Source organism: Paenibacillus albiflavus, from assembly GCF_004344915.1.
GTDB classification, from domain to species: domain Bacteria; phylum Bacillota; class Bacilli; order Paenibacillales; family NBRC-103111; genus Paenibacillus_AM; species Paenibacillus_AM albiflavus.
On the sequence record NZ_SKFG01000012.1, the window covers coordinates 1 to 57,671 of the forward strand.

Here is a 57,671-nt window from a genome sequence, read left to right on the forward strand (position 1 = left end):
GATATTGATTTCAAGTTCTTTTTCTCCAAGTAGCTTCACAGCTTCATTGTATTTAACTTGAAGGTCTTGAAGTTTACCTGCATCTTGCTTTAGCTTCTCTGCTTCATCTCGTTTTTTGGCCATAAGATCGTCCACCTCATCTTGATATTGACGAACCCAGTTTCTTAGTGTTCTTGGTGACAATCCATATTGTCTTGCTACCACTTCTGTCCGGTAACCAGATAACACCTCTGCCACTAACTCTTTCTTCGTTTCCTCTGGGCTCCTAAAACGTCTTTTCATGGATTAACTCCCCCACTATCTTAGTGTATATGATACGGTTTGGAGTGTCCAAGTTGATTAGGGGGCTAAATAGTTTGTTTCCCTTTTTCGGTAATTTTTTTCGTTCGCACTCTGCCAGCGCTCTCCATACGTGCTGCCTAGCGCTATTCGGCAACTTTGGGTGCTTTTTCGGTAATTAGTTTCCCTTTTTCGGTATTATTTTACCGTTCGCACTCTGCCGACGCTCTGCCAGCGCCCTTCTATCCCAATAACTTCTGAATATCTGCTTCAATACTTGATGGATCAGTTGTTGGTGCGTAGCGATCGACCACTTTACCTGTACGGTCCACGAGGAATTTCGTAAAGTTCCATTTGATCCCATCCGTCATAAATCCAGAAGCTTCCTTCGTAAGATATTTAAATAAAGGATGAATGTTATCGCCTTTCACATCAATTTTGGCAAAAAGCGGGAACGTCACACCATAATTCAACTCGCAGAAGCTCTGAATCTCATCATTCGTGCCTGGTTCTTGACTACCGAATTGGTTGCATGGAAACGCGAGAATTTCGAAGCCTTGATCCTTATGCTTGTCATATAGCTCCTGTAATCCTTTGTACTGCGGCGTAAATCCGCATTTGCTCGCCGTATTCACAATTAATAGCACTTTGCCTTCATACTCTTGAAGGGATTTGTCCTCGCCTTGGTTGGTTTTTGCATGAAATTGATAAATATTCATTGTGTTCATCTCCCTCATTCGTTAATCTATAAGAATGATTGTATACCAATAGTCATTATTAATAAAATTAGGAACAGAGGTTCATCATGTTACAAAATTGGCGCAATGTATTAATTCTAGCATTACCTTCGTTTATGTCTTTTTTTGCTCAGACTGCTATTGGCACGGTTAATCTGATCCTAGTAGGTCATCTCGGTGCACTTAACATAGCCATCGTCGGCGTTGTTAACATTATTATGTATAACGGATTCGCGATATTCTCTGGTGTAAGCCATACCGTTAACTATCTCGTAGCTCAAGACTATGGAGCTAAAGATATCAAAACCGCTATCAAAAGAACTTATCTAGCCCTCTATCTAAGTCTATTTATTGCTGTGTTCTTATTTGCCGTCGGTTACTTCTTCTCAGGCACCATTCTGGGTTGGACGGGTGGATCTACAGCACTTGTTCATGAAGGGGAATATTATTTACAAATTCGTTTCTATGCACTTGCACTGGGCATGGTCAGCTTCATGTTTCATGGTTTCTTACGTGGTGTAGGTGATACACGAACTTCCATGATTCTATCGATCATTAGTAATGTCATGATTCTGTTCTTTGCCTATGCATTGACTTACGGACAATTTGGATTTCCTGAGTTAGGGTTGAACGGCAGCGCTTATGCCATCCTAATTGGTGAATTTACAGGGTTCATCTTAGCGTTATACGTATTCTTTATTCATTTTAACAAAAAATTCCATACATTAGTTAAAGTTGCGATCAAGCTACGTGAATTGAAGCTAATTGTCATTGAGAGCTTCAAACTTGGAATGCAAGAATTCTCCATGAGCTTTGCCATGTTCATATTTACTGTCTTTGTCGCGAGACTTGGAACGGAAGCACTAGCCGCTAATGAAGTCGCTTTGAATGTCATGTCATTTGGATTCATGCCTGCTTTTGCATTTGGAACGACTGCAACGATCTTAGTTGGTCAAGAAATCGGTAGACAGCAGCCACTCAAAGCACGCAGAGCAGGTACTGATGTCATGGTCTTAGGCTCTATTTTTCTACTGGTGCTTGGAACGTTCGAGCTTATTTTTGCCAAAGACATCGCAATGCTGTATAACAGCACAGATCCGTATGTGTATGAGACGGCAGCATTATTAATTCAGATATCAGCGTACTTGCAGCTATTTGATGGCTTCCTCAATTTTTATGCAGGTGCACTTCGAGGTATGGGAGAAACCTCTTTCCTACTCCGTATGTCTCTCATTACAAATTGGTGTGTATTCGTTCCGTTAGCTTACGTGCTCATTTTTGTGTGTGGTCTAGGCAGTATTGGTGCATGGATCTCACTGTACACCTATCTGGCTGTCATCGGTCTAGCCTTCATGTATCGCTTCTACAAATCCGACTGGTCCTCCATCCGAGCTAAGGATATGGAATCACACAATTAATAGGCAAAATGATACCCCGTTGCTCTTCTACATACTTTTGTGGAAGTACGATGGGGTTATTTTGTATTACAGAATTTATAACATTTGTGGCATAAGTTCTGAGTAATACCTTAAGAAACGTCCCCGTTCTCAAAGACGGTGAAAACGTTTCTTCTTGTTGTATTCTGTTTAACCTCTTAAACTCTACATAATCGATATTAGACGTTTCATGCATGATATCCGTATACTGGAAGTAGTAGATTGGTACAGCTTTGCTAGACCGCTTGCAGATTTAACCCAAATTGATGTAGGGGAGCGCGAAGTGGATGATCAAACAATTTCAGCCAGGTCTTGAAAATGTAATTGCGAGTGAGACGAATATTTCGTATTTGGATGTTGAGAATGAGGAGATTGTATTACGGGGCTACGATCTTATTAAGCTAGCGAAGTCAGTTACTTATTTGGATATTATCGGATTAATGCTAGATGGTTACTTGCCAACAGAAGAACAACGAGAAGATCTGGAACAAGAATTGAAAGCCAACTATGGCGTACCTCATGAAGTCATTACGATTCTGCAGTTGCTTTCTAAACAGACTCATCTTATGGACGCGCTGCGAACTGGCATCTCTGCACTTGCTGGCTATGATGAGGATTTAGAGAATCGAACAAGGGCCGCTAATCGTCGCAAAGCGATTAGACTGCTCGCCAAGGTTCCGCAAATTGTCGCGAACAGCTATCGTGCCACAATGAATCTAGAACCGATTGAACCGCGCCAAGATTTATCTTATAGCGCTAATTTTCTATACATGATTACAGGTCAGGTGCCAACTGCCATCGAAGAGCATGTATTTGATCAATCCCTTATCGTCTACAGTGAGCACGAAATGCCCAACTCTACATTCACTGCACGTGTCATCGCTTCCACTCAAGCAGATCTTTATGGAGCTTTAACAGGTGCTGTAGCCTCACTCAAAGGCACACTTCATGGCGGAGCGAATGAAGCAGTGATGCGCATGCTGTTGGAAGTTCAATCAGAAGACGAAATCGAACCGCTTATTGTAGGCAAGCTGGCACGCAAAGAACGAATCATGGGCTTTGGTCATCGTGTCTACATGAACAAGCCCGATCCACGCGCCATGCTGATGAAGGAAGCCCTGCTCCCACTCGCTGAAGCCAAGAATGAGCTGAGCCTTTACAGAATGTGTGTCATTGGTGAAGAAGTGATGAAACGTGAGAAAGGCTTGTATCCGAATCTCGATTACTACGCGGCGCCTGTCTACTATCTCCTAGGAATCCCTATTGATTTGTTTACACCTGTATTCCTTGCTGCACGTACTGTTGGCGTTAGTGCACATGTCATCGAGCAGCATGAGAACAATCGATTATTCCGACCTCGTGTGCTCTATAACGGACCTCGCGGCTTGCAAGTATAACCTCTTTTTCAAATTAATTTATAATTCAGATAATAGGAGCGATATATGTAATGAGTACTTCTACCGTAGATAATCAAGAAATTCGAATTTCTGCAACAGATCCTTTATTAGTTCAAATAGCTGAATATGCACTGCAGCAGGAGATCGTTAGTGAAGAAGCTTATCGAATCGCTCAATATATCGTCATGGACTCTCTGGGTACAGGTATCTTAGCGTTACGCTTCCCTGATTGTACCAAGCATCTTGGACCGATCATACCCGGTATCTCGGTTCAGAATGGTTGCCGCGTTCCTGGAACGCAATTCGAGCTTGATCCTGTACATGGCGCTTTCAATATCGGATGCATGATCCGCTGGTTGGATTATAACGATACTTGGCTTGCTGCTGAATGGGGGCATCCATCTGACAATCTAGGTGCGATCTTTGCAGTTGCTGATTATATCAGCCGTTGCAACGTCGCGAGCGGCAAAGCCCCTCTGACCATGAAGGATGTTTTAACCGCTGCCATTAAAGCACATGAAATTCAAGGTGTGCTCGCGCTAACTAATAGCTTCAATCGTGTTGGGCTTGATCATGTACTGCTCGTACGGATCGCTTCAACTGCGGTCGTTACCGCAATGCTAGGTGGCAATCTAGAGGAAGTCATCAATGCGATATCCAATGCTTGGCTTGATGGTGGCGCGTTAAGAACGTATCGACATGCGCCCAATACAGGTTCACGCAAATCATGGGCAGCAGGGGATGCCACCAGTCGTGCCGTGCGCCTCGCACTCATGGCAGTTAACGGTGAAATGGGTTATGCGACCGCACTCACAGCGAAGAACTGGGGCTTCCAAGACGTCCTGTTCAAAGGCAAAGAAATTGAACTTGCCCGTCCACTCGGTTCCTATGTGATGGAGAATGTACTAATCAAAATCTCCTTCCCTGCCGAATTCCATGCGCAGACTGCTGTCGAATGTGCATTCGAGCTGCATCCGATCCTCAAGGAACGGTTAGATGAGATCAGTCGCATTACCATTTATACACATGAATCAGCAATACGAATTATTGATAAAAAAGGACCTCTGCACAATCCTGCTGACAGAGATCACTGTCTGCAGTATATGGTAGCGATTGGCTTGCTATTCGGCGAGCTTAGAGCTGAGCACTATGAGCAGCAAATCGCGAATGATCCGCGGATTGATGCGCTCAGAGAAAAGATGGTCGTAATTGAGGACGAACGTTATTCGGTAGATTACCTCGATCCTGATAAGCGCTCGATTGCGAACGCGATCCAGATTCATTTTGCAGATGGAACTGAATCTCCTAAAGTCGAATGTGAGTACCCAATCGGACACCGTCGCCGTCGTGCAGAAGGATTGCCGAAAGTAATCGAGAAATTCGAGTCTAACATGCTGACTAGATTCCCTAGAAAAAGAACAGCTCAAATAGTGGAATCATCTACCAATTTCGAGAAATTCGCTGATACACCTGTTCATGAATACATCAACATGTTTGTGATTTAATTAGACATCTTCGAAGGAGGAACATCCATGTCCTGGCTATTGGAACAAGTACCAGATCAAAAACAATTAGCACTTCAGTTCAAGCAGTTAATTACAAGCGGCACCATCCTCTCAATGCCTGGTGCACATGACGGACTTGCTGCAAGAATCGCAAAGCAATTCCAATTTGAAGCGATTTATTTATCGGGTGCAGCTTATACGGCAAGTCGTGGGCTGCCTGACATCGGTCTTATTTATTCCAATGAGGTTGCAGATCGTGCGCGCGAGCTGATTCGTGCGGCAGGTCTCCCACTGCTTGTTGACATTGATACGGGCTTCGGCGGTGTACTTAACGTAATTCGTACTGCCAAAGAAATGGTTGAAGCAGGCGTCGCTGCGGTACAGATTGAAGATCAAGATTTGCCTAAGAAATGTGGGCATCTAAATGGCAAGAAGCTTATTACAACGGAAGAAATGATGCTCAAAATCCGCGCTATTAAGGAAACGAGCCCAACGCTGATCGTCGTGGCACGCACGGATGCCAAAGGCGTCGACGGAATGGACGCAGCAATCGAGAGGGCGAAGCAGTATGTCGCTGCTGGAGCGGATGCTATTTTCCCAGAGGCACTCGAGAGTGTAGAGGAATTCAAGCAATTCCGAAGCGCTATTGATGTTCCGCTATTAGCTAACATGACGGAATTCGGTAAAACGCCTTATTACACAGCAGATCAGTTCCAGGCTTGGGGCTATAACATGGTCATCTATCCCGTTACGACCATTCGTGTCGCTGCTAAGGCGTATGAACAAGTATTCGCTGAAATCAGCCGTACAGGAACACAGGTTCAGTCAGTACCTCATATGCAAACACGCAAGCAGCTCTATGAAACGATCCGCTATGATGATTATGAGAAGCTGGATTCGACGATTGCAAAGACTGTTGTGCCTGATTAAAGATAAAAGCCCTCAATAAGAGGGCTTTTATTTATACGCTCAACCGCAAAAACTCCTTCAATACATTCGTCTGCTCATCGCTTCGCCAAACGAACACGGTCTTAAGACTTGTGGTTACATCTTCAAGCTCGCGATACACGATCGCGTTATTTTGTTGATGCTTGAATGAGGCGGGAATGAGTGCGACCCCCATACCTTCGGATACGAAAGCTACGATGGTATGGATTTCGGGAACTTCAAGGGCAATTTGTGGTGAGAAGCCTGCTTGATCGCACAAGCTAATAACTGCTTCGTGATAGGTTGTTCCGTTATAGCCAGAAGACAGAATAAACTTCTCCTCCGCAAGATCCTGCATATTAATTCGCTCTTTGGATGCTAACGGATGCTCCTTAGGGAATATGGCGACAAAAGATTCATCCATGTAGACCTCAGACGTCAGAACCGGCGTTTGAATCGGATTGCGGATAACACCAAGATGAATGCTGCGGTCGTGCAAAGCTTGCAATTGGCGATCTGTCTTCATCTGATGAAGCGTCAAATCAACCATTGGATATCGGAGACGATATTGCTGAAGAATCGGGACGATATTGTAGGTGGTTGAGCCTAGAAATCCTATGACTAGTCTCCCCTTCGCTCCTTGATGCGCTTTCTCTGCTGCCGCCCTAGCCTGCTCGATATGCGCCAGCATGAAGCGCGTCTCCTCCAAGTACACTTTGCCCGCTTCCGTCAATTCAACCCGATGGGTATCTCGATAAAATAAAGGGAATCCAAGCTCATCCTCAAGCTGCCTAATCTGCTGGCTAAGCGGTGGCTGCGACATATTCAGCCGTACCGCAGCTCTTCCAAAATGCAGCTCTTCCGCAACCGTCACAAAATACCTCAAATGTCGCAGTTCCATCGACTTGCTCCCCTCACGAATCGTCCTTACTCTTATGAAAATGATATCATCGGCAGAATTTTCGGTCAAATAACAACCAAAAAAGCGCCTACCCCCTACGGGCAGACGCTCCTGATTTAAATCATTTCAGAACCAGCGAGATGTGACCATTTTCTTGCGGGTAAAGAACAGAACGCCATCCATGCCATTCGTGCCGAGATCACCGTAGAAGGAATCTTTATTCCCTGCAAAAGTAAACAATGCCATCGGCGCAGGTACATTGACGTTAATGCCAATCATCCCAGCATCGATATTTTCTCGGAAATACCGCATATGCTCGCCTGATGAAGTATAGATAATCGCTCCATTAGCAAATTGGGATTGGTTCGTTAAGGCAATACCTTCATCCAGGTCCTTTATCCGGACAATGCTGAGGACTGGAGCAAAAATTTCTTCTTTCCATATCCGCATATCAGGCGTGACATGATCAAAGATGGTTGCGCCAAGGAAGTACCCATTCGGATGCTTCTGTATGGCAATTCGCCCGTCAAGCAGCAGCTTCGCTTGCTCAGCTTCCCCACTCTCAACAAGTCCAATTACCCGTTGACGATGGGATTCACGAATAAGCGGTGAGATGAAGGTATCAGGGTCAAGCCCATCCCCTACAACCAACTTCTCCGATTCACTTACTAATAATTCGATGAATTCATCTGCGATTTCATCGACAACCGCTACAACGGAGGTTGCCATGCAGCGTTCTCCTGAGCTGCCGAACGCTGCCAGAATAATGCCTTGCACGGTTTTCTCCAAATTGCAGTCAGGCATTACGATAGCGTGATTCTTCGCACCTGCAAGCGCTTGGACACGCTTCCCATGTGCACAGCCTGTCGTATACACATGCTGAGCCACTGGCTGTGAGCCGACGAATGAAACAGCCTTAATCGTCTTATGCTCCAGAATCCCATTCACAATTTCATGTGCGCCGTGAACCAGATTCAGAACACCGCTTGGTAGACCTGCTTCAACCATAAGCTCAACCAGTCGTTGTGCCAGTAAAGGCGTGCGCTCCGAAGGCTTGAGGATGAATGTATTGCCGCATGCAATCGCAACCGGGAATATCCAGAGCGGAACCATCATCGGAAAATTAAACGGTGTAATCCCAGCCACAACACCGAGTGGATAGCGATAAGTCGTCCCTTCGATTTCATTGGCAATCTCAGGTAGAGCCTGCCCCATCATCATCATTGGAGTCGCTGTTGCTGCTTCAACTGATTCAATGCCTCGCTGAACTTCTCCACGAGCGTCCTTCAAGTTCTTGCCATGTTCTCTAACAATGGTTTCTGCTAATTCTTCTGCATGCTGCGTCAATAAGTGGATATAACGAAATAGAATACGAGTACGGTTAGGAACTGGTGTCTTACTCCATGTCTGGAAAGCAATCTCTGCTACTTGAACAGCTTGATTCAAATCTTCCCTTGATGATAGTGGCACTTCTGCTATGACTTCACCTGTCGCTGGATTAAAGACGGGCTCATACTTGTCAGAGCTTGCAGGAATCCATTGCCCATTTACAAAATTGTTAAGCTTTTGGATCGTTCCAATTGCCATAACCCTACCTCTTTTCTTAAAATATCAGAATGTATAAGTCTTACACCATACATGGATATTTCTTGCAGAAAACCGTTTCTTCTTATTCTGTTATGCGTTTCCTTTACCTGAGAGCACAAGCTCAAGCGATGCTCCATTAAATTGATGCGCTTCAGCAACAGCTGGATGCGTAACGAATCCACCCATTGTGTTAATCCCTTTGGCAAGTACATGACTAATGCTGTCTAATTGATCATTGCCTTTGCTTGCAAGCTGAACGGCATAAGGAAGTGTAGCATTCGTCAATGCCCAAGTCGAAGTATAAGGCACAGCACCCGGCATATTCGCTACCGCATAGTGCAGTACGCCATGCTTTTCAAATACAGGATCATCATGCGTTGTGATGCGATCAATCGTTTCCACGATACCGCCTTGGTCAACAGCAACGTCAATCACAACACCGCCACGACCCATTGAACGGATCATTGCTTCATTAATCAGCTTAGGTGCTTTAGCACCTGGAATCAGCACAGCGCCGATGACAAGATCAGCTTCTGCAACGGCTTGCGATACATGATACGGATTGGATACAAGTGTCTGTACGCTTTTGCCAAATAGATCATCTAACGCTCTAAGCCTTGCTAAGTCCGTATCCAGAATCGTTACGTCTGCGCCAAGACCGCTCGCAATTTTGGCAGCACTCGTCCCTACAATACCACCGCCGATAATCGCTACTTTCCCTCTGCGAACACCAGGTACGCCACCAAGTAGAATACCTTTGCCACCTCTCACTTTCTCTAAGAACTGAGCGCCGATTTGAGGTGCCATGCGTCCAGCGATCTCACTCATAGGCGTTAGTAGTGGAAGTTGTCCGTTATCTAATTGAACCGTTTCGTATGCAATACCGATTACTTTTTTCTCTACAAGAGCTTTCGTAAGCTCCAAATCTGCTGCCAGATGCAAGTAAGTGAACAGAATTTGTCCTTCAAAGAAATAACCATACTCTTCAGGCAAAGGCTCTTTGACCTTCATCACCATGGCTCTATTCCAAGCATCTGCTGCCGTAGGAACAATCGTAGCTCCTGCATCCTGATAATCTTTATCTGTGAATCCAGAGCCAATTCCTGCTCCTGTCTCGATAAATACTTGATGATCTCTGCGAGTCATTTCATGTACACCTGCTGGTGTAATTGCTACCCTGTTTTCATTTGCTTTAATCTCTTTTGGAACCCCTATTTCCATGTTCAAAATCACCTGATCCTCTCTATTGTGCCAATAAGCTAAAATGTATGAAACCGAATACAACAAGAATACAGTAGCTCAAACGCGTATACATTAGACAAATTGCAAAAAATATCTAAATATGAATGAACATAGTGTATAATGGTTGTTACATCATGGTTTACCGACACAAATAAAATCAATGACCTACATCACATATTCACTCGGTAAAGGAATGATCTGTAATGGCTCGATCCCTGCTCCAATTAACGATCAAGGACATTTTAAAACGCCCATTATTTCGAGATGCTGAAGTATTAGCAAGCGAAACTGCCCTTAAACGTGTCGTACGCTGGGTTCATATTATTGAAGTTAGCCAAGTCGGCCATTTGCTCAATGGTAAAGAACTCATTCTTTCCACAGGCATCGGCTGGAATGATGATCCAGAACTTAGCGTCGCGTTCCTGCAGCAATTAATCGATTGCGGTGCTGCTGGTCTATGTATCGAATTGATCTATACCAAACAGCCGTTACAGGAAATGAAGGAGCTTGCAATTAGAGAGAATTTCCCGCTTATTCTATTTCATAAAGAAGTGCGCTACATTGATATTACACAGGATTTACACACTATTTTTATCAATCGCCATCATCAAATGGTCTCCGACTTAGAAAGTCTATCCGCCAGATTCAATCAGCTTCTGCTATCAGGTCAAGGTATTACTTCCCTGCTTGAACTATTGCAAGAGGCTACACACGCACAAGTCGCCTTATTTCCTCTCGAGAGAGAAGCTGAGTATGTCCCTCCCCTTCCCAAGAACAAAGCAGAAGCGTTGTATCATAATTGGCTTGCTAACAAGCATTCGACTACCTTAGAAGTCAAAAGACGAACAGCACATCGCCCGATTCTAGCGCTCGATCATTTATTCGCCGATCTCATTATTTATTCCGATAAAGAATTAAGTGAATTTGATATCCTGGCTTTGGACCGTTGTTCAACAGCTGTCGCTCAAGAAATTATGCGCACTAGCTATATGGAAGAGAAGCGCAGATTCAAGGAGGATCTATGGATCATTGACTGGCTAACAGGTCAGCATTCCTTCAAGGAAGTTCGCGATTACATTCATTCCATCAACAGTACAATCAAGCTGAATAAAGGCGTTGTCTGCTTATTCGAACCCGAACAAAAGCATTATGATGATCAGGCTTTCGAATCGACCTATATTCAGAAGACTATGATTGCTCGGTCAGTTATTGAGAAGCAAGGATTCTTCCTGCTCTCCACGCTTTTTAACAAACAGATCGTGTACATCCTGCTAGATCAATTTAACCGTACTACCAAGATGGACACCATCTTAGAACTGATTCACCGCCTGCAAAAAGGAGAGGAGAATCAGAAGCTTCGCTTATTCTCGCATCGAATAGGTGTCGGCAAGGAAATAGCAGATCTGGCCCAAATTCAAAAAAGCTATGAATCAGCGCAAGAAACGATTCTGATCCAGAAGGATATTGGTCCGCTCAAGAAACCATTCTATAGCGAGCTGCATGTGCATCGCATCATCTCCAGTCTGAAGAAAACAGGCGGTCTTACTTCTTTCATCGAAGAATACATTGGCCCTGTCATTCAATATGATTTGGGGAAGAATAGCCAGCTGCTCCGTACGCTTAAGGTATACCTGCTGATGTCCTGCTCCAAGCAAGATACAGCTAAAGAGCTCTTTATAGTGCGGCAAACCCTCTATCACCGATTGGATAAGATTGCTTCCTTATTAGGGGAAGATTTCGTCCAGCACGAGAAGCGACTCGCTATAGAGCTTGCATTGCATGCGTATGAATACTTGAACGGATCGTTAACTTAGGCTCCAAGTCCCTGATTCATCAGCAGATTGCCAAGATGAATTCTGGCATCTGCTGTTAGAATATGCAGGATAACTTGATCACCAGATGGATCTGGACTCGTCAGCTCTACCCACGCACCGCTTAAATCCTCGTTAACCATTGTAATCGAGAAGCCCTGCGCGATATAACGATTCAGCTTCTGCATTTCCACAAGTACTTCTTCGTAAAATGACATCGATTATCTCCTCCCTGTTCCTCGTATGGGAAAGATGATTCTAAGAATTAATCATCACTTTGGCAGCGTGATCGTTATCAGTGGTGCCATATTTATTCCGTTTGATATAGCGACCAGATCCAACTGTGCCAACGAATTGTTTATTGCGAATAATGAACTCGCCTCGAGACAGCACCGACACTGGTTCACCTGTTACTTTCATTCCTTCAAATGCACTATAATCGACCTTCATATGGTGCGTCTCTGCTGATAAGACCCGCTCCACATTCGGATCAAACAGTACAATATCCGCATCACTGCCAACAGCAATCGTTCCTTTGCGTGGGAAGAGACCGAACAGCTTACTGCTCCTTGTAGAGATGATATCGACGAATTGATTAATCGTAATCCGATTCTTGCGTACACCTTCAGAAAAAAGCAGGCTAAAGCGATCCTCAATTATCGGTCCACCGTTAGGGATTTTGCTAAAATCTCCTCTGCCCAGTTCTTTCTGACCCTTAAAGTTAAAGGAGCATTGATCGGAGCCAACCGTCTGAAGTTGACCATTCTTAAGTGCATTCCATAATACTTCCTGATTCCAAGCCTCACGAAGCGGAGGTGACCATACATACTTCGCACCTTCAAAATTAGGTCGCTCCAGATCCGTCTGATCCAGCACGAGATATTGCGGACAAGTTTCTCCCCAAATCTCCAGCCCCTGATTTCGTGCCTCAGCAATCTGTTCGACTGCTGCTGCGCATGTAACATGTACGACATATAGCTGTGAATCCGCTAATGCTGTTAGGCGCACTGCTCTGCCTGTCGCTTCTCCCTCTAGCTCAGGAGGACGCGTCAGCGCATGATAGATCGGATCTGTCTGGTTCTGCTCAAGCGCCTGTTTGACAAGATAATCGATGACGTCCCCATTCTCGGCATGCACCATAACCAGGGCTCCAAGTTCTTTGGCAGTCAATAAAGTCCGATACAAGGTTCCGTCATCAGCTTGAAGAACATTCTTGTATGCCATAAATACTTTGAAAGATGTAACCCCTTCGTTATCGATCACAGCAGGCAGTTCAGCTAACACTTCATCATTGATCTCTGATATCATCAAATGAAATCCATAATCAATCACTGCCTTGCCTTCTGCTTTCGCATGCCAAGTGTCGAGCGCGCTTTGAAGTGGCTCGCCTTTGGTCGTTAAGCAGAAATCGACGATGGTAGTCGTTCCACCATAAGCAGCTGCAATCGTTCCGCTCTCAAAATCATCTATCGTTACCGTACCTCCAAACGGCATATCCAAATGGGTATGAGGATCGACTCCGCCAGGGAAGACATAATGCCCAGAAGCATCTACAACTTCTGCTCCATCCTCTTCAAGCTGTAATCCAATTGCTTCAATTATCCCGTCACGAATCAGAATATCTGCCTGATAAGTATCCGTTGCTGTTACGATTGTACCCCCACGTATTAGCTTCACTGTCATGAAATCGCCTCCTTATTAATCGAGCTTGAACCCATTCCCACTGCTGCTAGCGCCTGTTGTCTCTGGTTCCATGACATAGGCGCTAAACCGGATGAAAGTTGGACCATATCAATAGCACCATCAACAGGGCAGACGATTGAGCAAAGATTGCAACCAACACAATCCTCTTCTCTCACCTTGAGATAAGCTTGGCCGTTTGCATCGATATGACGTTCGATACATTGATGCGAGGTATCTTCGCAAGCAATATGACACTTATTACAATTAATACAAGTTTCTGTATTGATTTGAGCCACTATTTTATAATTCAGATCCAGATCGCCCCAACTGCTGTAACGCTCAACCGATTTGCCGACCAGATCACTTACGCTTGCAATCCCTTTATCATCCAAATAATCATTGAGACCCGTCACAAGTTCATCTATGATACGGAAGCCGTGGTGCATAGCTGCTGTACAGATTTGTACACCTGAAGCACCCATCAGCATGAATTCAACCGTATCCTGCCAGTTCGAAATACCGCCAATTCCCGAAATCGGAATGCCTACGAGCGGATCTCTCGCACATTCAGCGAGCATGTTAAGAGCGATTGGTTTGACCGCAGGGCCACAGTACCCGCCGTGTGCACCCTTACCGCCGACATGTGGAATCGTATTCCAGGTATGAATGTCCACACCCGCCAAAGAATTAATCGTATTAATTAGAGAGATGGCATCGGCACCACCTCTAGCTGCTGCCCTTGCAGTAGCTGTAATATCTGTTATATTAGGCGTTAATTTCACAATGACAGGCGTCTGCGCAGCTTCCTTGGCCCACATCGTCTGCGCTTCCACCAAGTCAGGCTGCTGACCCGAGGCTGCACCCATTCCACGCTCAGCCATTCCATGCGGACAGCCAAAGTTAAGCTCTAGGCCGTCTACGCCAACCGCTTCAACCCGCTTCACAATTTCATGCCATTTCTCTCGCTTGGGCTCGACCATTAAAGAAACGACGAGTGCGTGATTTGGGAATCTTTTTTTCGTCTCATAAATTTCTTTGAGATTGACTTCCAGTGGTCTATCTGTAATCAACTCAATATTGTTAAAGCCTGCTACTCGCTGACCATTGAAATTGATCGCTGCAAAGCGTGAGGATGTGTTGATAATCGGATCGCCTAACGTCTTCCACACAGCTCCACCCCAGCCTGCTTCGAACGCACGTTGTACTTGATACCCTGTGTTGGTCGGGGGTGCAGAAGCAAGCCAGAATGGGTTAGGAGATGAAATACCAGCTAAATTAATACTTAAATCAGCCATACATGTTCCTCCTTGTTCATCATGATCATAACCTTTAAGCAGTTTCGCTTACTGATTGAATGAGCTGCTGATAGATCGCATAAGCTGTAAGCTTGCCTTGCTGAGCAGCTGATACGACCATGGCTTCACCTTGCCCGTCGCCAAAGATTACATCACCTGCCGCATAGATCCGTGGATTTGAAGTCTGGAATGTCTCCGTATTCACCTTTACAACGCCATGGCGATGCTCGATCTGCAAGGATTCAACGAGTGGCAAATGTCGGGTCTGGCCGATTGCCTTGACTACAGCATCTACCTCCATCACAAATTCAGATCCCTCAATAGCTACAGGTCTTGGACGACCTCCATCCTGCGCTTCCTCCAGCATCATTCGAACACATTCTAACCCTATCACTCTGCCATCCGAGTTACCGATAATCCGCTTAGGCGCTGTTAGCCAGCGGAATTCAACACCATCCTGCTTCGCAAATTCATATTCAAAATCATACGCCGTCATTTCATCGCGCGTACGTCTGTACAGCATTTTTACATTACTAGCGCCAAGTCTTATCGAGCATGTCGCCGCATCGATTGCCGTATTGCCTGCCCCGATTACAGCTACACGCGCTCCTGCCAGCTCAGCAGGCTCTCCAACCTTCGTAGATTCAACGAGCTCAATGGCATCATAGACATCTTGCAGCTCCTCGCCTTCAATGCCCAGCATTGGAACACGAGACATACCCGCAGCAAGCACAATGGCATCGTAATCGCGCTGCAATTCCTCTACGGTGATATCTTCTCCGACCTTCACGCCTGTTCGAATATCGACGCCTAGTCCCCGTACCTGTTCTACTTCCCATAAAGAAATCTCCTGTGGCAATCGGAACGACACGATCCCGAACGTATTAAGCCCTCCGGCGGATGGCTTCGCCTCATAGATCGTAACAGAGAAACCGAATCTCGCTAATTCGCGAGCAGCCGATAGCCCTGCTGGTCCACCGCCAATTACGGCTACTGACTTCCCATTGCTAGCTCCTGCTTTGAAGAGCTGCTGCTCATTATGAATCGCCCAATCTGTCGCATAACGCTGCAGATCACCAATCATTATCGGTTTGGACGAATGATTGAGCACACAAGCGCCTTCACACAGCTCCACCGTTGGACATACACGTGAGCAGCTAGCGCCAACCGGGTTCGATTCCATGATCGTTCGTGCTGCTCCTTTGATATTGTTAACGGCAATGCTTTTGATAAAAGAAGGAATGTTAATACCTGTCGGACATGCTGCAATACATGGTGCATCGTAGCAATATAAGCATCTGTTTGATTCCTCTTGTGCTTCCTTAGGCCGCATACCAAGCTTGATTTCTGCAAAATTACGTTTCATCTGGTCGATGGATATAAATGTGCTCTTCATCTCAAGCGTCACCTTCTTTGTGCATTATCGTAAATCAGATCTTCATGCTATAAGCTAACGATGTGCTCATAAGTTTCCGGTCTTCGATCTCGATAGAACTGCCATACGTTGCGAACCTCCCGAATGACCTCCTTGTCCATTACACCAATAACGACCTCATCCTGATCCCTGCTACCAATTGCTACGATTGATCCTCGTGGATCAACTAAGTAAGATTGACCATAGAATTCCCCCATATTCCAGGGCGCTTCAAACCCTACACGATTGACCGCAGCTACATAATATCCATTGGCAACCGCATGTGCGGGCTGCTCCAGCTTCCATAAATACTCCGAGGTTCCCGCCACAGTCGCTGATGGATTGAACACAATCTCCGCTCCATTCAGTCCAAGCAGTCTTGCCCCTTCTGGAAAATGCCGATCATAGCAAATATAAACACCAACTTTGGCAAATGCAGTATCAAACACGGGATATCCCACATTCCCTGGTTTAAAATAATACTTCTCCCAGAAGCCACAGCTCCCATCACCTGCTGCAACTTGCGGAATGTGGTGTTTACGATATTTGCCCAGATAGCGTCCGTCCGCATCAATCACGGCTGCTGTGTTGTAATACGAGGCAATCCCTTCTTTTTCATAAATAGGCAAAATGATAACAACACCGAGTTCCTTCGCAAGCTCTTGAAATAGCTTGGTCGTCGGTCCATTCGGTATCTCTTCAGCTGCTTCGTACCACTTCGTCTTCTGCTCGGAACAGAAGTATGGCCCATAGAAAATCTCTTGCAAACAAATGATTTGCGCACCTTTGCTCGCTGCTTCTCGTACAAGTCTGACATGCTTATCAATGGCAGCACGCTTGTGTACATCAACCGGCTCATCGCCATGCACTTCGTTGGAAGCTTGAATTAATCCAATAGTTACCTTGCTCATAGACTCACTCCTTTATCGTTTGGACAAAACTTTAAGAGTTAAACCTAAATCTGCTGCAAGATTTGCTGGACGGTTCGGTATAGAAGTTCAGTACCTAATGAAATATCTTCAGGGGAGGAATATTCTAGAGGATTATGACTAATGCCAGCCTTGCTTCTAACAAAGATCATGCCATAGTCACATGCATAGGACATTACAAGTGAATCGTGAAACGGACCGCTCATGAGCTCGGGGATCGTTATACCAAGCTGCAATGCTTGATCTCTCATGATGTCCTTAATCCAGTCGGCGCAATAGCGTGGCTCACTATTCGTGTCTTCACGCACGGTGTATGTTAGGCCATGCTCTGCTGCTACATCTACAAGGATCGTCATGAACCTCTCTTCCAGACGGTGACGACGGTCTATATCTATATCTCGTAAATCAACAGTAAACGAAACCTTCTCAGGAATAATATTGCGTGAATCAGGAAAAACCGACAAAGAGCCAACGGTTCCAACAGTAGGAGCACCCGGCTCACTACGAGCAAGCTCATTGAGTGCCACGATGATTTTGGCCGCCCCAAGCAGAGCATCTTGGCGCATGTTCATAGGCACTGAGCCTGTATGTCCAGCTACGCCTGTCATTTCGACGGTTAACCAGAGGGGGCCAGATATACCCGATACAATGCCAATTTGATGTCCTTGTGCTTCTAGTACAGGACCTTGCTCAATATGCAGTTCGAGAAATGCACCGATACTTCCTTCAGCATAGCGCGACTCTTCAAAGCGTTCCGGATCACAGCCACAATCAAGTAAAGCTTGCCTGCGCGTAATGCCATTCTTATCGACACGCTCTAGCTCCCCTTCCTCCAGCTTGCCCATGATCCCTCTGGAGCCGAACAGACCTTTGTTAAACCGACTGCCCTCCTCATCACAGAACGCGACGACTTCAATCGGCATCACAGGCGTGATCTTCTGCTCCATGATCGTCTGTACAACTTCCAGTGCACCCAGTACCCCGATTGCTCCATCATATCTGCCGCCATATGGCTGGGAATCGATGTGAGAGCCGAGCATCAGAATCGGCGCATCCGGATTCTGACCTTCCAATCTACCAATTAGGTTGCCAAAATGATCTACCCTCGGCTGTAGGCCGAGTTCTTCCATCCACGATTTCACGAGCTGAACGCCTTCATAATCTTCCTTGGAAAGCGCAAGCCTGCACACGCCAGTGTCACCGATACGGCCAATCTGTGCAAGCTCATACAAACGATCTTGTAAGCGTTTACTATTGATAAATTGCGCATGGGTTGTGGACATCAGATACAACTCCTTTGCTGAGTAGAATTGAGATTAATTATATATCTATAATCTACCAATTCCATTATACATAACGTTTTATTAGATAAGGAAGTATTTTTACAAAACGTAAAATTAAGGAAATTATAGAGCTGTGAGGACGGATCATTCTTACGATCCCGTCCTCTCCGCTTCTTTCGCTATTTAGGCGCATTCAGTTTACAGTTGTGCCATTGCATTCTGCACGATTTGACCGATCAAATCCAATTCCTCTTCCGTTGTTACAAACGGTGGTGCAATCGTCAATATATTTGCATAGCCTGGAACGGTATCGCCATTCTTTCCGATGATAAGCCCTTGCTGCTTGCAGCTTTGGATTACTTTGAGTACTTTATCTGGGGACGCTGGCGTCTTACTTGCCTTATCTTCAACAAGTTCAATTCCACACATGAAGCCAAAATAACGAATGTCTCCAACGTTCGGATGTTCAGCTACTACTGAAATCCGCTTACGCAGCTCTTCACCAAGATAAGCAGAGCGCGCAACGAGGTCTTCCCGCTCCATAATATTCATATTCTCTAATCCGACAGCGCAAGATACCGGATTACCACCGAATGTATTCACATGCCTGAAATGAGAAGTAGGCTCATTCCCCTTGAATGTCTCATAAAGATCCGCTCGAACTGCAGTTGCGGATAGCGGTGAATATGCGCTCGTTAAACCTTTAGCCATCGTAACAAAATCAGGCTGTACCCCATAGTTCTGATGCCCAAAACGTTGACCAGATCGACCAAATCCGCAGATTACCTCATCGGCGATGAGCATCACACCGTACTTATCACATATCGCGCGAACCTGAGCCAAATAGTCGTCTGGCGGAACAATCACACCTCCGCCTGTAATGGTCGGCTCCAGAATAACTCCTGCGATCGTTTCTGGTCCTTCAGCGATGATCGTGTCTTCATAAGCCTTGGCACATTCCATCGCGCAATTACTTTCCGATTGTCCAAACGGGCAGCGATAGCAATAAGGAGGGGGGACATGGACAAACCCTGTACCAAGCGGTTCATATTTGATTTTACGGCTGCTTTGTCCAGTTGCGCCAAGCGCTCCCATCGAGTTGCCATGATAGGCACGATATCTCGAAATGAACTTGTATCGAGTCGCCTCACCCTTCTGGTGATAATATTGTCTAATGATTTTGAAGGCAACTTCATTGGCATCCGAACCTGAGTTGGAGAAGAAGATCCGATAGTCGCCTTCCAGCCAGTCATTAATTTTTTCTGCTAAACGAATGCCTGGTTCATGCGATTGCGACATTGGAGAATAGGCTAATGTCTTCATCTGCTCGTATGCCTTCTCAGCAATTTCCACTCGACCATGTCCGACATTCACACACCATAGACCTGACATTCCGTCCAAAAACTTGTTACCCTCAACATCCGTAATCCAACTTCCTTCACCAGAGGCGACAATCATCGGGTTATCATTATGCGGGGACATATGATGCCAGACATACTTGCGATCCTTCTCTAGCAATTCTTCCTTCAGCGCCTTATTCTCCACCGTGTTCACCGAACATTCCCCCTCATCGTTCATCCTATGCGGAACCTAATCTGCACCTATTAAGCTCCATTATAGGAATGCGATGCTCGTATTGCATTATACAAACTGTTTTTGAAAATAGTGGGAAATTATTACATTGTGTAAAACGCTTACATCCAATCTGGGCGCAGTCTCTATTAACAGGCTGTAAAACTATAAAATGAATAATAATTCCATCTTGTCAAAATAATGGGTAGTAGAGTAAACTCATCTCAGAGTATCTTGACTCCATGCGTGAGCATCTACTTTGTAGAGGAGGAATCTTATGCAATTACAGGTTGAAGAGAATGGTATTGTTACTCTGACACCAGAGGGTGAGAATCTCATCAAAGACAGCGCCATGTATAACGAGGGATTACGTCCAACTAGAAAGAATGAACATCATTGGACTGCATACAATTTTGCTAGCTTATGGATTGGAATGTGTATCTGTCTTCCCGCTTATTCCCTTGCAGCAGGATTAATCTCGATTGGAATGAATTGGTGGCAGGCAGTAGGAACGATTACGCTTGGTAACCTCATCGTCCTTGTTCCGATCCTACTGAATTCGCACGCTGGAACGAAGTATGGAATTCCTTACCCTGTATTTGCACGACTCTGGTTTGGATCAAGAGGTGCTCATATTCCCGCCATTGCACGTGGAATCATTGCATCTGGCTGGTTCGGAATTAACTGTTGGTTTGCGGGCGCAGCGCTCGATACGCTACTAGTCGCCATGAGCGGATGGGCGAACGTCCCAGGACATCTCGGCATATCTTTTGTATTCATGTGGCTGCTGAATGTTGTAATCGCTTACCGTGGGCCAGAAGCTGTTCGTCGCATGGAGAACTGGGCCGCTCCAACATTAATCGTAATGAGCTTAGCCTTACTTGTATGGGCGCTCACTTCGGCGGGTGGTTGGGGACCAATGCTCTCTGCACCTTCTAAATTCACCACAACAGGTGATTTCTTCAAAGTATTCTTTCCTTCCTTAACTGGAGCCATTGCTTTCTGGTCTACGCTCGCACTAAACATTCCCGATTTCTGTCGATACGCCAAAACGCAAAAATCGCAAATTGTCGGACAATCTACAGCACTGCCTACGACTATGGGCTTATTCTCCTTTATCGGAGTTGCCGTAGCTTCCGCGACTGTCGTTATTTTTGGCGAAGCAATCTGGGACCCTGCTGCACTTCTAGCTAAATTCTCACCTATCGTTATTTTCCTTGGTACGCTTGGCATTATACTTGCCACGGTTACAACAAACGTTGCAGCTAACGTAATTGCGCCTGCTCGTGCTGTTGAGAATATTTGGCCGAGAAAATTCACGTATGGATTCGGTGTTATTGTGACAGGTCTATTCTCGCTTCTCTTACAACCATGGTTCATTCTGGAGAACTTCGGTAATTATATTTTTGGATGGCTTGGAACTTATGGAGCGCTGCTAGGACCAATCGAAGGCATTGCAATTGCTGACTATTGGTTCGTACGTAGACGTCAGCTTCAGCTAACCGAACTGTATCAGCCGAATGGAAGATATAGCTATAAAGGTGGATTCAATCAAAAAGCAATCTGGGCACTATTGATCGGGATCGGGATAAACGTCGTCTGCAAGTACATTCCTGGATTAGAATTTATCTGGGATAATGCTTGGATTGTAGGACTATTAGTGTCTATGCTGCTCTATAGCTGGTTCATGAATAAAGATCAATCTTTGCTTAGTCCAACCGAATATAAGAAATTCACGAAACAAATTAGCGGCTAATTAAATACGAAAACTAGGCTTATTCCTCCAGTAGATTATTCTGCCGTTGGAATAAGCCTTTTGTTATTTAATCACTCATCCTTGAAATTCCCCGTACGTTATGATTATGATATGATCGAACAAGAATTATCAGGGGGGACATTATGCAGCAATTACCATGGCAAGTAGACACAGTTAGCGTCGGCGCAGGCCGTACGATTGTGCAAGCAGTCGTCGTTAGTGTAGATCAAGGCATCAATCTGTATATTGGGGGAGGAGAAGATCCTCATATAGGAACAGTTATTATATGTGAGCCTAGACCAAGTCTACGTAATGACGGTACTTATAGCTGCACAACTTCTGTACATAATTTTCTTGGACATAAAGACGATCTTCTGGCTAAACCAATAGCTGAAGCACTGTGCAAACAGCTGCGTAAACCAGTTGTCATTACAGCTGGGATCCATGTGGATGATGCAACTGATGAGGAGCTTGAGGCATTTCTTGCTAGCATACCTTTACTAACCGATAAATTAATCTCGAGACTATCGTGAGTCACAAAAAAGAGGCGTTCCCTTAGTAGAAAAATCTACATTAGAGAACAGCCTCTATTTTGTTTATTCATCTGAAGTTGGCGCTTTAGGTAAGTCAGTATCTGCTCCCTTAACTTCAATTGTCTTGACATCAATCACATCAAGCATAAATACGAAGATCGGAATCCCGATGATTAGCCCCCACATCCCGAAAATATGCTCAGAAACAATGAGTATGATAAAAGTATAGAATATCGGCAGATGTGTTTTGGAACTCATGAGTTTAGGATTAAGAACATAAGCTTCAAATGCATGCAAGATCGCAACCAATACGAGCATGATAATGACGTACTCGACTCCGCCAATGCTAAAGCCAATAAAGCTCAGCGGGAACAATGAAATAAACGCACCAGCAACCGGAATTAGACCTAGTAAGAACACAATCAAGGCAAGCCCCAGCAAGTGCGGGAAACCTAACGCCCATAGCATCAGCGACGTTAGAATCGTGTTGATTAATGAAATAAGCAATTGAGCTTCAATTACTTTACCGAAGGTTTGAGCAAACTTGGTGCCGAAATAATCGATTTCAACGAAAAGCCAGCTTAGCTTGCTTGAAAGAAATTTACTGCTAAATTTGGCGATATTCGATTTTTCCATAAGGAAGAATAGGCTTAGTATCAAAGCAATCAGTACATTCATTCCAATATTTGAGACTTTCATAATAATTCCCATACCTGGTTGAATGTAGCTGCGGAAATCGATCGATTCCAAAGAATCTAGGAATTTCACAATGTACATACCGAACTCAGTATCGTGCGGGCGATAATATGCATTACGAATGAGTCCTACAAGCTGCATAATTTCATTACCAATGAGCGGGAATAATTTGTAGACACCTAGTACTACAATTGTTATGAGAAGGACATAGAGAATAGGGAGGATTACTTTAGGGTGTATAGAGAAGAATCGATCCGTCACCTTGAGAACTGCTCTGTGCAAGCTACCCATCAGGAACGTAAATAGTAATGTTAACAGAAGCACATTCGCCATACTTCTAAGGCTGTAAATAATAATACAGATCAACACTAATATAGAAAAACGTTTGAAGCCCTGACTTCGTAATAATTGTTTTAAATCCATCCAATCACACCTCGTCAATCATAGAATTGCCTTAGTTATAGCTTATATTACGCTAGTCATGTGGCTAGAGTTTCATTGTATCAAAAAATAAGCGTATTAACTATATACATTCTTATCATAATTCAACAAAATCAGCCCAAAAATCCTTGAATAATCAAGTCTTTTTGGGCATTGGTAGGTGTGAGTGCACAGTAAACCAGTTTACTTCGTTTTGAACTTCGTAATTTCCTGATTCATTTCCTTCGAAGTCTCATTGAGCACACGCGATTGAATCGTAATTTCATCCATCGTTGCTAGCTGTTCTTCTGTTGCGGCAGCTACATTCTGCGCATTTGCAGAAGATATCTCTGACATGTTAGCCAGCTCATCAATCGTTGCGTTCACTTCCTCTATGCTAGCTGATAATTGTTCAGTGGAAGCCGAGCTCTCTTGTACTTGCGCGTTAATGTTCTCCATCGCTGAGGTAATGGCATGGAAGGTGCTGCTAACTTCCAACATCAAGTTCGAGCCTTCTAATACAGCCATCTCACTCTTGGTAATCACATCATCCATTTGCTCTATATCACCTTGTACGGACTTAATAATATTTGCGATGTTCTCGGCAGATTGCGATGATCGTTCGGCAAGCTTTCGGATCTCATTGGCAACGACATTGAATCCTCGACCATGCTCTCCTGCACGTGCCGCTTCAATTGAAGCATTCAAAGATAACAAATTCGTCTGATTGGCAATCTCACTTATCGCAGTAACGATCTGAGCAATTTCTATCGATTGCGCAAGCAACTTTTGCAATTGATCATTGGAATCATGCACTCTATCCTTTATAGTAACCATCTGATTAGCAGTTTGCTCCATGACTCCATTACCTTGTGCAGCCTGCGAGGAAACAGTAGACACCGTATCTGCTATATCACTAGAAGATTCTGCTATTCGTCCAACACCGAGCGATATTTCCTCAATCGCACGCTTTGTCTCCTCAATGCTTTGCAGCTGGCTCTCAGCTTTCGACGCCAACTCTTGCGTGCTCTGTGTCACATCACCAGCCGAAAGAACCGTTTGCTCTGCCCCCTCACGTAAGCTGTTCGCCGCTTCCTCCACTTTGACAGCAGTTGATTTGACGCCTGAAATAAGAGTAGCAATCTGTATGATCATTTCGTTAAAATTACGTTTTAGTACGCCGAACTCATCTTTTCGTGCATCTTCCATTTGAATAGTTAAATCACCTTGTGCTACGAGCTGAGTCTTCTCTGTTAATTTTTTGAGCGGTGATAATTGCTTGTGCAAGAAGATAGCAACCACAATCAGCATCATGATACTGATCCCGAAACTAATCAGCGTAATCATGAGCAGGGAATGATTTAAATCTTTATTTACACTATCGTAATCAAGATCTATGCCTAGAATCGCAATTGGTTCGCCCTTCTCATTTTTGATACGCATAAAAGAGGATATATCCATTTCCAAAACACCTTGATAGGGATCTGAAATAGCGGTGTCCGATTTATCCAGTCCTTCCAATCCCTTCTTTAGAGCATCTGGCAGTTCATATGTCGAGAAATGATCAAGTCCTTCTTTCTTTAATGAATCATTCACAGCTAATAATTTGAGTGAGACCTTATCACCATTCCTAATTGGATCTATACTAAATAAAAAGGCATTAATAATGTAAGGATCGTTTGTTGCAGCGGTTAAGTGCTTTTCAAGTTCAACGAAAATCTCTTCACTTGGCGTGCCATTCTTTTTAGATATATCGGCCAGCTGCTCAATGGCATCGTTCTCAAGCAGAACCTGATGATACAATGTCTTGGTAACACTACTTACACTATCATAATAAACCGTTTTTTCCCTTTGGTACGAGATGGTATTTAGGATCAATGTTAGTATGATGAATGCTATGGATAACATCAAAACTACCTTGCGAACAATACTTTTTCTGAAAAAATCGATAATAATCATGGTAATCCCCCAATTTGATTCGTTTCTATATATATTTTTTTATCGGTTAATGTCGAATGTTATTGAAGATTAGGAAACTATAAAGATAAATTTACTTAAAAAGCTGATATCGATATAGATCGACATCAGCTCTCAATATTATTCGCTATAAATTTCTATCTCTGATATTTGTGCTGCCGGCCAAGCTGTATTCTCTGTGATATTCAATCGAATGTACTGCAAATTGACTGCTCCATCTACTTGAAGCTCCACACGATTCTTGTTGCGGGGATCAAAAACGACATTAGCCCGCTGCCTAATGGTTTGGAAGGTTTGACCGTCCGAGCTGCCCAGTATTTCAATCTCCTCTGTTCTTGCTTCCCATGCATCGAGCGGAGGCAAGCTTAGACCGATTCGACTAATGCTCTGCTGCTCACCAAGATTCACTGTAATGGATTGGGGGAATCTCTTTGGCATGCTCTCCCAATAAGTGAATGGATCTCCATCTACGGTCAAACTAGCAGGGAATTCCTTAGCTGTATCAGTTGATGATACAATTTCCTTGCGTAATGCCAAATTAACAGCTTCCTTCATTTTGCCGAACGAGACATCCTTAACCATGCTTGGAACATCCGAGCCTGTTAATTCCACATAGTCCACTTGAAGCCCATTAATCAGACGAACATAATCGAATTGGACGCGATCACCCGCTTCGCTAACAGGCAAATCAGCAACTTTATTTCCGTTTGCCTCATATGCAGTGATGAACGCATGCTTCCACTTCGCATTCTTCTGAATGCTTAAGGTGGTATCCGAGCCAATGGGTTGATAGATACGAATGCTGTTATCACTGCGCAGTTCAATCAAATAATGTTCTCCATGATCCAAATCGGTTCCATTATACCGTGTATAGCTTCCTGCCCTTACGCTTTGGTCCTTCGCGCTAACCTCAAATCCACCTGCGGTTAGCGTATGCTGGTCATTGATTACATAAGACTTCTCCGTATCCCAATTCGCTATTACCGCATATTGATCGTACTGTGTCTCTGTAACAGCATGACCAAGCTGCTTATAATCCTTTACTAACGCATCCCCGTACGGGGCAAGCACATACTTCTGGAACGCACCTACAAGATGAATCCATGGATTATCGGTGCCGTGGAACAGATCCCCGCTTAATTGATAGCCCATCGCCAAGTTCCACCGCAGCATATCCTTCGTATCGGTCATCGTCTCTGCAGCAAGATCGTGCTGATACAACATCACCTTATCTCTTAGGAGCATGCTAACCATCGGATAATAATCCGTATAAGAAGCGGTTTTCTTCCGATATCCGAGAAGATCCCATAGATAGTTCGTTCCCATGAAGCCTACCGTATCATTCGCTAATACATCCGTTCCATCCTCGGTGTACATATGATGTGAACTATTCGCAAAATACTTCCTGACGCCCTCAAAGTAAGCGCTGGATTCATCTGCATTCGCTAAATACCCTTCGTTATACAAAAAAGGAGCATTGCGTATCCCCCATTGATCCTCAAAAATCCCATCCATCCCTGCCTCTAGCAGCTTCTTATGCTCCTCTTCAATTCGCTGCACGACATAAGGATGATTCATATTCATCACATAACCGCTATGGCTGCCGTAATCCTCTTTGATCAAATTCCCGCTCTGCTGCTGTACGACGATATCGTTCAGATCAACGCCTGTCGGAAGTGCTTGGAGTGTCGGTGAATGTACTCCCCACCAAGAGAAATTCGTATAGGGAACAATTCGATTTCCCTTATCCTTGGCATACTGAATAAATGCTCGAAGCTCTGCCTCGCTTCCCCACTTCGGATCAGGAGGCAGAAAATCAGGGTAATTCTCATCGTGACCTCCCTTCTGAAAGCCAACTAAGTGAAGCACAGATGCGTAATCCATTTGATCTACGTAATTGCTAGCTAATGTACCCCAGTTCGCTTGACCAAGTGCTGAAATATCGAGCTTCATAAAAGGCAGCTGCAAATATGATTCCTTATCCTTGCCAAGCTTATCTGCTAACGAACGATAAGCCGCAATCTGGTTCATTTCCCGATAGCTCTGAATGATATTCGGATAATCGCCACCAATTTCCATCACAATCAATGGCGTGGACCATTCTGATTTAGGTTTGATCAACGTTGTGTAATTATGGACAAAGGCTGTTTTCCCTGCGTCGTCCACTTGATTCTTGAAGCCCAAATTTTGCGAAGCTATAAGCTTATCCTTAGAATGAAGATCGTACAAAGATAAATTACCGTTCTGTGTACGCAAAGAAATCAGACTTGCGAACATGACACCAGGATACTGATCTTCAAATGAATTGTTCTCTGTGAAGAACGCTGGCTTCAGCTTTGCTCCTGGCAGCATCGGCAGTAAACCATCGACTACCTGATCGGAGGAAGCTTTCAGCTCATAAGGAAAACGGAATGATTGGATCGTATTCTCCGAATCATTGACTACTTTAGCGCGCATCCCTATACGGTTATCCTGTCCGAATGTAACGGTCACATCTACCTTAAGCTCGCCTGCGTAATGCAACAACAGTTCTCCTGCGCCAGCATTCCACTCGTAGGAGAAATGGGCCATTTTCTTGCTATTCACCGATTGATCCCCATTCATAAAAGCCCACCAAAGCACATTGTCTCGATTGCCGACGCTTAACTTATCGTTAAATTGCTTATCCTGCACATAGGCAATTCCACCGTTATCTGCCCGAAAGGCTATTTCATACTTGGAATTGCTGATGACAAAGAGCCCATTCGTTTCTTGATAGCTAACCTTTGATCCTGCAAATAGATGATAGATCAAGGCACTTACAATACCGAGGATTAATAATGCTCCTAAAGAAACCAATATCCACTTATTGCGAACCACTTCAGTCAATCGCATTCACCTCTACTTTGGCCATAATTAGGCGTCATAAAGAATCCAGCTCTAAGCTAGAGCTGGATCGTTACCACAATTAGTTTACTTTAATCTGATTGAAGAATTTCTCCTGCACAAGCTTAGCTGCTGCTTCTAGCTGCGCCTTCGGATCCGCATCTTTTTTGGAGAATACCTCCTGAACAACATTGGTCATCGTTGCATAGTAATCCTGTGTATTAAACTGTGCTTCTGGCTTACCATCCCAAAGTGTTGTAATCTTCGGATCATATTGATACACGTTATCATACTTGTTGTACAGCGCAGCAACCTTCTTACCGTATTCGGAATTGTCATTAAAGTATTGAATCACCTGCGGTACGAAGTATTTATTGTCCTTCTTGCGTTGCTGGATGTTTTCTTCCAAAGAAGCCAGACCTTTATCTGAGAAGTAGTCGAATGTAGCATACTTAAATGCAATTTCCTGTTCATCCTTGGATGCATTCGGATTCACAACGAGGAAGTCTCCACCAAGAACGCCGGTATGCTTACCGCCCTTCTCCATTGCAGGCATCGGATACACAAGCACATCAGCAGGCTTCATTCCACCCTGGTTCAGCGCTTGATCCACAGGACCATCCGGACCTGCAATAACCATAGCCGTTCTACCTTGCGCGAACGCGCCTACTGCATCGCCCCAACCTAATGCCCAATCCTGAGGAATCGCATTTGCTTCCCACTTCAAGCGATTGTAGAACGTCAACGCCTTCACACCCGCATCCGAATTGAAGGTTGCCAGTACCTTACCACCGTCAATTTTTTGAATATCTCCACCTGCTTCAAACAAGAAGTTCGTCCAGTTCCAGCCTGATTCATTCCCTTTACCCATCGGCGCAATTCCTGAAATTCCTTTGCCTGGGTCAGCTACACCCTTAGCTGTATTCAGCATATCTTCCCATGTCCAGTCATAATCGGGAACAGGCACTTGCTTGTCATCAAGCATTTTCTTATTCACAACAGTTCCAGTTACATAGCCTTGTTGTGCGATGCCGTATACTTTGCCATTAATTTTGAATTGATCCTGCAAGATCGGATTCATTTGATCCTTGAATTCATAGCTGTTGAATAAATCCGTAATATCAGCTGCCCAGCCTCTTTCAGCCAGGAACTTGCCCTCAGTTGCATAAGTATTGAACAAGGTAGGCGCTTCATTGGCACCCATTTTGATTCCGATCTCGTTCGGGTTGTATTGCCATTCACTTTTCACGATTTTGACATTCGGATATTTTTCGTTGAAGCGCTTGATCTTGTCATCTTCCAGCGCACGCCTCTCAACCAGATCCGGTGTTGGGTAGTAAATACTGATCGTAACGTTCTTCTTCGTAATATCATCTGTATTCTCTGCAGGAGGCGTTGCTGTTGCAGGTGCCGGAGTGCTAGGAGTAGTCGTTGCAGCAGGAGCCTTACTTGCAGCTTCTTCTTTGTTCGAACATGCTGCAAATAGTCCAATGAAGACGATAAGACATAGCAGAATGACGGATAACTTTCTCATGGATATTTTCCCCTTTTCAACAAAAATTTGGTTACACGCTCATCATAATGGAGACGCTTTCGGAGTTCGATGTGTAAATCTATTCCCTTCATGTGCAGGTCTACGATTTCAACATTAAGCAGCCTATCCTTTTACACCACCAAGCTGTATTCCGCGCATGATAAACTTTTGGAATACGAAGAAAACAACAATTGGCGGGATCATTACCATCGATAGAATAGCAAACTTGATATTCGTATCCAGCCTGCGAACATTAATGATGTAGTTATAAACCGCTGTTGAAAGCGGAATTTTGTTGTCACCGTGCATAACAAGAGATGGCCAGAACCATTCGTTCCAAGAGGTCGAGAACACAAAAATCGCCAAAGTCGAGAAGATTGGAACTGATAGCGGCAATGCAATTCGGTAGAAGCTTTTCCACTCAGATGCACCATCCATCCTGGCTGCTTCGAACAAATCCTGACTTAAGTTATCAAAGAAGCTTTTGAGCAACAGCAAGTAGAACGCATTGGCTCCCGCTGACAGCCAGAATGCTTGGAACGTATTGAGTAATCCTAAATCCTTCAGGTTAATAAAGTTCGGAATGATGTAGGTCGTAGGTGGAATGAACAGTGTGACTAGGAAAAATACATAAATTCCTCTTTTAAACGGTACATTCAATCTTGATAAGCTAAATGATGATAAACCAAGCACAACAACCGTCACAAGCATATTCCCTGCAAAAATGAACAGCGTATTGCGCAGAAATAATGGCAGCTTCACATAATTCCAGCCTTTATCATAATTCTGCCATTGCATAGATTCGGGCAATAAATGCGGAGGGAATGAATTCACCTCTACGTTCGTCTTCAAACCGTTAAAGAAGGTAACCGCAATCGGATATAGCATCGACAGTGCCATGAGCGTAATGACTAGCACCATCACGCCATAGATGATGCGATTCATAGGCTTCTGCAAATCGTATCGAGATAAGATTCCGCGTTCTTTGTGCATCTTAGTTCTCCTCCTTATTCGACAATCGATATTGAAGGAAAGCCAAACCGCCCAGAACGACGAATAGAAGGACACCAAGCGCAGATGCCGCGCCATAATCGAGTCTCGTAAAGGCATATTTCACAATGAGCAGCGCATACGTCAGCGTAGCGTTGTTCGGTCCGCCATCCAGCATCGCTCGTTGTGACTGGAACCCTTGAGAGGTTGCGATTAGCTGTAAAATGAGCATCAAAATAATCAAATTGCGAATCGATGGCAGCGTAATATATTTGATTCGATGCCATACACCCGCTCCATCGATTTCGGCAGCCTCATACCAATCTCTAGGAATACTCATGATCGCCGCTAAATAAATCAACATCGCCGATCCAAATTGCTGCCATGTTTCCATCAGCACGATCGAGAACATCGACCACTTCGTATCCGTCATGAAAGAGATCATGTTGCCGCCAAGCTGCGTAATCGTTGCATTGATCGGACCGACTGGATCGTAAATCCACCTCCATAAGCCGTAAAGCACCACAACGGGAATTACATTCGGCAAGTATGCCGCAACTCTTGCTAATCCTTGAAATCTCTTCAGCTCCGAGATCGCAATAGCAAACAGAATCGGCACCCAGAAACCCATAGCGATACATAATAGGATGTAATAGAGCGTGTTCTTGACGGAGATCCAAAGTTCCTCATCCTGCAGAATAGTTCGGTAATTATCAAATCCGACGAAGCTATCGCCTTTGACAAAATCCACATGATAAAAGCTATACACAAAGCCTTTAACAATCGGCATCCACAGGAACAAGAAGAAAATCACGACCGCTGGGAGCAGGAACATGTAGCCCCAGAAGTGTTTGCGCAATTGCACCATGAACCGCGATTTGAGCTTAACAGGCATCGGATGCGGATCGATTGGCATTGTAGATTGGTTCATCTTAGCTTCCCTCATTCCATAAAGGTCACAATTTAGTTTTGCTTCTATTGTAAAAAAGCTGAGGAAAGCTGAACATGTGCAAATCTATGACGATCATGGGCATTCTTACTTCTTAAGTTCACTCGGGCTAATCCCGTAATATTTCTTGAAAATTTTGCTAAAATGCTCTGGCGATTCATATCCAACGCGATCGGCAATTTCATATCTGCGCATATCCGTCGTCATTATCAGCTTGCGACTTTCTTCCATCCGCAGTTTGATGACATATTCCCATAAGTTGTAGCCCGTATTCTTTTTAAATAAATAACTCAAATAGTTTGGGCTCACATGATTACGCTGTGCGACCTCATTAAGCGTTAGCCCCTTCTGCATATAATTCTGATTGATGTAATCCTTCGCTTTATCCACGATCAAATTGTGCTGCTCCTGCATCTCCTCTTCTGTCGGTTCATGTGAATATAGACTCCAATTGTAATCGCCGTAATAGAACACAAAGTGATCCTGATGCTTCCGATTCCACTGCATCGCTTTGCGTGCCTGTTCGGTAAGCACACTTAAGAACTCCGAGCCCTTCAGAATTTGACTTATCCCGACAACAGCTTGCAGCCCGATCGATTGATCAATATTAAAATGAATACTTCTCCCGATGATCTCCAATTGACTCATCTTGCTGAAGCTCGTATTCTCGTATTCGCTCTCGCTCCACTCCACAATCATGCAGATCTCTTGATCCGAGGAATAGAAAACCACATGGCGGCATTCCTCCGATAGCAATTCATCGATAATATTCAGCGCGGCATATTGAAACAGCGGATAATCACTTACAGCAATGACGCGCCGCTTGGATTCGTATTTAAGTCGGCATTTAATCACGGCAAAATAAGGACCCGTAAGCGAGGCTTCTCGAAGCCTGACAGCGTGACTTTCTCGATCAGAAGCGTTTGGCGCTGCTGTGATTAGTTGATTAAGTGCTGCCGTTCTCTCAGAATCTAGTTCCTGCATATGAAAATTTTCTTGCAGCTCCGACATAAATGCGTCTGAATTCTGCACCTTCTTATCGATCTTCAGAAGAACATTGCGAACCGAATCGAGGAACTGCTCATTCTTGAATGGCTTGATCAAATAATCCTTGGCACCAAGCTGTAGCGCCATCTGCGCGTATTGAAACGTCTCGTGCGCCGAAATAATAATTGCTTGCACCCAAGGCTTGATGATTTTGGCTTGCTGAATCAATTCAATTCCATTCATGTCCCCCATTTGAATATCGGTAATAAGCAGATCAATCTCTTCAATTCGAAGATTATCAAGGGCTTCATAGGCATTATAGGCTGTATAGACATGACCGATGCTAAGACCTGAGGTTGCAAGCAAACTACCTAAACCTTTACAAATCAATGGTTCATCGTCGACGATTAAAATATTGAACAATAGAAATCCCTCTCTTCTTGATTGATTATTCAGATTTGATCACAATTGGCAAAAGAACGGTCACAACTGTTCCTCCTGCCTCACGCTTTGCATATGTAATGCCATACCTTTGCCCGAAATGCAATTGAATCCGCTGATGCACATTGCGAATGCCATATCCGACCTTCGAATCCCCTTGTTCCGCATATAAGAGCTTCGCTATTGCTTCATAATTGACTTCCTTATAACCGTTATCCTCAATCGTAAGAATAATTTCATCCTTGCCGCGGAAAGATGTAATCCGAATTTGTCCATCTTCCCCCATATGCCTGACCCCATGTATGATTGCATTCTCAATTAGCGGCTGAAGGGTAACCTTAGGAATTAGATTATTTAGCACCTCATCCGCAATCTGCCATTCCACCTCAAAATCATATTCATATCGTTTCTGCTGCAGTCTTGTATACGAGAGCGCATGCGTTAATTCATCCTCAAGCGTTATTAACTCATTGCCTCTGCTTAATCCAATTTTCATAATTTGCGATAGTTCCTTAATCATATCCGCAGTTTCGGATTGACCTTCCATTGAACTCTTCCAATAAATACTCTCCAGCGTATTGTAGAGCAAATGAGGATTGATCTGCTGGTAAAGCAGCTGCAATTGCGATTCCTTCTGCTTGATATCCATCAGATACTTATCATGAATCAAAAGATTAAGGCGCTTAGCCATCTCATTAATGGCGATCATCAGCTCGCCTACCTCATCATTACGCTGCTTCCCCGGCAATCTGGGAATCGCATTACCCGGCTCGTAGGAGCGGACAAATACCGCCATCTTCTCCAATGGATGCATAATTGAGCGCCAGAAATATAACATAATAATCAAGCCAAGAATGAAATAGACGATCGAAATGAATTGAATGACACCTTTGAGTCCGTTCTGTTTCTGCAAGATAGAATCAACTGGCACCTTATAGATCAGCTTCTGTCCTAGAAAAGCGTCATAACTCACCACATAGATTGCGCCACCTGAAACCACATGGAATGTGCCAACTGAGCTTTCTTCTCCATCAGGATTTGCAGGCAAATGGATCGTCGAGCCAATGCTCGCATTCGTCGAAGCCAGCACCTGATTATCCCAATTCGTGAAATAGATCTCACCGCTCGGCAAGGATACCGTCTGGAAGGATTCCTCGATTTTCTTCTCCATATTCGTAACGACAAGTACGCCGATCGCTTCGTTTCCTCTATAAATATTCGTAATTCCTTGAATGTAAGCAAGCGACCGTTCGTCTTGAAATGGTCCGTACTTATCGATGACCTTAAGATAACTTCTGCCCCTATTGGTTATCGCATCATCAAACCACAGCGGCTTACTCGAATCCGATAGGAAATACATCCCTCTTCGTTTGAACGAAGAAGGTTCCTTGGTTACAAATGAATAGTAATTTTGTGGATCGTAGACGAACATCGAATAATAGACCGCCTGTCTCCCATCCATCCCTAATGAATAATTCGCCAGCAGCTTATCCATCTCGGAAAATTGCTTAACACGATCGTACACCGTATCATGCTCGCCCGGAATTAGACTCTGTGTAATCGAATTTAGAATAATCGTCGTCACGATTTTCTTAATGGCATCCAAATCTCGGTTAATTAACATAACATTCTGTTTATTCAGTTCGATATAAGCATTCGTCACATGATCCTGCATAATCTGACTCGTCTGCATATTCCCGTACCAATTCAGCAGGAACATCGGACCGAACATTACGAAAAACAAAAGAATCAGCTGATGCTTTAATTTGATCTTGGTTACTGGATTATGAACGCCCGTTCTCAACCTCGCACCCCTCACAATAGAAGATAAAACCATTTTATACAAAATAAATAAGATTGCATATCATCTCCGTTGGAATGCTAACGATCTAAAAAATTCATTTTATAATTTTCTGAAAAATGTATTGACAATGATAACCAATTAATAATATTATATGAGTAAGAAAAGTTGACTGTGTAAATTTTAGACGATGTGTAATAATAGTAATACAGTTATAAAATTTTACCTTCAAACATTCCGAATGTTAAAAACACAATTTGAAAGGGGTACGATTCAATATGAATTGGTACACAATGGAAAGCATTGCAGTCCATGATCAAGCTGAGGTAACGCGCCACGCCAAGGAACAATGGAAGTTCATGCCGATCTTCAAGACAAAGCGCTCACAAGTAAGTGGGAAAGATTCTACTAAGCTAGCCGTTCAAGCTCTTCAGGAAATGCTCGAATCCGATAACGCGGAGCTCAGATTGCGTGCAGCAGACATTATTCTCAAGCACTCAAGCAAGAACAATGTTAATGCAATTGCTTAATTTAGCACTTAACTATTAAAAACATGAATTGAATGAGAGGGGTACGATAATATGGATTGGTACACAAACGAAAGCATCGCTATGATCAATCAAGCCAGAATTGAACATCATGCGAAGGAGCAATGGAAATTCAAGACTTGGCTACAAAGCAGGAAAAACTTGCTCCATTCCGATCAAGCAAGACTTAAATCCCAAGCGGTAGATGTCATCAACAAACACTCGGTTACCCGTGAATCGAAGATGACTCTTACTAGTTAAGCCTATGAACAATAACCAATTACATGCAGAGCACAAGAAGAAACGAGTTAACCGTCTTTATATGACGGATACGTTTCTTAAGGTGATACTTAAAATTTATAAGCTTAAAATTATAAATTCTATATCACGCATAAAGACCGCCCTCCCTATCTGATTAATCAGATTAAAGAGAACGGTCTTTTTATTGTGCATCTATAATAGCCAAAAAGCTGACGATTCATCATCAGCTTCCAAACTTTCTAATTCTACTCAACCAATACAATTTTGAACACAGCATCTAATTTCTCTGGGTGCCTTTTCTTAAACGGCACTTTCACATCCCGTCCAAGCTCCTTAAAGAAAGCAATCGGATCGCATTGCACATTCTCCGCAGTCACTTTAAGAATCCCTTCTTCTACAATTTTCGTATTATCTTCCGCTGGAATAAAAACATCGATTGCATAATGCTTGGATAAAGTCTTGATGTAACGGGTAAAAATTTCAAGCAGCTCGTCATTCGTATAATTACCAATTGCTACCCGACCTTTATTCGTAAAGTTCAAGTTTATTCTCATGATTCCATTGCTCCTTTGCTATATCTAGATATCGATCTCGGTGTAGTTAATGAGCAACTTCATTGAACAGTTATTCATCATTGAATCGATCACAGGAATGAATTAAAAATCAATTATGATTAGGTTTTGTTATGAAGTCATTTCTAATTCATTAGATAATCATAACATTATTCCTTTAAATTCGTCTATATCCGATAAATTCCACAAAATTTATGACACAAAAGATATACATTCTAGAGTACACAAAAAGCCCTTGCTTTTGCAAGGACTCTCTGCCTTATACATGCTAACTCATTGCAACAGAATTACTCAGCGTCATCGGCACTATCATCCATGCTATCGCCAGCTTTATTGCCTAACGACGCACCTACAACTCCGCCTACAATCGTACCTACAGGACCTAGTACTGAACCTACAGCAGCGCCAGCAGCACCGCCGCCAACTGTCCCAACCGCTTCTCCAGCATCTACGCCGGAATTATTATCCTTTTTATGTTCTGCGTTCTTAGCCATTCTTATGTCACTCCCTTATGTTGATATGAAGCTGCACTTGATGTCTGCCAGTACAGCCTCAAGCCTTATTTTGTCCTAAATATTGAATAAAGATGTGGGGGAATGTCACTAGAGGATCACTAAGCTAAATAGATCACCGCGGTTTTACGGAAGATAAACTTTGCTCAAACATATCAATGATGGCAAGAAATCGTTCAGCTTCACGAAACACATGATCAGCTAACAAGGGGTGAATAATGCTCTTGATTCGACAAGACTCAATTAAATCTTTCGCCGTCTTTTTAAAGTCACGCAACGATTTAACTGATACACGATTTTGATCCAAAAACTGATTAAGCATCGGCAATGTTTGTGATTGGGGTCGCATGGATTCTAGATCTCTTGCTTGGAATAACAATTGATCGAAATCGTTACTGAAATTGCGTGCTTGTTCAACTAACTGCCGCTCAGAAGGGTCAAGCAAATGTCCAATAAATTTGGCATGATCAGCCATGATTCGTAAGAAGAATACATTTTCATCAATGATCGCATCGGGTAGTGGCTCTAATTGTCCGCTATTAAGTTCGTTTAGACGGTTTCTAAAATAATTTGCTTCTCTACTCGTATGGTCGATAAGTAAAGGAAAATTGTTGGCACCCGGCATTTTACAACTCAATACTAAACCTAATATCTTCCTCTTAAATGCCCAAATGTGAGTAGCCGCATTCTGGACTTCTACATTAAAACGGCGAATCTGTTCAGGATCTGTTCCAACTGTGAAGGCGTGTGATTGTCTTTCAATCCCTTCAAAAGTAGAATAAAATTGATTGGCTTCATTAATTAACTGTGTATCCTCACATCTAAACCCTAATTTGAGAAAAAGCGAATGTTCTTTCATAATGCGTGACCAAAATCGAATCTCATCTAGCGACCGTGCCACGAATGCATTTGACAACAAATGTCACCCCCTATAACTTTGGTATAGGTGAAACCAATAGTACATCATATTCATTCCGATTCCTTGGTATGTGAACGAAAATCGATTACTAGTCCTTGCACATTAAGATATAAAAAGCCGACCCACGATATCGCGGATCAGCTTCTAATGAACTTAGAATTTATCGATAAACTTACTTACAACCCATTTTCCATCTTTTTGATTCATAATAAATTGTCCATATACAATATAATTCTTGCCAATTTGTCTTGGCCATTCATTATTTATATCTGAAATATATTGTTTATTTGGTTTCTCATAGATCATCGCTTCAATGATAAAACTGTTCTCTTCACCTTTACCTAGAGGCTTTAGACTCAATAATATTTGATTATCTTTGAGCAATTTGGTATCAACTTGAGACAAGATTTCTTTTTCACCATTTGTTGTGTAATTTAGAATTGGAAGCGCAGGTTTAACTTCATCCAATATAGCGCCTGTTTCATCAACATATTGAAGAATCATGTTACGCATACCAATTTCCCTGTCCTTATAAGCTGCTTCTGATGGCGCCGTGGTGTCTTTATCCACCGCTTTTGCATCTGTATATTGCAGATAATGAAATATTCCTGAGCAAAGAAGCAATAACAATAAAATTGAGTAAATAACTTTATGTTTCATGCAGAGAGGACCTCCTAATATTTGGATAAATTAATATCTTATGTATAATTTACATGAAAATAGATTCTACGTATTATTATATTACTAGAAATAATCGGAATAGACTCCCTCGAGTAATTACATTTTGGCGAATATTACCATTTTGAGTTTGAGAGTTCAAATTTAAGGGAAAATGAAAAGAATGGCAACATATGCTAGCAGTGTATTAATCCCTAATGTTTCAAAAATAGCGGACTTTCAGGTATCTATTTCACTGCAAAAAGCAATCCAGATGAAAATAACGGACTTTCAGGTACCTATTTGACACTTTTGCCCTCAAATCACCCACTCCCCCTAAATTAAGCACTTCAAAATCCGCTATTGGTGGGAAAGCAAGGGAATTCGAGTAAATAGATACTTGAGAATCCGTTATTTTGAAATCTGACCCCAAACAATGATAAGTATAAGGGAGGTCATTAATGAAATTTTCAATTTTAGGCTTGTTTGCTTCCGTCGGATGCATTATTTTATGTGTTGTTTTTTTGTATTGGAATCCATACTCAAGTACACCACCAAATAGTGGAACGATTAAAGTCATTTATATAATGTTGATTCTCCCAGCTTTAGTTGGCATTGTAGCTTCATTTTTGAAAAATCGAATTTTAATGTGTATTGTGTTTGTCTGGTCTCTTCCTTATGGACTTTATCTAGCTGTGGCGTCAACGAGTATTTGGAACCTATTTGGTATAGTTCTTATTGCTTATATCGTTTCTGCGGTGCAGATGAAGAAGACTGTGGATACTTGATTGATTGCCGTATCGTTCATAAGTTTGGATGAGACTAGATAAATAAATAAAAAAAGCCTTAACCCTGCTTCATAAGAAGGGTTAAAGCTTTGTGAGTCGACGGCGAAAAGACTAGATTTCTCGTTTCTCATACATAAAGGGTTCTTCACACGAATAAATCTCATGGAGAAATCCCTTATACGGAATATCGTCTTCCAAGCATTTTATGCGATACGACAAATCCTCATCACACTCCGGCTCTTCGCCATTGTTTCGCATTACCTCGAATGCATCTACAATATTTTCCATGAGGCTTACCTGAATAAATAAGGACAACTTGTCCAACATCGAATCTTCGATCTTAGTCTCGGATCTGTATCCTGCAAGGACTGTTTCAAAATAATCATCCATAAACTTTTTGCGTTTACCGGCGTCTGGTTCAAATTGTACCCAGCCCACTCCGGTTATCCAGAGACCTGCCAAGTCAAACATATACCAACCGAAACATGAGTTATCAAAATCATATACGGTTATTTGCCCAGTATCATAATCTATTGAATAATTCCCATCGTTGTAATCAAAATGGATCATACCATATGTCTCCGTGTTCCTATCCAATCCTTGTAAGGTATTAAGGAGCTCTACCATCTTCTCCTTCACTAAGGATAAGGAATCGGGTATCAGTTTATCGATATATTCGGCATTGTATTTGTCGAAAAAACTATGTCGGCGATGGACGGGCGTATACCCTTTCGATATTTGATGCAGTTTCCCCAGGGTCTTCCCACAATTGTAAAAATATTCGGTAATCGGAACGCCTTTCCGGTACCGATAATTATTTTCTACAAGCATTTTTCCCTTCGCCTTTTCAAACAGGCAGATATAGAAGGTGTGGTTATTGTGGATGATCTCTTCCAGCAGATTTCCCTTCCGGGAGCTGATTACATTGGAGACACTGCCTCCATGCTCAAATAGATACTGAATATATTCCACTTCGCCTAGGAAATCTTCCCGGTTCCTATCAGGTAAGAAAGCGACTCTGATTATTTGGGCATCAGCGCCCTTTTTCTCACAGGTATATACGACATTCCGCCCTCCATCATGTGCCGGAATCAGCTGAATTTCATAGCCTTCTAATCCGAACAACTCTGATACTACTGTAAGTAAATAGGTATCTCCGATTGAAACAACTTGGTTATAATTTATAACTATCTCTCCTTTTCGCACAAAACATTTATTTTATTATATATACAAAAGAACGTATCACAAAAGCGGCACGCGTAATGAACTTTTTTGATCATTTTAAGTAGCAACAAAATTCCGTAAACGCACTGGATAACTCTGGCTCCCTGGAAAACACTTCTCGATATAAAAGTTAAAATCAGCTATCATATATACTATAGCGCATTCAAATAATGACCAATTAAGGTAACAAAAGGAGATTCAATGAACAACCCGATACATATTCTTGTTGCTGAGGACGACAGCGAAATTAGCCGGTTGTTGTGCAACGTAATTAAGAAAAGCGGCTACATTCCCCAACCCGCCTTTTCAGGAACGGAGGCGCTCCTCTATCTGAATCAGCGGCAATGGAGCATGCTACTGCTCGATCTGATGCTGCCGGGAATGACAGGAGAGGAACTGCTCCAGCGTATCAGCGGACAGAACGATATGCCAGTTATTATCATTTCGGCCAAGGGTGAGCCTCAAACCAAGGTGTCTGCACTGCGCGGGGGGGCGGACGATTTCATTACGAAACCGTTCGACATCGAGGAAGTATCCGCTCGGATCGATTCCCAACTACGTTTATATGCACGGATTGCACAACCGGTCTTGCCCAACGTGCTGCAGCATAAGGGGCTTGTGTTAGATCGCGATACAATGTCGGTTAAAGCAGATGGGGTGGAGCTGGCGCTCACAGCTCGAGAGTATGAGATTCTCGCGTTGCTTATGTCATCCCCGAAAAAGGTTTTCACGAAATCCAATTTATACGAAAATGTTTGGCATGAGCCATTCTACGGAGATGACAACACGGTCAACGTCCATATGAGTAATTTACGCAGCAAGCTGGCCAAGGGCGCTCTCGGAAGTGAATTTATCGAGACGGTATGGGGGATGGGCTATCGGCTTAAGCCTTAAGATATTCTTAATATTTGGCTTTAGATCTCCTTAAGTTTTCATTTCTATACTTGGTCCATCACGTAAAGGAGGCCAAGAAACAATGCACGAGTATGTATTGCAAACAAATCAACTATCCAAAAAGTTCAAAAGCCATACAGCGCTGAACAAAGTCAGTTTATCGATCCGCAAAGGCTCCATCTACGGCTTTATTGGACAAAATGGAGCCGGAAAATCAACCTTGATCCGTATTGTGACCGGACTTGCTTATCCGACTGAGGGAACGATCGAGCTATTTGGTGCCAGTGAAGAGAAGGAGTTGATCCAGGCTCGAAAGCGGATCGGCTCCATTATTGAGAGCCCCGCCTTATTCCCCCATATGACCGCTAGCGAAAATTTGGAAGCGAACCGGCTTCTACGCGGCATCCCGGGTAAAAATTGCATTCCCAGAATGCTGGAACAGGTCGGACTGAAGGAGGTTGGCAAAAAGAAAGCGAAAAATTTCTCCCTTGGGATGAAGCAACGGCTAGGTCTTGCGATCGCCTTGCTGGGCAATCCGGAATTTCTAATTCTAGATGAACCGACTAATGGGCTGGATCCAATAGGTGTTATCGAAATGCGTGAACTGCTCAAACGTTTAAACCGCGAACTAGGCATTACGATACTAATCTCAAGTCATATTCTAAGTGAATTGCATTTGATGGCAACTCATTATGGAATTATTCATCATGGCCAATTGCTGGAACAACTTACTGCCAAGGAAATGAACGAGAAATGTCAGCAGTATGTTTTTATCAAAGTGGATAATCCAGACAAGGCAACAGCCATCATTCAGAACGAGTTAGGAACTTCCGATTTCGAAGTAATGCAGGATGGAGCCATCAAGTTATATAGCCATATTGAGCAGCCAAGCAAAGTATCGTCGGCGCTATTCTCCGCGGGTCTTGCGGTCGAGAAGTTTATGCCCATGGGCGAAGACTTGGAGAGTTATTTCACGAAGCGGATCGGGGGTAATTCGTATGTATAATCTGATCAAAGTCGAGTTTTTCAAACTGCGCAAGAACAGGACGTTTTGGACGTTGCTAATCGCATTTTCCGTCCTTTCAATTGCGTACCCTCTGATGTATTATTTTGACAATCAGTCTAGTGGAAAACCCCAGATCACTGGAGCCCAATTTCTGTTTACCTTTATTTCAAGCAATGCCTACGTTATCAAAATCGGTGTAGCAGTTCTTGCTGGATTTTTCATATCCAACGAATATTCGACAGGTGTTATGAAGACGATCGCATCATCGGGCAACACCAGAGGGCGGCTGTTCACGGCAAAACTGATCGTATTCGCAGTTGGAGCAATGGTCATCTCCCTAGTCTTTCCGATTGTGAGCACAATAGAAGTCACGCTGCTTTCAGGCTTCGGTCATCTGCCAGAGGGTAGCACCATGCTTTTTATACCACGAACGCTCGGGCTGACGCTATTGTACACTGCTGGCTACGCGGCCATCGGGGCGCTGATCGCTATGATCTTTACTGACAGCGGCAAAACAATCAGTTTCTCGGTGATTTTCTTCCTTGTGATCGATTTGGTTTTAGCTAGTGTAGGTTCAAAGATCACTTTATTTGATACTTTATATGACTATTCGATCTTCAAACTGATGGGAGATATCGGCAAGCCTAGTATTGACGCTGGTGATTTGCCAGCACTACTGATCGTGCCGCTGTTGACGTTTGCTATATCCGGGATGCTCGGCATTCTTGTATACCGAAGAAAGGAAATTAAATAACAGATGAAGGGAGCAGGAGAGTCTTGCTTATTCTAGTAGTCATATCGATTACAGCAGCAGTTCTCCTGCTTGTACGCTTATTGATGCTACGACGGGAGTTAGGACGGATAACAGAACAATTGCTCCGTTATAATGAACAGTTAACCGGTAAAAAGATCGATGTCGCACTATTCGATCATAGGCTCGAAGCGCTTGCGGAACAAATTAATCTTCAATCCAATCTTATTGTCGAAGCGAAAGCCCATCGAAAACGAATAGAAAATGAACTTCGGCAGGCGATGGCTAACATATCCCATGATATCCGTACTCCATTAACCTCCATCTTCGGCTATATTCAACTGTTAGAGTCGGAATCCATTACGCCTGAGGAGAAGCTCGAATATGTCACCATCGTTAAAAATCGGACGAGGCGGCTGCAAGCGCTGCTGAACGATTTTTTCGAGCTGTCCGTGATTGAATCATTGGATTATCACCTTAAAACCGAAAAGCTAGAGATGACCTACCTACTCTCCAACATTCTAGTCGGATATTACGATTCGTTCAACGAACGCAACATCACGCCAAACATTCGACTGCCAAAGGAAAATGTATTCGTATACGCTGACGAATCTGCTGTACGGAGAGTCATTGAGAATTTGCTTGTCAATACGATCAAGCATGCCACCGGGCAAGTGGAAATCCGTTTTGAAAGGCAACGAGAAACAGTCGATTTGATAATTGTAAACGAAGCGAAGGAACTTGCTGGAAGCGACATTAGTCTTTTGTTTGACCGATTCTACACCGCAGACCGTACCCGCTCCACTCAAGGTTCGGGACTTGGCCTATCCATCGCCAAAAGTCTAATGAACAAAATGGGTGGCACGTTGACAGCCGAGCAGAGCGGGGAGAAACTAACGATGACCTGCCGTTGGAAACTGTAGAATGTCATCGAAAAAAATAGGCGTTTATTAAAAAAAATTCTTGCTCATTGAATCCTATCCTGCTATTATGAAGAAGCATTAAATTTGGAAAGCTAATATTCAAACTATTTTAGGATCTTTCCAAGCAGATAATCTTTGACCACTTCCTTTAAGGAAGTCAAGGCCATACGGACAGCCGGGTCAAATGCCGACTGGCAACTTTTAGTTGCCCTATTGATTGAGTTAAAAGCTCAAATTTTATAAGTTGGTTACTTTACAACCAGTGCATATGCACACAACTTGTGAAACGGTCAATAAGAGTGGTAAAAGTAATTATTTGCTATATAGACTCTGATCCTATGATACATTTGAATATTAAGAGACCTCCCATAAAACTAATAGTTTTATGGCTGACTGACGAGCACGCAAGTTGTTTGTCTAGTCATGCATATTAGAATTATCTTAATTTAAATGATATCAAAGCAAGTGTGATGCGCATAATGCGTGTTCCGCTTGCTTTTTTTGTTGCCGTTTTTGCATTGAACAAAAATTTATTTAGATTAGGAGATCAAAAAATGGGAAAAGCACTTATCATTGGCGCCGGAGGCGTAGCATCAGTAGCAATTCATAAATGCGTTCAAAACAGCGAGGTTTTCGAAGAAATCTGTATCGCTAGCCGTACAAAATCCAAATGTGATGATCTGAAGGCAAAATTGGATGGCGGAAAAACTAAAATTACGACCGCACAGGTCGATGCAGACAACGTAGATGAGCTGATCGCTCTGATTAACGAAGTGAAGCCGGATATCGTCATGAACCTGGCGCTGCCTTATCAGGATTTGACGATCATGGATGCTTGCCTAGCAACTAAAACTCACTACATGGATACAGCAAACTATGAGCCAGAAGATACGGCAAAATTCGAATATAAATGGCAATGGGAATACCGTGAGCGCTTTGAAAAAGCTGGGATTACAGCTCTATTGGGCAGCGGATTCGACCCAGGTGTAACCGGTGTGTTCTCCGCTTATGCACTGAAACACTATTTTGATGAAATTGAATATATCGATATTTTGGATTGCAATGGTGGGGATCACGGCTATCCATTTGCAACCAACTTCAACCCGGAAATCAACATCCGTGAAGTGTCTGCTAACGGACGCTACTGGGAAAACGGACAATGGATCGAAACAAAACCGATGGAAATTAAACGCGAATATAACTTTGCTGAAGTCGGTCAGAAGGATATGTATCTGCTCTATCATGAAGAGCTCGAATCACTGGCGCAGAACATGCCTGGGCTTAAACGCATCCGTTTCTTCATGACTTTCGGCCAAAGCTATCTCATGCACTTAAAAGCGCTTGAAAACGTAGGAATGACTTCCATCGAACCGATTGAATACGAAGGAAAACAAATCATTCCACTTCAATTCCTTAAAGCCGTACTCCCGGACCCTGCTTCCCTAGGACCTCGTACAGTGGGCAAGACGAACATCGGTTGTATTTTCAAAGGTAAAAAAGATGGTCAAGATAAGACATATTATGTCTACAATATTTGCGACCACCAAGAATGCTATAAAGAAGTGGGCTCCCAGGCTATCTCCTATACGACTGGCGTTCCTGCCATGATCGGCGCTGCGATGATCTTGACTGGCAAATGGAATAAACCAGGCGTATTCAATATCGAAGAGTTCAATCCAGATCCATTCATGGAAGAGTTAAACAAATGGGGACTTCCATGGGTAGAAGACTTTAATCCGGTGCTTGTTGACGCATTGCCTGAAGAAGCTAAAACGCCGGAGCTCGTTCGCTAATATGCGGTTCGAGGAGTTACCGACACCTTGTTTCGTAGTTGATGAAGCGCTAATTGAAAAAAACCTGATCATTTTGAACGGTATCATGCAGCGTACGGGAGCCAAGATTGTGCTAGCGCAAAAAGCTTTTTCTATGACCGCTATGTATCCCCTCATTGGAAAATACTTAAGCGGAACGACCGCGAGCGGTTTATACGAAGCTAGGCTGGGTCACGAGGAAATGGGCAAAGAAAATCACGTCTTTGCCCCTGCCTATCGTGAAGATGAAATCGACGAAATTATATCCATTTGCGACCATATTATCTTCAATTCTTTCTCCCAGCTGGAAAAGTATAAAACGAAAGCTCTAGCAGCCGGCAGAAAAATAGGAATTCGCATCAATCCGGAATGCTCGACGCAAGAAGGACATGAAATATACGATCCTTGTGCGCCAGGGTCAAGATTCGGAGTGAGGCAGGTGGAGTTTCAGCCGGAGCTGCTTGAAGGCGTTTCGGGATTGCATTTCCATACCCTTTGCCAACAAAACTCGGACGATTTGGAAACCACGCTGAACGCGGTAGAAGAAAAGTTCGGGCCATGGTTACCGCAAATGGAATGGATCAATTTTGGCGGCGGTCACCATATCACAAGAGACGACTATGATATCCCTCGACTCGAAGCTTGCATTCGGCGAATGCAGACTAAATACGGCTTGGAAGTCTACCTTGAACCCGGAGAAGCCATTGCGCTCAATGCGGGCTATATGGTTACCTCCGTACTGGATTTCCATAAGAACGGCATCGAGATTGCTATCGTAGATACATCGGCTACATGTCATATGCCGGATGTTCTGGAAATGCCCTACCGTCCACCGCTCTTCGGTTCTGGTGAAGCTGGCGAGAAGCCATACACCTATCGACTTGGCGGTCCGACCTGCCTTACGGGCGATGTAATCGGAGACTACTCTTTCGATCAACCCTTAAAGAGCGGTGATCGATTAGTATTTGGCGATATGGCGATCTACTCCATGGTCAAAACCAACACTTTCAACGGCATGCCACTGCCGGCTATCGCTGTGCAGGAGAAAGACGGCAATTGCCGCGTCGTTCAAGAGTTTGGCTATCAGGATTTTAAGATGAGACTAGCTTAATAAATAACCAAAGCCTTAACCCTGCTTCACAAGAAGGGTTAAGGCTTTTTGATCTAACGTTATCTATCCCTGGAATCAGCTGGACTATCGACAGCGAAAAGACTAGATTTTTCGTTCCTCATACTCAAAGGGTTCTTTACAAGAGTAAATCTCATGGAAAAATCCCTGATATGGAATATCGTCTTCCAAGCATTTGATGAGATACGACAGTACCTCGTCACACTCCAACTCCTCACCATTATCACGCATATCCTTGAATAGCTCTACAATATTTTCCATTATATTTATGTTGATAAACAAGGGCAGCATATTCAGCATCGAATCTTCGAGCTTAGTCTCGGATCTATATCCCTCAAGGACTATTTCAAAATAATCCTCCATAAACTTTTTACGTTTACCGGCGTCTGGTTCAAATTGTATCCAGCCCACTCCATTTCCCCAGATACTGGCTAAGTCAAACATATACCAACCGAAACATGAATTATCGAAATCGTATACGGTTATTTGCCCAGTTTCAAAATCTATTGAATAATTCCCGTCGTTGTAATCGAAATGAATCATCCCGAAAGACTCACAGTTCTTGTCCAATCCTTCCAAGGTTTTAAGGAGCTCTACCAGCTTTTCCTTAAGCAAGGATAAGGTGTCGGGTATCATATTATCGATATATTCGGCATTGAATTTGTCAAAAAAACTATGTCGGCGATGGACTGGCGTATACCCTTTCGATATTTGATGCAGTTTCCCCAGGGTCTTCCCGCAATTGTAAAAATATTCGGTAATCGGAACTCCTTCTCGGTACCGATAATTATTTTCTACAAGCATTTTTCCCTTCGCCTTTCCAAACAGGCAGGCAAAAAAGGTGTGGTTATTGTGGGTGATCTCTTCCAGCAGATTTCCCTTCCGGGAGCTGACTACATCCGAGACACTACCTCCGTGCTCGAACAAATACCTGATATACTCCACTTCTCCAAGAAAATCTTCCCGACTCCTGTCAGGCAAGAAAGCGATTCTGAGTATTTTGGCGCTCTCACCTTCTTTTTCACAGGTATAAACGACATTCCGCCCTCCCTCATGTGGAGGAATCAACTGGATTTCATAGCCTTCTAATCCGAACAACTCTGATACGACTGTAAGTAAATAGGTATCTCCGATTGAAACAACTTCGTTATAATTTATAACTATCTCTCCTTTTCGTACAAACATCTATTTTTTATTACTATACAAAAAGAACATACCACAATAGCGGCACGCTCAATGGACTTTTTTGATCATTTTAGCAGTGTAACTGACCTTATTGAAAGTGACCGCAACAAAATAGTTCTTTGAGGTATATATCTGATGTTTACAAAATTCCACCTTTTAATAAAATAAATCAGCTACCTAACATCGATAGAAACTATCAATACTAGATAACTGACTTATCTTAGAAAGTTACTCTAAGTTCTTTCGGTATTTATAAATCCGTAAAAGTTGTTGGTTTCTTTTTGAAGCCTTTCGTCGTAATGAAAGCATAGATAAAACCTATTGCAAGCCAGATAAAGCCTATCTTCAATGTCATCGGTGATAAATTAATAAATAAGTAGAAGCAAATACCAAATCCTAATCCTGGAATTAATAAGTATCGAATTATTTTCATTTCTTTTTTACGGAAGAAGTAATATACGATCACTGACAAGTTGACAAACATAAATCCTGTCAGGCCCCCAAAGTTCATTAATTCTGCTACGAAATTTATTGATAAAAACAGCGCTCCTAAAACACTAATCACACACATCAATAAAATATTGTATACCGGTGTTTGATATTTTGGATGTAAATGTGTGAAGAACTTTTTCGAAAGTACCTCATCACGCCCCATACTAAACATTAAACGAGATGCACTTGCTTGTCCTGTTAAACCAGCTGTCACTGTCGATACAATAATCGCAACCGTATAAAGAGTTGCAAGAACTGCACCACCTGCTTTTTCCGCTATATCAAATAAAGCCGTATCCGCTGAGCTAAAGTTTGTAACATCAGGCCATACGAGCTGAGCTACATAAGCTTGCCCAATAAAAATAAGTCCTCCGATTAAACAAGCTAAAATAGCTGCCTTCCAAATATCATCTTTCGGATTGACTGCCTCTTCTGAAAGAGTTGTAATCGAATCGAACCCTAAAAACGAGAAGCAGGCCATTGCTGAACCAGAAATAATTGCAGACATAACGAATTTTTCATCATTGAAGAACGGCACAACAGTAAAGAGCGACGTACCACTTTCCCCACCGACAATTGTCTTCACACAAAAAACCACAAAAATAACGACTACAATTCCCATAAACATAACAAGGATTTGATTTGTTTTTGCTGCGATGCCAATACCTAGAATATTGACAGTAGTTATAATACCTGCAATTAATAACACCCATACCCAATACGGAACAGATGGTATTAATGCATTCGCATATGAAGCACCTACCATAAATACAATGAGTGGCACTAAGACATAATCCATAAACATTGCCCACCCTGCAAAAAAACCTAAATGCGGATTGATTGCACGCTGGGTATACGTATAAGTTGACCCTCCATTTGGAAAAACAGCAGCCATTCGACCGTAACTATATGCAGAAAACATCATTGCAACCATCGCAATCAAGTAGGCTAATGGCAACATCCCGTTTGTAGACTCTGCTGCAAAGCCGTAAATATAAGCTGGCGCAATCGGTGTCATAAAAGCAATACCATAAATGACTAAATCTTTTAATGTTAGAACACGCTTTAACTGTAGTGTATGATCATTGGTTGTTTGACTCATAGTCCACTTCTCACACATTCACTAGTTTCGTTTTTGATAGTTCTTCCGTTACTAAATCAATTACTTCATCAGTACTCATCACTTGGCAGTAAATTTGATTCATAATCATAATTTCAGCATCATGAAGCTGTTGCGTTGCAGCTGCACATGCATCTTCAACTAAAATAACTTCAAAGCCTGCGTCAGCTAAGCTTCGAACTGTTGAAGCAACACATTGATCAGTTACAACACCTGTACAAACTACTGTTTCAATGCCCATATTACGCAGTAAAAATTCATAATTCGTTCCACTTAATACGCTATCTGTCGTTTTATTTACAACAATTTCGTCATCAAGAGGCTTTAATTCATCCACCATCTCCGCTCCTGGGTCACCGATTGGCAATAAAATATTGTTCCATCCTGGACGGCGTTGTACAGGAGAACGATCTCGTCCATCTTTATGATGGCAAGCAATACGACCAAATGTTACTTCTAATTTATTCGTACGGAAAAAATCTAAAAGCTTTTTATTGTTCGGAATCGTTAAATTGTCGATACGATTAAAAAAGTATTCCCACTGATCAAACATGCCCTTTTCTCTTGCAACCTGCGCGTCTAATCCGTCGCGGCTAATAAATTGATGTTGCATGTCTACTATTAGTAATGCTGTTTTATCTGGGTTCACGTTTATTTTTTTACCGTCAGTCGGTAAAAATTGATAATATAATGTTGATGTATTTTCCATAATAATTCCTCCAGTATACCTCTAATTCCAAAATGTTTAGACAAATAAAAAAACAGAACTCTTTGTGCAAAAGAATCCTGTTTAACACAAAAATGACCTACGCATTTAAAGCTAGAAACTTAAAATGAATCGACCATTTAAAATTCCCACTGTTTGTCTAAACAGAGATAGCACAACTTCATAAACACGTATGTTTACGAAGACAGTCCTGTAACTATTCGCTACAGACCCAGTATATGATGGCGAGAACTCACCACATACTTCGGCGACACTTCCTTCTACCTAACTTCTTCATCTTCTCGGACTCCATTAGGTACTGTTAACTGTCGCGCCTCTACCTCACTATCGGAAAAGTGAGGTTTATTTAATTGTTTGAGATGATTATATCATTGCATTTTTTCTATATCAACTTAATATTTACTATATTAAATATATTCCCAATATCTGCAGATAAATAGTTTTAAGATAACAAAGAAAAGCCTTTGATTATCAAAGACCTTTCTTTGTACTTATTTTATTAAGATACCACCAAACGGAATAACTTCTCTTAGAACCCGTTTTATAAATCCGTCACCTTCAATGTCCTGTTCAAGCTGGCTGTCGGACTTGCCTGTCTGAACTAACGCATAGCCTCGGCCCGTGATTTCCCAATGATAATTCATATGTTGACTCGCCAAAGTATTCCCATACACACGAGGTGTCAGAGTTGCATTCTCTGGATAGGCTACGAGACAGCCTACATCTATGTACGTCGGTAAATCAGGATGAAGTTCAATCCGATGAAGAGGCCCATGTGACAGGATGCCAAGCTGTCCATCATGGCTGGAAAATTTCATTTTCACCAATTCACGCGTAATAATGGCATTCTTAAACCTCTGCACTTTGCGTTCGACACGCATTCCTTCCGTATAGAACAATACATGCTTCCATTCGAATAACAAATCACTATCATCGTAAATCGGAATTGTCTGCATCGAATATCCGGCAGGCAAGCCAATCATAAATTGAGAAGGTCCACTAATATGAGATTGAATTAGTTTTCTTTTACGGTACATGCCCGTAATATCCATCAGTCGATCTTCTCGCTGATTGGAATTACCCTGAAAAGAAATAATCTGTTTCGGGTGTAGAACATGTATGGATTCCCCCTCTTCTAAACGAAGGGACACGGATTGGGACAGAATCGAGGTAGACTCACTCCAAATCTCCATGAATAATCTAACTCCTTTCTTTAGGACTTCGCCGCCAGACCATTATCCTAATTACACGAGTCGCTACAAAAGAAAATAGGAGCAAACCTATAAAAGTTAATGTACCTTTGATAAACCAACTTACATGCTTCTGCTGCTGCAAATTTTCTGCCTCTAAGAGTTGAACTCGTTCACTTAACTGATCATTTTTGAAGCGGAGCTGCTCATTCTCAAGATTTAATTGCTGCATGACTTTCTCATACTGTTCCTGATTCGCTTTAAAGCTCTGTTCAATTTGATCATATTTGGACTTTAGATCACTAACATCGGAAGGCAGTTCACTTATACCAGTCATCCAATCCCATAATCCCGCATGCGCGCGAGGAAGTGGTCCAGCCAAATTTATGGTAAACAAAACAATTAGTATAGATAAGAATATCAAGATTCCTTTTCTCTGATATTTCAACAAAACAGTATCTCTCCTAAATTTATTTTAGTAATCAAATTATATACGAGATTTTGTCGAATTCCTATCGAACCAATCAAAAAAATAAAAAAGCCCTTGCTCTACTGCAAGGACTTTCTTTGTTATGCGGTCGGCGGGATTTGAACCCGCACGTCTATTGGACACTTAAAATCATCTACACCGAATGATTGATTACATCCTGCTTCACAGATTGTTTGCATACTACCAACTCACAAAAAAGAGCCGCATCGCGACTCTGCCCCATTGTTATATTCCTAGTAATTGTTTCTTTTTATTATTAAATTCTTCTTGCGTGATAATACCTTCATCAAGTAATTTTTTGAATTTTTTTCTTTGCAGAAACATTCAAATAAGGATTCTGTTGAAATATCTTCAAAAATAAATTTATTCGATCAAACGTAATCGTAACACCGTTTAGCGTTGCCAGCTGCAATAACACGGTCCCACAATCTTATCTTGAATTCTTCCAATTCAGTGCTTCTATCCAGGTTAGTTTTTCCGTTCATGCCACATTATCGTTAGTTGCAATAGATTCCCCAGCTGTTAGAACTCTTTCATCCATCATTTTTTTGAAATGCTTTGCCATTTCCATGTGATGAGCTTTCAATTGTTCATGATAATGATACATCTTCATGTGCCAATCATGCATTTGCCTCCAATATAACTGATGGTCATGCGTGTACATTGGCATTGCGTAATGCGTAAACGAATTCATCCTTTTATCATGCCTCCTGGTTATCACAGATGTTAAAGAACTTACAACATCAGTCTACGGAGAGATACCCATTGATAACACGGCACTTACCTATTTAATAACCCAATTAAGAGAACCTGATTACCAAATATTTCGATTTGATGTTCATTTTTTCTTATTTAGAGCTTTCCGTTTTTCTGTATCCACTTTTGTTTTTTGTAGACTATGTTTATCAAGGCAATCTAATTCATTATATCCACTATTAAGCCTTTGACCCTTTAAATCAGATGGAGTAAGTTTTCTATTTTTCATGAACCTTATTGCTCCTTCACTAAATTGCTCAAGGTATTCGATCTTATTAAGTTAACCGCATAATATACTTTATTGAGCATTGAGTAATAAGCGGTCCTTTACTTTTACATAAGCTAAAACAAGCAAATAACCTTGTACTTTCATCCAATCATTTCATTATCTTGAACATATTATATCTTAAATTGGAGAAATGGAGGGATTTCGTATGAGTGGATTTGATAGATGTCATGAAGAAAGACGTGAAGAAAGACGTGAAGAAAGACGTGAAGAAAGACATCACGGAATATTTACTTCTACAGCTGCAATTTTAGTTCTTTTTATCCTTTTAGTTATTATCACTAAAACATTTTTGTACTAAGAGTTAAACAGAAGAAAAGATTTAATCCGACTACTTTTTTCTCCATAGAGCGTTCTTTTTGAGATTGATTGAGATAATCTCGAACAAAGATCCCTACCGGCCAAAAGGTTAGTAGGGATTACTTTTCTATACGGACAACACTATTAATATTATGAATAGGTATTAAATCGATGCCATCAACTAATCTAATTTTTATCTGATTCTTTTTCACATAAACGACCATATACACTTATATACACGCCATAACAATACTGTACACGCCAATTCCACGTACTTTCATCCAAGCAAAACAGATTCTTAGACATATGATGTTATTAGTTGACAGGAAAGGGGGCTTTCATATGGGAGAAGTTGGAGGATACGGCGGTTATGGTGGTATGTTTACTTCTACGGGAGCAATTTTAGTTCTTTTTATCCTTTTAGTTATTATTCTAAGCTCTTTTTGTTTTTAAAGAGTTTAACAGAAGTAAAGATGGAATCCGATACATTTTCTGAATGAAAAATAATCCCTACTACCAAAAGGCTAGTAGGGATTTTATATTCCCAAACGTTTGGGATTTTGAAGCAAAAAAATAAACCTAACAGACCAAAGTCCATCAGGGCTTACGGATCGTAGGCGCGTCCTTACCAACGTTGGGATTATTATACAATAATTTACAAATTTAAACAAGTCTAATGTATTTCTGTTCTGTTTTGAGCTAATGAGCAGTAATGAGGATCAACTTCAAAACCTTTAAATATCCTGCCTGACTTTATTGAAGCTTCAGCAACCGGCCCCACCAACAATACAGTTCTTAATTGTAAATCCGACTTGCTGCATCCAAAGAGACATGAGAGGGTACATACGCCAATCGGGTGGTGATAGACAGTATGTTTTTCATGGCGGGTATGGTAAACCTTTTTATCATAGTTACCCATAAAAATGATGGGGAAAATTTATCAAACGCAATGGACTCAAATATATTCGTTTTCACGATCTTAGATGTAGTTCAGCAACATTACTACTAGAAACTGGAGTATCAATGAAAGCAATTCAAAAAAGATTAGGCCATTCGAAGGAGCAAACCACCTCAGACATCTATACGCATGTAACTAAGAAGCTAAGTCGAGATACTGCTGAAAAGTTTGACAAATTTGCCCCTGCAAGTTTTCGTCCCCAATCCGTCCCCAAGCCCGAAACTGAGAGTGTATCGTCCTCGCAATAAGATCCCTGGACAAAAGAAAAAAGCCTTATATCAAGGCTTCTCTCTGTTATGCGGTCGGCGGGATTTGAACCCGCACACCCACTGGGCACTACCCCCTCAAGATAGCGTGTCTGCCGTTCCACCACGACCGCATAGTATGAAGTTGAAACTGGTGAGCCATGAAGGACTCGAACCTTCGACACCCTGATTAAAAGTCAGGTGCTCTACCAACTGAGCTAATGGCTCTCATGATGTGAGATAAAATAAGTGGTGACCCGTAGGGGATTCGAACCCCTGTTACCTCCGTGAAAGGGAGGTGTCTTAACCCCTTGACCAACGGGCCGAGCATAACTCTTTTGTTCGACGTCATTTTGGCGACAAGTGTTATTATACGGGATACTTGATTGAAATACAAGAGTTTTTTCGTATTATAGAATTTATTACATTCGTGTCATAAAATTCTAAGTAATACCTTAAGAAACGAACCGCCTATAAGGACGGTAAAACCGTTTCTTCTAGTCTAAAAACTAAAAAAGTCGCTAAGCGACTTATTAAGTGCTAAAGTATGGCGGAGAGAGAGGGATTCGAACCCTCGCACCACTTACGCAGTCTAACCCCTTAGCAGAGGGTCCCCTTATAGCCACTTGGGTATCTCTCCAAGAAAAGCTCCCCGAACAGGACTCGAACCTGTGACAACTCGATTAACAGTCGAGTGCTCTACCAACTGAGCTATCAGGGAATAACAATAATTAATTTATCATGAATGGGACGCCGAGTCAAGTTCCACCAACTTTAATTTGCCATGACATTTGCCGCACAAGTATTTGCGAACATCCACCTTACGTTTGCGCATATATTCCATTTTGCAAGATACACACACTAAACGATATTTATACGGTAATCGACGATTGCCCCCCATTGCATCAGGCAATGATTTGCAGTAGCGAGATCCGCCTACCTGCTTCAAGAGCTGCTTAAAATCCTCATCTCGATGATTATAACCGCGCTTCATTAAATGTAGATGATAATGGCAGAGCTCATGCTTGATTATCTTTTCTGTTTCCTCTACTCCATAGAGCTCATACTGCAAGGAAGAGATTTCAATGTTATGACTCCTGGTAAAATAACGCCCGCCTGTCGAGCGAAGTCTGGAGTTAAAGGTTGCACGATGTTTAAACGGTCTGCCAAAGGATTCCGTCGAGACCCGTTCAACCCACTGCTGTAATTGTTCATCGTTCATTCCTTCGTTCCTCCATGATCCACTTATTCCTTCATCCACTTCTCACTTGAATTTGTACCCCTACTGCTACTATACTGTCAAGTAGTAGAATAACGTTAATGTAAACAATGGTATGTATAATGAAAGGGGTCATCTACCGATGTCTAAAATGAGATATGGAATATTAAAAGCACAGGATCAAATCGAGTTTGTCGAAATGCCTGCAACTCATATGTATCAATTAACTGCCTTGAATCGTAGATTACATAAAGAAATTGATAAATTAACAGCAAGTCATGTACCAGCGCTTCCACTTGTTGTTGCTGAATGCAATGATCTTGAACTTGCGCTGCCTGATTACAAAGTAATTCATGGCTTGACGTATATCAACGAGCTAGAGCAAGCTTTTGCCGTAGTTGATGAGAAAACGTACCCGCTCATTTCCCTACTTACGGAAATTCGAGCATTACAAGCTCAATTAGAGCAATGGTACGAGGAAGAATATTAATAAGAAAAGCTTCCTTACTTAGAAAAAAGTTCAGACTTGCACCCTATCCGCTTTAGGCTCATATACTTGTGAGTAATCAGGTTATCGGGTTATAACAGATAAGTCAATGACCAGATCACTTCATATAGAATGGCTGGAGGGGATGTCTATGCCACATTCACCATCGATGCCGCAAATGCCACAATGGCTCTGCAACCAGCTTATGCGGGCATATTTAACTAAGAATCGGAAGCAAATTCGGCTGCTCAACGATTCCTGGTTCTTCTACAGGACTCGGCTCTTAACCAAAGGACAACATAAAGAAACTGCATCATCGACGACTAACGACTAGTGATGAAACAAAAAGCAGATGAACCGCGCATAAGCGGGTTCATCTGCTTTATTTGTTTTATGAACGATGTGGATCCTTCATCGTGAGGGAGACGCGGCCCTTCTTGAGATCAACGCTGAGCACCCATACCTTAACGGTATCGCCGATAGAAACAACGTCCATCGGATGCTTCACGTAGGAGTTGCTTAGCTGCGAGATGTGAACGAGCCCGTCATTCTTGATGCCAATGTCGACGAACGCACCGAAATCGATTACGTTGCGGACGGTTCCATGCAGCTCCATCCCTGGCGCGAGGTCCTCGATCTGAAGCACGTCTGTGCGGAAGATCGGAGGAGACAATTCCTCGCGCGGGTCACGACCTGGACGCTGCAATGCGTCCAGAATATCCTTCAGCGTCGGAACGCCGACGCTGAGCTTGTCCGCCAGCGCAGCTGGCTCGAGCGCTGCCAGCCGTTCGCGCAGCAGCTGGGAAGCGAGCTCCTTAGGCGAAGCGCCTAACTCGCTGAGCAAGCGATCCACCACCTCGTAGGACTCGGGGTGGATCGGGGTATTATCCAGCGGGTCTGTGCCCTCGCTGATTCGCATGAAACCTACGCATTGCTCGTAGGTTTTGGCACCCAAACGCGGCACTTTCTGAAGCTGTGCGCGTTTCTTAAACTTACCGTTCTCCTCACGGTAAGCAACGATATTGCGGGCAATGGTTGCGTTAATGCCCGCTACATATGAGAGCAGCGCCGCTGATGCGGTGTTCACGTCGACACCGACGTGGTTAACCGCTGACTCGACGACTGCCGTCAAGCTTCCCTCAAGATGCTTCTGGGACACATCATGTTGATATTGCCCCACACCAATCGCCTTCGGTTCAATCTTCACCAGCTCCGCCAGCGGATCTTGCAGCCTGCGGGCAATCGAAACAGCGCTCCGCTCCGCTACGTCAAGATCAGGGAACTCCTCCTGTGCT

General features: G+C 42.9%; 56 protein-coding genes, 5 tRNA genes and 1 riboswitch (1 of these 62 running past the window's edge). Of the genes, 21 read left to right on the forward strand and 40 right to left on the reverse strand.

Annotation, left to right across the window (positions count from 1 at the left end; all coding sequences use genetic code 11):
• Positions 1–282 (reverse strand): transposase (locus E0485_RS12910; protein WP_132418475.1); only part of this gene is annotated, 282 nt, incomplete at its 3' end.
• A 239-nt stretch (positions 283–521) separates the two neighbouring features.
• A complete protein-coding gene (locus E0485_RS12915; protein WP_132418476.1) occupies positions 522–998 on the reverse strand; it encodes a glutathione peroxidase in 477 nt (158 codons plus the stop codon).
• Positions 999–1,084: 86 nt separating this feature from the next.
• On the opposite strand from E0485_RS12915, the gene E0485_RS12920 reads away from it, so the two are divergent.
• The 4 genes from E0485_RS12920 to prpB all read left to right on the forward strand — a co-directional run bounded on the left by E0485_RS12920 (position 1,085) and on the right by prpB (position 6,284).
• Positions 1,085–2,434 (forward strand): MATE family efflux transporter, encoded by a 1,350-nt coding sequence (locus tag E0485_RS12920; protein WP_132418477.1) that lies wholly within the window; start codon positions 1,085–1,087, stop codon positions 2,432–2,434.
• Between the two features lie 305 nt (positions 2,435–2,739).
• Complete coding sequence (gene mmgD, locus E0485_RS12925; RefSeq protein ID WP_132418478.1) at positions 2,740–3,849, forward strand: citrate synthase; 1,110 nt, start codon at positions 2,740–2,742, stop codon at positions 3,847–3,849.
• Positions 3,850–3,899: 50 nt separating this feature from the next.
• Positions 3,900–5,354, forward strand: a complete 1,455-nt coding sequence (locus tag E0485_RS12930) for a bifunctional 2-methylcitrate dehydratase/aconitate hydratase (protein ID WP_132418479.1) — start codon at positions 3,900–3,902, stop codon at positions 5,352–5,354.
• A 27-nt stretch (positions 5,355–5,381) separates the two neighbouring features.
• Positions 5,382–6,284 carry a methylisocitrate lyase gene (gene prpB / locus E0485_RS12935; protein ID WP_132418480.1) on the forward strand — a complete coding sequence of 301 codons (903 nt, stop codon included), beginning with the start codon at positions 5,382–5,384 and terminating at the stop codon, positions 6,282–6,284.
• A gap of 31 nt (positions 6,285–6,315) precedes the next feature.
• Here the strand turns inward: prpB and E0485_RS12940 are convergent, their stop codons facing one another.
• The 3 genes from E0485_RS12940 to ald all read right to left on the reverse strand — a co-directional run bounded on the left by E0485_RS12940 (position 6,316) and on the right by ald (position 9,990).
• Positions 6,316–7,182, reverse strand: a complete 867-nt coding sequence (locus E0485_RS12940) for a LysR substrate-binding domain-containing protein (RefSeq protein WP_132418481.1) — start codon at positions 7,180–7,182, stop codon at positions 6,316–6,318.
• A 126-nt stretch (positions 7,183–7,308) separates the two neighbouring features.
• The gene (locus E0485_RS12945; protein ID WP_132418482.1) at positions 7,309–8,769 is read right to left on the reverse strand and encodes a CoA-acylating methylmalonate-semialdehyde dehydrogenase; all 1,461 of its coding nucleotides are present in this window, start codon (positions 8,767–8,769) and stop codon (positions 7,309–7,311) included.
• Positions 8,770–8,859: 90 nt separating this feature from the next.
• On the reverse strand, positions 8,860–9,990 hold the full coding sequence (gene ald, locus E0485_RS12950; RefSeq protein WP_132418483.1) for an alanine dehydrogenase: 1,131 nt from the start codon (positions 9,988–9,990) through the stop codon (positions 8,860–8,862).
• A gap of 224 nt (positions 9,991–10,214) precedes the next feature.
• Between ald and E0485_RS12955 the strand changes: the two genes are divergently transcribed.
• The gene (locus E0485_RS12955; protein ID WP_132418484.1) at positions 10,215–11,825 is read left to right on the forward strand and encodes a PucR family transcriptional regulator; all 1,611 of its coding nucleotides are present in this window, start codon (positions 10,215–10,217) and stop codon (positions 11,823–11,825) included.
• On the opposite strand, the gene E0485_RS12960 is transcribed toward E0485_RS12955, so the two are convergent.
• The 7 genes from E0485_RS12960 to E0485_RS12990 form a co-directional block, all read right to left on the reverse strand.
• A complete protein-coding gene (locus E0485_RS12960) occupies positions 11,822–12,040 on the reverse strand; it encodes a hypothetical protein (RefSeq protein WP_132418485.1) in 219 nt (72 codons plus the stop codon). The two genes, E0485_RS12955 and E0485_RS12960, sit on opposite strands and share 4 nt — an antisense overlap.
• 40 nt (positions 12,041–12,080) lie before the next feature.
• Positions 12,081–13,505, reverse strand: a complete 1,425-nt coding sequence (gene hydA / locus E0485_RS12965) for a dihydropyrimidinase (RefSeq protein WP_132418486.1) — start codon at positions 13,503–13,505, stop codon at positions 12,081–12,083.
• Positions 13,502–14,800, reverse strand: a complete 1,299-nt coding sequence (preA, locus tag E0485_RS12970; protein WP_132418487.1) for an NAD-dependent dihydropyrimidine dehydrogenase subunit PreA — start codon at positions 14,798–14,800, stop codon at positions 13,502–13,504. The genes hydA and preA overlap by 4 nt, the downstream gene beginning before the upstream one ends.
• 34 nt (positions 14,801–14,834) lie before the next feature.
• Entirely contained in the window at positions 14,835–16,196 is a 1,362-nt protein-coding gene (locus tag E0485_RS12975) for an NAD(P)-dependent oxidoreductase (RefSeq protein ID WP_132418488.1), read from the reverse strand.
• 47 nt (positions 16,197–16,243) lie between these two features.
• Entirely contained in the window at positions 16,244–17,125 is an 882-nt protein-coding gene (locus E0485_RS12980; RefSeq protein WP_132418489.1) for a nitrilase-related carbon-nitrogen hydrolase, read from the reverse strand.
• Positions 17,126–17,169: 44 nt separating this feature from the next.
• Positions 17,170–18,426 carry a M20 family metallo-hydrolase gene (locus tag E0485_RS12985; protein WP_132418490.1) on the reverse strand — a complete coding sequence of 419 codons (1,257 nt, stop codon included), beginning with the start codon at positions 18,424–18,426 and terminating at the stop codon, positions 17,170–17,172.
• 198 nt (positions 18,427–18,624) lie between these two features.
• Positions 18,625–19,980 carry an aspartate aminotransferase family protein gene (locus E0485_RS12990; RefSeq protein WP_132418491.1) on the reverse strand — a complete coding sequence of 452 codons (1,356 nt, stop codon included), beginning with the start codon at positions 19,978–19,980 and terminating at the stop codon, positions 18,625–18,627.
• A 295-nt stretch (positions 19,981–20,275) separates the two neighbouring features.
• On the opposite strand from E0485_RS12990, the gene E0485_RS12995 reads away from it, so the two are divergent.
• Positions 20,276–21,754, forward strand: a complete 1,479-nt coding sequence (locus E0485_RS12995) for an NCS1 family nucleobase:cation symporter-1 (protein WP_132418492.1) — start codon at positions 20,276–20,278, stop codon at positions 21,752–21,754.
• 143 nt (positions 21,755–21,897) lie between these two features.
• On the forward strand, positions 21,898–22,287 hold the full coding sequence (gene lpdD, locus E0485_RS13000; protein ID WP_132418493.1) for a prenylated flavin chaperone LpdD: 390 nt from the start codon (positions 21,898–21,900) through the stop codon (positions 22,285–22,287).
• Positions 22,288–22,350: 63 nt separating this feature from the next.
• On the opposite strand, the gene E0485_RS13005 is transcribed toward lpdD, so the two are convergent.
• The 8 genes from E0485_RS13005 to E0485_RS13040 form a co-directional block, all read right to left on the reverse strand.
• Positions 22,351–23,406 (reverse strand): AI-2E family transporter, encoded by a 1,056-nt coding sequence (locus E0485_RS13005; protein ID WP_132418494.1) that lies wholly within the window; start codon positions 23,404–23,406, stop codon positions 22,351–22,353.
• A gap of 201 nt (positions 23,407–23,607) precedes the next feature.
• Positions 23,608–25,362 (reverse strand): methyl-accepting chemotaxis protein, encoded by a 1,755-nt coding sequence (locus E0485_RS13010; RefSeq protein WP_132418495.1) that lies wholly within the window; start codon positions 25,360–25,362, stop codon positions 23,608–23,610.
• 138 nt (positions 25,363–25,500) lie between these two features.
• Positions 25,501–28,239 carry a discoidin domain-containing protein gene (locus E0485_RS13015; RefSeq protein ID WP_235857565.1) on the reverse strand — a complete coding sequence of 913 codons (2,739 nt, stop codon included), beginning with the start codon at positions 28,237–28,239 and terminating at the stop codon, positions 25,501–25,503.
• A gap of 88 nt (positions 28,240–28,327) precedes the next feature.
• Entirely contained in the window at positions 28,328–29,779 is a 1,452-nt protein-coding gene (locus E0485_RS13020) for an ABC transporter substrate-binding protein (RefSeq protein WP_132418497.1), read from the reverse strand.
• 123 nt (positions 29,780–29,902) lie between these two features.
• Positions 29,903–30,772 (reverse strand): carbohydrate ABC transporter permease, encoded by an 870-nt coding sequence (locus tag E0485_RS13025; protein WP_132418498.1) that lies wholly within the window; start codon positions 30,770–30,772, stop codon positions 29,903–29,905.
• Position 30,773: 1 nt separating this feature from the next.
• Positions 30,774–31,685, reverse strand: a complete 912-nt coding sequence (locus E0485_RS13030; RefSeq protein WP_235857566.1) for a carbohydrate ABC transporter permease — start codon at positions 31,683–31,685, stop codon at positions 30,774–30,776.
• Positions 31,686–31,805: 120 nt separating this feature from the next.
• Positions 31,806–33,128, reverse strand: a complete 1,323-nt coding sequence (locus tag E0485_RS13035; protein WP_132418500.1) for a response regulator — start codon at positions 33,126–33,128, stop codon at positions 31,806–31,808.
• Between the two features lie 25 nt (positions 33,129–33,153).
• The gene (locus tag E0485_RS13040; protein WP_328591315.1) at positions 33,154–34,950 is read right to left on the reverse strand and encodes a sensor histidine kinase; all 1,797 of its coding nucleotides are present in this window, start codon (positions 34,948–34,950) and stop codon (positions 33,154–33,156) included.
• 275 nt (positions 34,951–35,225) lie between these two features.
• Between E0485_RS13040 and E0485_RS13045 the strand changes: the two genes are divergently transcribed.
• Positions 35,226–35,477: a hypothetical protein gene (locus tag E0485_RS13045; RefSeq protein WP_132418501.1), complete on the forward strand. Its 252-nt coding sequence runs from the start codon at positions 35,226–35,228 to the stop codon at positions 35,475–35,477.
• A 51-nt stretch (positions 35,478–35,528) separates the two neighbouring features.
• Complete coding sequence (locus tag E0485_RS13050; RefSeq protein WP_132418502.1) at positions 35,529–35,735, forward strand: hypothetical protein; 207 nt, start codon at positions 35,529–35,531, stop codon at positions 35,733–35,735.
• Positions 35,736–35,980: 245 nt separating this feature from the next.
• Here E0485_RS13050 and E0485_RS13055 read toward each other — a convergent pair whose 3' ends face one another.
• From E0485_RS13055 to E0485_RS13070, 4 genes are all read right to left on the reverse strand, one after another.
• Positions 35,981–36,289, reverse strand: a complete 309-nt coding sequence (locus E0485_RS13055; protein ID WP_132418503.1) for a hypothetical protein — start codon at positions 36,287–36,289, stop codon at positions 35,981–35,983.
• 305 nt (positions 36,290–36,594) lie between these two features.
• Positions 36,595–36,801 carry a glycine zipper domain-containing protein gene (locus tag E0485_RS13060; protein WP_132418504.1) on the reverse strand — a complete coding sequence of 69 codons (207 nt, stop codon included), beginning with the start codon at positions 36,799–36,801 and terminating at the stop codon, positions 36,595–36,597.
• A 133-nt stretch (positions 36,802–36,934) separates the two neighbouring features.
• Positions 36,935–37,735 carry a DUF2935 domain-containing protein gene (locus E0485_RS13065; RefSeq protein WP_132418505.1) on the reverse strand — a complete coding sequence of 267 codons (801 nt, stop codon included), beginning with the start codon at positions 37,733–37,735 and terminating at the stop codon, positions 36,935–36,937.
• Positions 37,736–37,891: 156 nt separating this feature from the next.
• Positions 37,892–38,398 carry a hypothetical protein gene (locus tag E0485_RS13070; RefSeq protein ID WP_132418506.1) on the reverse strand — a complete coding sequence of 169 codons (507 nt, stop codon included), beginning with the start codon at positions 38,396–38,398 and terminating at the stop codon, positions 37,892–37,894.
• Between the two features lie 458 nt (positions 38,399–38,856).
• Here E0485_RS13070 and E0485_RS13075 point away from each other — a divergent pair, with 458 nt between their 5' ends.
• A complete protein-coding gene (locus E0485_RS13075; RefSeq protein ID WP_132418507.1) occupies positions 38,857–39,183 on the forward strand; it encodes a hypothetical protein in 327 nt (108 codons plus the stop codon).
• A gap of 111 nt (positions 39,184–39,294) precedes the next feature.
• On the opposite strand, the gene E0485_RS13080 is transcribed toward E0485_RS13075, so the two are convergent.
• The gene (locus E0485_RS13080; protein ID WP_235857559.1) at positions 39,295–40,308 is read right to left on the reverse strand and encodes a phosphotransferase enzyme family protein; all 1,014 of its coding nucleotides are present in this window, start codon (positions 40,306–40,308) and stop codon (positions 39,295–39,297) included.
• Between the two features lie 300 nt (positions 40,309–40,608).
• Between E0485_RS13080 and E0485_RS13085 the strand changes: the two genes are divergently transcribed.
• The 6 genes from E0485_RS13085 (at position 40,609) to nspC (ending at position 46,903) form a co-directional block, all read left to right on the forward strand.
• Positions 40,609–41,301, forward strand: a complete 693-nt coding sequence (locus tag E0485_RS13085) for a response regulator transcription factor (RefSeq protein ID WP_132418508.1) — start codon at positions 40,609–40,611, stop codon at positions 41,299–41,301.
• 82 nt (positions 41,302–41,383) lie between these two features.
• Complete coding sequence (locus E0485_RS13090) at positions 41,384–42,307, forward strand: ABC transporter ATP-binding protein (RefSeq protein ID WP_132418509.1); 924 nt, start codon at positions 41,384–41,386, stop codon at positions 42,305–42,307.
• A complete protein-coding gene (locus E0485_RS13095) occupies positions 42,300–43,061 on the forward strand; it encodes an ABC transporter permease (protein WP_132418510.1) in 762 nt (253 codons plus the stop codon). The genes E0485_RS13090 and E0485_RS13095 overlap by 8 nt, the downstream gene beginning before the upstream one ends.
• Before the next feature lie 23 nt (positions 43,062–43,084).
• Entirely contained in the window at positions 43,085–43,981 is an 897-nt protein-coding gene (locus E0485_RS13100) for a sensor histidine kinase (RefSeq protein ID WP_132418511.1), read from the forward strand.
• A gap of 554 nt (positions 43,982–44,535) precedes the next feature.
• Positions 44,536–45,774, forward strand: coding sequence for a saccharopine dehydrogenase family protein (locus tag E0485_RS13105; protein WP_132418512.1), 1,239 nt, complete (start codon positions 44,536–44,538; stop codon positions 45,772–45,774).
• 1 nt (position 45,775) lies between these two features.
• Positions 45,776–46,903, forward strand: a complete 1,128-nt coding sequence (gene nspC, locus E0485_RS13110) for a carboxynorspermidine decarboxylase (RefSeq protein ID WP_132418513.1) — start codon at positions 45,776–45,778, stop codon at positions 46,901–46,903.
• 102 nt (positions 46,904–47,005) lie between these two features.
• On the opposite strand, the gene E0485_RS13115 is transcribed toward nspC, so the two are convergent.
• From E0485_RS13115 to E0485_RS25115, 8 genes are all read right to left on the reverse strand, one after another.
• Complete coding sequence (locus E0485_RS13115; RefSeq protein ID WP_132418514.1) at positions 47,006–48,106, reverse strand: phosphotransferase enzyme family protein; 1,101 nt, start codon at positions 48,104–48,106, stop codon at positions 47,006–47,008.
• 250 nt (positions 48,107–48,356) lie between these two features.
• Entirely contained in the window at positions 48,357–49,700 is a 1,344-nt protein-coding gene (locus E0485_RS13120) for an APC family permease (protein ID WP_132418515.1), read from the reverse strand.
• 10 nt (positions 49,701–49,710) lie between these two features.
• On the reverse strand, positions 49,711–50,427 hold the full coding sequence (locus tag E0485_RS13125; protein WP_132418516.1) for a cysteine hydrolase family protein: 717 nt from the start codon (positions 50,425–50,427) through the stop codon (positions 49,711–49,713).
• A 160-nt stretch (positions 50,428–50,587) separates the two neighbouring features.
• Positions 50,588–50,772: riboswitch (Lysine riboswitch) on the reverse strand.
• Between the two features lie 164 nt (positions 50,773–50,936).
• On the reverse strand, positions 50,937–51,638 hold the full coding sequence (locus E0485_RS13130) for an AIM24 family protein (protein ID WP_132418517.1): 702 nt from the start codon (positions 51,636–51,638) through the stop codon (positions 50,937–50,939).
• 7 nt (positions 51,639–51,645) lie between these two features.
• Positions 51,646–52,086 (reverse strand): hypothetical protein, encoded by a 441-nt coding sequence (locus E0485_RS13135; RefSeq protein ID WP_132418518.1) that lies wholly within the window; start codon positions 52,084–52,086, stop codon positions 51,646–51,648.
• 264 nt (positions 52,087–52,350) lie between these two features.
• Positions 52,351–52,449 carry an SHOCT domain-containing protein gene (locus tag E0485_RS25905; RefSeq protein WP_132418519.1) on the reverse strand — a complete coding sequence of 33 codons (99 nt, stop codon included), beginning with the start codon at positions 52,447–52,449 and terminating at the stop codon, positions 52,351–52,353.
• 157 nt (positions 52,450–52,606) lie between these two features.
• Entirely contained in the window at positions 52,607–52,819 is a 213-nt protein-coding gene (locus E0485_RS13145) for a hypothetical protein (protein WP_132418520.1), read from the reverse strand.
• A gap of 144 nt (positions 52,820–52,963) precedes the next feature.
• Complete coding sequence (locus E0485_RS25115; RefSeq protein ID WP_165921171.1) at positions 52,964–53,110, reverse strand: hypothetical protein; 147 nt, start codon at positions 53,108–53,110, stop codon at positions 52,964–52,966.
• A gap of 283 nt (positions 53,111–53,393) precedes the next feature.
• On the opposite strand from E0485_RS25115, the gene E0485_RS13150 reads away from it, so the two are divergent.
• The 3 genes from E0485_RS13150 (at position 53,394) to E0485_RS25910 (ending at position 54,673) form a co-directional block, all read left to right on the forward strand.
• The gene (locus E0485_RS13150; protein WP_132418641.1) at positions 53,394–53,468 is read left to right on the forward strand and encodes a sporulation protein YjcZ; all 75 of its coding nucleotides are present in this window, start codon (positions 53,394–53,396) and stop codon (positions 53,466–53,468) included.
• 341 nt (positions 53,469–53,809) lie between these two features.
• Complete coding sequence (locus E0485_RS25330) at positions 53,810–53,920, forward strand: YjcZ family sporulation protein (protein ID WP_207910982.1); 111 nt, start codon at positions 53,810–53,812, stop codon at positions 53,918–53,920.
• Between the two features lie 486 nt (positions 53,921–54,406).
• Entirely contained in the window at positions 54,407–54,673 is a 267-nt protein-coding gene (locus E0485_RS25910) for a tyrosine-type recombinase/integrase (protein ID WP_132418642.1), read from the forward strand.
• 49 nt (positions 54,674–54,722) lie between these two features.
• On the opposite strand, the gene E0485_RS13160 is transcribed toward E0485_RS25910, so the two are convergent.
• From E0485_RS13160 to E0485_RS13185, 6 genes are all read right to left on the reverse strand, one after another.
• Positions 54,723–54,804 (reverse strand) — tRNA-Leu (locus tag E0485_RS13160).
• A gap of 18 nt (positions 54,805–54,822) precedes the next feature.
• Positions 54,823–54,898: transfer RNA gene (locus E0485_RS13165), tRNA-Lys, on the reverse strand.
• Positions 54,899–54,920: 22 nt separating this feature from the next.
• Positions 54,921–54,995, reverse strand: a tRNA-Glu gene (locus tag E0485_RS13170).
• 223 nt (positions 54,996–55,218) lie between these two features.
• A tRNA-Ser gene (locus tag E0485_RS13175) sits at positions 55,219–55,310 on the reverse strand.
• A gap of 8 nt (positions 55,311–55,318) precedes the next feature.
• Positions 55,319–55,391: transfer RNA gene (locus E0485_RS13180), tRNA-Asn, on the reverse strand.
• Positions 55,392–55,409: 18 nt separating this feature from the next.
• The gene (locus E0485_RS13185) at positions 55,410–55,892 is read right to left on the reverse strand and encodes a SprT family protein (RefSeq protein ID WP_132418521.1); all 483 of its coding nucleotides are present in this window, start codon (positions 55,890–55,892) and stop codon (positions 55,410–55,412) included.
• A gap of 139 nt (positions 55,893–56,031) precedes the next feature.
• Between E0485_RS13185 and E0485_RS13190 the strand changes: the two genes are divergently transcribed.
• A complete protein-coding gene (locus E0485_RS13190; RefSeq protein ID WP_132418522.1) occupies positions 56,032–56,379 on the forward strand; it encodes a hydrolase/acyltransferase in 348 nt (115 codons plus the stop codon).
• A 175-nt stretch (positions 56,380–56,554) separates the two neighbouring features.
• Complete coding sequence (gene cmpA / locus E0485_RS13195) at positions 56,555–56,710, forward strand: cortex morphogenetic protein CmpA (protein ID WP_132418643.1); 156 nt, start codon at positions 56,555–56,557, stop codon at positions 56,708–56,710.
• Positions 56,711–56,767: 57 nt separating this feature from the next.
• Here cmpA and E0485_RS13200 read toward each other — a convergent pair whose 3' ends face one another.
• Positions 56,768–57,671: the end of a Tex family protein gene (locus E0485_RS13200; RefSeq protein WP_207910983.1), read on the reverse strand. It continues 1,268 nt past the right edge of the window; the window shows 904 of its 2,172 coding nt (coding positions 1,269–2,172); its start codon lies beyond the right edge, outside the window — the gene reads right to left on this strand; the stop codon is at positions 56,768–56,770.

What these genes read in the sequence shown, in the direction of transcription:
- E0485_RS12985 (WP_132418490.1), bottom strand. Translation starts at nt 18,426, where the DNA reads ATGTCCACAACCCATGCGCAATTTATCAATAGTAAACGCTTACAAGAT.
- E0485_RS25115 (WP_165921171.1), bottom strand. Translation starts at nt 53,110, where the DNA reads ATGAAAAATAGAAAACTTACTCCATCTGATTTAAAGGGTCAAAGGCTT.
- cmpA (WP_132418643.1), top strand. Translation starts at nt 56,555, where the DNA reads ATGCCACAATGGCTCTGCAACCAGCTTATGCGGGCATATTTAACTAAG.
- E0485_RS13095 (WP_132418510.1), top strand. Translation starts at nt 42,300, where the DNA reads ATGTATAATCTGATCAAAGTCGAGTTTTTCAAACTGCGCAAGAACAGG.
- E0485_RS13025 (WP_132418498.1), bottom strand. Translation starts at nt 30,772, where the DNA reads ATGCACAAAGAACGCGGAATCTTATCTCGATACGATTTGCAGAAGCCT.
- E0485_RS13105 (WP_132418512.1), top strand. Translation starts at nt 44,536, where the DNA reads ATGGGAAAAGCACTTATCATTGGCGCCGGAGGCGTAGCATCAGTAGCA.
- E0485_RS13010 (WP_132418495.1), bottom strand. Translation starts at nt 25,362, where the DNA reads ATGATTATTATCGATTTTTTCAGAAAAAGTATTGTTCGCAAGGTAGTT.
- E0485_RS13130 (WP_132418517.1), bottom strand. Translation starts at nt 51,638, where the DNA reads ATGGAGATTTGGAGTGAGTCTACCTCGATTCTGTCCCAATCCGTGTCC.
- E0485_RS13125 (WP_132418516.1), bottom strand. Translation starts at nt 50,427, where the DNA reads ATGGAAAATACATCAACATTATATTATCAATTTTTACCGACTGACGGT.
- nspC (WP_132418513.1), top strand. Translation starts at nt 45,776, where the DNA reads ATGCGGTTCGAGGAGTTACCGACACCTTGTTTCGTAGTTGATGAAGCG.
- prpB (WP_132418480.1), top strand. Translation starts at nt 5,382, where the DNA reads ATGTCCTGGCTATTGGAACAAGTACCAGATCAAAAACAATTAGCACTT.
- E0485_RS25330 (WP_207910982.1), top strand. Translation starts at nt 53,810, where the DNA reads ATGGGAGAAGTTGGAGGATACGGCGGTTATGGTGGTATGTTTACTTCT.
- E0485_RS13085 (WP_132418508.1), top strand. Translation starts at nt 40,609, where the DNA reads ATGAACAACCCGATACATATTCTTGTTGCTGAGGACGACAGCGAAATT.
- E0485_RS12960 (WP_132418485.1), bottom strand. Translation starts at nt 12,040, where the DNA reads ATGTCATTTTACGAAGAAGTACTTGTGGAAATGCAGAAGCTGAATCGT.
- E0485_RS12975 (WP_132418488.1), bottom strand. Translation starts at nt 16,196, where the DNA reads ATGAAGAGCACATTTATATCCATCGACCAGATGAAACGTAATTTTGCA.
- E0485_RS13050 (WP_132418502.1), top strand. Translation starts at nt 35,529, where the DNA reads ATGGATTGGTACACAAACGAAAGCATCGCTATGATCAATCAAGCCAGA.
- E0485_RS12920 (WP_132418477.1), top strand. Translation starts at nt 1,085, where the DNA reads ATGTTACAAAATTGGCGCAATGTATTAATTCTAGCATTACCTTCGTTT.
- preA (WP_132418487.1), bottom strand. Translation starts at nt 14,800, where the DNA reads ATGGCTGATTTAAGTATTAATTTAGCTGGTATTTCATCTCCTAACCCA.
- E0485_RS13145 (WP_132418520.1), bottom strand. Translation starts at nt 52,819, where the DNA reads ATGAATTCGTTTACGCATTACGCAATGCCAATGTACACGCATGACCAT.
- E0485_RS13185 (WP_132418521.1), bottom strand. Translation starts at nt 55,892, where the DNA reads ATGAACGATGAACAATTACAGCAGTGGGTTGAACGGGTCTCGACGGAA.
- E0485_RS13075 (WP_132418507.1), top strand. Translation starts at nt 38,857, where the DNA reads ATGAAATTTTCAATTTTAGGCTTGTTTGCTTCCGTCGGATGCATTATT.
- mmgD (WP_132418478.1), top strand. Translation starts at nt 2,740, where the DNA reads ATGATCAAACAATTTCAGCCAGGTCTTGAAAATGTAATTGCGAGTGAG.
- E0485_RS13070 (WP_132418506.1), bottom strand. Translation starts at nt 38,398, where the DNA reads ATGAAACATAAAGTTATTTACTCAATTTTATTGTTATTGCTTCTTTGC.
- E0485_RS12945 (WP_132418482.1), bottom strand. Translation starts at nt 8,769, where the DNA reads ATGGCAATTGGAACGATCCAAAAGCTTAACAATTTTGTAAATGGGCAA.
- E0485_RS13090 (WP_132418509.1), top strand. Translation starts at nt 41,384, where the DNA reads ATGCACGAGTATGTATTGCAAACAAATCAACTATCCAAAAAGTTCAAA.
- E0485_RS12995 (WP_132418492.1), top strand. Translation starts at nt 20,276, where the DNA reads ATGCAATTACAGGTTGAAGAGAATGGTATTGTTACTCTGACACCAGAG.
- E0485_RS13190 (WP_132418522.1), top strand. Translation starts at nt 56,032, where the DNA reads ATGTCTAAAATGAGATATGGAATATTAAAAGCACAGGATCAAATCGAG.
- E0485_RS12930 (WP_132418479.1), top strand. Translation starts at nt 3,900, where the DNA reads ATGAGTACTTCTACCGTAGATAATCAAGAAATTCGAATTTCTGCAACA.
- E0485_RS13005 (WP_132418494.1), bottom strand. Translation starts at nt 23,406, where the DNA reads ATGGATTTAAAACAATTATTACGAAGTCAGGGCTTCAAACGTTTTTCT.
- E0485_RS13020 (WP_132418497.1), bottom strand. Translation starts at nt 29,779, where the DNA reads ATGAGAAAGTTATCCGTCATTCTGCTATGTCTTATCGTCTTCATTGGA.
- E0485_RS13115 (WP_132418514.1), bottom strand. Translation starts at nt 48,106, where the DNA reads ATGTTTGTACGAAAAGGAGAGATAGTTATAAATTATAACGAAGTTGTT.
- hydA (WP_132418486.1), bottom strand. Translation starts at nt 13,505, where the DNA reads ATGACAGTGAAGCTAATACGTGGGGGTACAATCGTAACAGCAACGGAT.
- E0485_RS12915 (WP_132418476.1), bottom strand. Translation starts at nt 998, where the DNA reads ATGAATATTTATCAATTTCATGCAAAAACCAACCAAGGCGAGGACAAA.
- E0485_RS13030 (WP_235857566.1), bottom strand. Translation starts at nt 31,685, where the DNA reads ATGCCAATCGATCCGCATCCGATGCCTGTTAAGCTCAAATCGCGGTTC.
- lpdD (WP_132418493.1), top strand. Translation starts at nt 21,898, where the DNA reads ATGCAGCAATTACCATGGCAAGTAGACACAGTTAGCGTCGGCGCAGGC.
- E0485_RS13060 (WP_132418504.1), bottom strand. Translation starts at nt 36,801, where the DNA reads ATGGCTAAGAACGCAGAACATAAAAAGGATAATAATTCCGGCGTAGAT.
- E0485_RS12940 (WP_132418481.1), bottom strand. Translation starts at nt 7,182, where the DNA reads ATGGAACTGCGACATTTGAGGTATTTTGTGACGGTTGCGGAAGAGCTG.
- E0485_RS25905 (WP_132418519.1), bottom strand. Translation starts at nt 52,449, where the DNA reads ATGTTTCTGCAAAGAAAAAAATTCAAAAAATTACTTGATGAAGGTATT.
- E0485_RS13055 (WP_132418503.1), bottom strand. Translation starts at nt 36,289, where the DNA reads ATGAGAATAAACTTGAACTTTACGAATAAAGGTCGGGTAGCAATTGGT.
- ald (WP_132418483.1), bottom strand. Translation starts at nt 9,990, where the DNA reads ATGGAAATAGGGGTTCCAAAAGAGATTAAAGCAAATGAAAACAGGGTA.
- E0485_RS13120 (WP_132418515.1), bottom strand. Translation starts at nt 49,700, where the DNA reads ATGAGTCAAACAACCAATGATCATACACTACAGTTAAAGCGTGTTCTA.
- E0485_RS12955 (WP_132418484.1), top strand. Translation starts at nt 10,215, where the DNA reads ATGGCTCGATCCCTGCTCCAATTAACGATCAAGGACATTTTAAAACGC.
- E0485_RS13045 (WP_132418501.1), top strand. Translation starts at nt 35,226, where the DNA reads ATGAATTGGTACACAATGGAAAGCATTGCAGTCCATGATCAAGCTGAG.
- E0485_RS12980 (WP_132418489.1), bottom strand. Translation starts at nt 17,125, where the DNA reads ATGAGCAAGGTAACTATTGGATTAATTCAAGCTTCCAACGAAGTGCAT.